The following is a 57,671-nucleotide window of genomic DNA, read 5'->3' as shown; positions in this document are numbered from 1 at the left end:
TTAAATCTATAATTGCTTGCGCTAAACACTAACAAGTTGGTTTGATAACCATAGGGTGAAATAAAACTTGCACTGGCGGCAAAAGCCACAGCTAAGGCAAAAGGCATAATGGGCAACTGCAAACTTTGCACTAAGCCATAAGCTATAGGAAACATTAACGCCGCCGCGGCATTATTGGTCACCAGTTCAGTTAAAATCAGGGTTAGCAAATACACCATCACCAATGCCCATATTGGGCTGACACTGCCCGCCCAAGGCTCTATTGTTTGCATTAGCTGCGCGATAAAGCCTGATTTCTCTAGCGCTGTAGCTAAGCTTAGTGCGCCCATAATCACCACTATTAAATTGAGCGGGATATTGCGTTTAATTTCATTGTTAGATATCACCCCAGCAATCACTAATAAGGCAATAAAGAAAAGTAATCCTGTGGCTAGACTTAAAACCGAGCTAGCAGCTAGTGCAATGGTGACGATAAAACCACACAAGGTTAGCCATTCTTGTTTGAGGCTTAACTTGGTTGGCATTTTTTTTTCAGACAAGATAAAAAAGTTTTTACTCAGATTGTGCCTTTGCATAAAGTCAGGCCCAGTGGCTAACAATAAAAAATCACCTGATTGCAGTTTTATTTCCCCAAGTTTTCCCGACAAAGTTTCGCCATCTCGTCTAATTGCCACTACTGCAGCATCAAATAAGGCTCTAAATCCTAAAGCTTTAATGGTTTTGCCAATTATTTGCGCCCGGTTAGAAATAATCACTTCGGTGAGGTTGTCGCGCATCAAGCCATTTGATTCTGCAAATAGGCTTAATCCTTTAATGTGATTAAGGTTGTCAACATGTTGAATATTCCCAGAAAAAATTAATTTATCGCCAGCTTCAATCACTATGTCTGGGGTAACGGGAGATATAAGTTTTCCCTTACGCGCAATCTCAGTTAAAAATAATTCGGGTAAATTACGTAAGTGATTTTCTTCTACGCTTTTTCCTACTAACTCACTGTCTGGCTCAACATCTGCTTCAATAAAATAACTGTTGTACTGAGCATTTTTATTGGCAATTTCAGGTAACAAAGGAGTAATCATAAACATTAATAACCCACAACTTAGCCCTGCAACTAAACCATATAAAGTAAAGTCCCAGAAATTAAAGCCAGGATGACCATGTTCTATTAAAAAACTGTCAACGATAAGATTGGTTGAGGTGCCAATAAGGGTTACCGTGCCGCCTAAAATGGCTGAGTAAGATAGGGGAATAAGTAAACGCGACGCATGATGATGTTGGTTTTGTTTCACAGGACCAATTAAGCTGGCCACAATGGCGGTATTGTTAAGTAGTGCAGAAGAGAAAAAGGTTAAGCCAAATAAACGTACAAAGCTTTGTTTAAAATTAGCCGAGATTAAGGTTCTTCCTAAACGCTTAATTAACGAGGTTTTATCTACCGCAGAACTTACCAATAAGAGTAAAACTAAGGTAATTAAGCCTTGGTTAGTTAAGTTATGGATCACCTCAGCTATAACCAGTTGTTGGCTAGCTATCAGTGCCAATATAGTGCCCGCAAAAATCATGGAAGGGCGCTGGTGGGTAAACACCAGCGCCAATAGGGTTCCTGCGAATATTGCGAGTACCAGATACTGATTGATGTCCATATTGTTTTATTCTTATTTTTAGTTGGACTGTGAATTTAAAGTTTGCTGATATCGACCGCATTCCAATGTGGAAAATGCTTTCTTACCAGTTGATTAAACTCAAGTTCAAATTCAGAGAATTGACTGGTATTGGCTTCTTCTGCCACATCAATAATCATACCTGCGCCAACGGTTCCATTGGTGACTCGATCGATAATAATAAAAGCGCCAGTAGCGCGATTTTTAGCATAGGGATCACAAGCTACAGGTTGAGTCAGCTTAATTTTACCCACTGCTATCTCGTTAAGTGCTAGGCGCACGGTTTGTTTTTGCTCCATAGAGTTAACATCAATTTGATAGTCGATATCAGTTACGCTACCTGGCACAAACTTAGTGGCAAACTTAAAGCCATATTGCTTATTAGGCATCATAGGCTCTTCATCCATCCACACTAAATTTGTGCGGTAGGTGTTGCTATGTAGAGGTAAATTATCGCTTTTTACTATCATATCGCCACGTGAGATGTCGATTTCATCTTCTAGTGTGATAGTGGTAGTAAGTGGGGCGTAAGCGCGCTCTTGTTCACCTTCAAAATTCACTAAGGCTTTAACCTTAGATTGTTTACCTGAGGGTAGGGCGGTAATTTTATCGCCAGGCTGTATTTGACCTGATACCACAGTGCCCGCAAAGCCTCTAAAGTTTAAATTAGGGCGGTTGACATATTGCACAGGAAAGCGAAAGTCATCGGCATTAATATCATCATTAATTTCGACATTTTCTAACATGGTCATCAAGGTGTCGCCTGTGTACCAAGGCGTATTTTCACTTGGGTTAACCACATTGTCGCCGTCCAAGGCTGATAACGGAATAAATTGAATATCAGGGATATCTAAACGTTTAGAAAACTCTAAATAATCGGCCTTTATCTTTTCATAAACATTTTGACTGTAGTCTTTTAAATCCATTTTATTCACTGCCACTATGACGTGTTTAATCCCTAACAACGAGACTAAAAACGAGTGACGGCGAGTTTGGGTTTTAACGCCAGCACGAGCATCCACTAAAATAATGGCCACATCGCAGGTTGAGGCGCCAGTGACCATGTTACGTGTATATTGTTCATGTCCTGGCGTGTCGGCAATAATAAATTTACGCTTGTCTGTAGAAAAGTAGCGGTAGGCAACATCTATGGTTATGCCTTGTTCACGCTCAGATTGCAGGCCATCTACTAACAAAGCTAAATCGACTTTATCACCTGTGGTGCCAACTTTTTTACTATCTTTGGTAATGGCGGCTAGCTGATCTTCAAAAATCATTTTTGAGTCATGTAATAAGCGCCCAATTAAAGTGCTTTTACCATCGTCAACACTGCCACAGGTTAAAAAACGTAATAGGTCTTTCTTTTCGTGTTGATCTAAATAGCCCAATATATCTGACTGTAATAATGTGTTTTCGCTATTCATATTTAGCAACTCACCAAAAAATAAGGGTTTAAAATGGATTCTTTTTGATTGTATTTAAGCGCTTGAGCATCGGCTTTTAGTACAGCTTTAGGATCTTCAATCACTGTCACTTTCCCGCCAGCGGCACTAACCACAGCATGTGCTGCAGCTGTATCCCATTCAGAAGTTGGACCTAAACGAGGATATAAATGCGCTGCACCTTCAGCGACCAAACATAGCTTTAACGAACTACCCATGGCCACTAACTCAGTGTCGCCATCAAGGGCGTTAAGCAAAGCTTGAATTTCAGGACTTTGGTGTGAGCGGCTGCCAACTATTTTCCAGGTTTCACCAGCTTGCCATTGTTTTGGCTTAATGGCTTGGCTGATACCTTTGGTGATTTTAACTGCCCCTACAGATTCTTCACCTACATAAGTGTGTTCAAGTACTGGGGCATAAACCACACCAAATACAGGCTTACCTTGGTCAATCAAGGCAATGTTTACCGTGAATTCCCCATTTTTCTTGATAAATTCTTTGGTGCCATCTAAAGGGTCAACCAACCAATACTTAGTCCACTGGCTGCGCTCTTGCCAGCTAATATCGGCAGACTCTTCAGATAAAATGGGTAGCTCAGAGAGTGCTTTTAAGCCTTCTACTATGCAGTTGTGGGCGGCTAAGTCAGCTTCGGTTAGCGGGCTCTCATCTGACTTTTCATAAATGGTAAAATCTTTATTATATATTTGCATGATTTTCTCACCTGCTTGGTGAGCAATATCAATCACGCCTTGTTTAAGCTCGGCTTCTAACATTAAGCTACTATTCCTTTTTCTTTTAGCAGCTCAAATAATTGTTCAGCTGATTGTTCTGCAGTCTGGCCCGAGAAGTTTAGGGTAATTTCTGGGTTTTCTGGGGCTTCGTATGGCGAGTCAATGCCAGTAAAATCTTTAATGTCACCTTGGCGTGCTTTTTGATACAAACCTTTAGGATCGCGTTTTTCACACTCTTCAATGGGGGTATCAATGTATATTTCGATAAATTCGCCGTCTTCTAATAGGTTTCGACAAAAATCTCGTTCGCTTTTAAATGGAGAAATAAAAGCGGTTAATACAATAGTACCTGCATCGACAAATAATTTGGCCACTTCGCCTATGCGTCGGATGTTTTCTACTCGGTCTTTGTCGCTAAAGGTAAGATCGCCACATAAGCCATGACGAACATTATCGCCGTCCAATAGATAGGTGTGTTTACCATGCTCAGCCAATTTTTTTTCTAATAAGTTGGCTATGGTAGATTTTCCTGAACCACTTAATCCAGTTAACCACAACACGCAGGGCTTTTGCATTTTTGCCGAGGCACGAGAAGCTTTATTAATGGCATGTTGATGCCAGACTATGTTGTTGGCCATTTAAAAGTATCCTTCCATTTTTTTCTTCTCCATAGAGCCAGATGAGTCGTGATCTATTACACGGCCTTGGCGCTCTGAAGTTTTGGTTAATAACATTTCTTGGATCACTTCTGGCAAAGTCGCTGCCGTAGACTCTACCGCGCCAGTGAGTGGATAACAGCCTAAGGTTCTAAACCTTACCGAACGCATTTCTGGAACTTCACCTTCTTCTAGCGGCATGCGATCGTCATCTACCATAAAGTAAACCCCATCACGTTTAACCACAGGACGCGGCTTAGCCAGATAAAGCGACGGAATTTCGATATTTTCCATGTAGATATATTGCCAAATATCTAACTCTGTCCAGTTTGACATGGGAAATACCCGAATGCTTTCACCTTTGTTTATTTGTGAGTTATAGACATTCCACAACTCGGGTCTCTGGTTCTTGGGATCCCATCTATGGTTTTCATCTCTGAAAGAATACACCCGCTCTTTAGCGCGAGATTTTTCTTCGTCACGGCGAGCGCCACCAAAGGCGGCATCAAACTTATAGTGATCTAGGGCTTGTTTTAAGCCTGCGGTTTTCATTATGTCTGTATGTTTAGCACTACCGTGGGTAAATGGCCCCACATTCATTTTTAAACCATCTGGATTAATGTGTACCAACAGGTTTAAATCGTGTTTCTTGGCCATTTCGTCACGAAAGCGGATCATCTCCTGAAATTTCCAGGTGGTATCAACATGTAATAATGGAAAAGGAATTTTTCCCGGCGCAAAGGCTTTACGGGCTAAATGCAGTAATACCGACGAGTCTTTTCCTACTGAGTACAACATCACAGGGTTGTCAAATTCGGCGGCCACTTCGCGGAAAATATGAATACTTTCCGCTTCAAGTTGCTTCAAGTGGGTCACAGTTGGAATAGAGTTAGACATGGTTCTCTCACGCAAAGTTAAGGTGTTTATATTAAATAGTTCTATATTTAGAACACTAACAAAAATTCATAAAAAATTGTATTGCTATTTGTGCTATCACAGCACGAAATCAACTAAACCCACTACTTGAGTTGGTCTAGTTGTTCTTGTACTCGGTCAAAGGTTTCTGCCACCCAAGAATCTTGCTGTTTGCTGAGTAAGCTAACCACAATAATGGTGGCGCTACAGGCAATAAAACCAGGCACAATTTCGTAGATCCAGTCACTTAAATGCATGCCACCTATGGTGATAGGCGCATAGATCCAAATAAGTACGGTAAATGCCCCTACTAACATGCCTGATATGGCTGATACGCGAGTCATGTCTTTCCACACTAAGCTAATCAAGATCACAGGTCCAAAGGCCGCACCAAATCCAGCCCATGCATTGCTAACCAAAGTTAAAATGGTGCTGTCTCTATCATAAGCTAAATAAATAGCCACTAAGGCTACTGCGGCCACAGAAATACGCCCCACAGTGATCAATTCTTTTTGGCTTGCGTCTTTACGTAAAAAGGCTTGGTAAAAATCACCAGTTAAAGAGCTAGAAGTAACCAATAACTGTGAAGAAATGGTACTCATGATAGCGGCTAAAATTGCCCCTAATAAAAAGCCACTGACCAATGGATGAAACAGGATCTGTGATAAGTAGATAAAAATGGTTTCAGCGTCACCTAAGTCACCTTGGGTTTTAGTAACATAGGCCAAGCCGAGTAGGCCAGTGGCCAATGCCCCAGTAATAGAAACCAACATCCAGCTAATGCCAATTCGACGTGCGGTTTTTATGTCGTGCACCGAGCGAATGGCCATAAAACGCACAATGATATGAGGTTGACCAAAATAACCTAATCCCCATGATAACAAAGAAATCACCCCAATAACCGTCATGGTTTCGCCGGTTGAAGCATTTTGGAAGAGATCTAAAAAGTTTGCCTCATACACACTTAATTGCTCAGCGGCACCGCTGAATCCACCTAAGTCAAATAACACAACTACAGGTACTAACACTAAAGACACAAACATGATGCAGCCTTGTACAAAGTCGGTCATGCTCACAGCCATAAAACCGCCAACTAAAGTGTAAGCCACAACAACGCCTGCGGTTACATATAGTCCCATTTCGTAGCTCAAACCAAAGGAGGATTCAAATAACTTGCCGCCAGCGACCACACCAGACGAGGTATACAAGGTAAAGAAAATCACTATTACGATAGACGAAATAATACGTAGGCTATGAGTAGTATCGTTAAAGCGGTTTTCAAAATAGTCTGGAATGGTAATGGCATTTTTAGCTAGTTCGGTATACACCCTTAAACGTGGGGCAACCCAAAGATAATTAAGATAGGCACCAACGGCTAAACCTACAGCTATCCAAGCACTAGATAAACCAGACACATACATAGCGCCAGGTAAGCCCATTAACATCCAGCCACTCATGTCTGATGCTCCTGCAGAAAGAGCTGTCACTTTTGGACTTAGGTTGCGGCCACCTAACATATAACCTTCAACGTCTGTACTTGACTGTTTGAAGGAATAAAGTCCGATGCCAAGCATTACTAAAAAATACAGGCCAAGAGAAATCAGAGTATAGGGATCCATGTAGCTTCCTTAGAAGTAAGTAACGAAAAGATATGAAGTTTTTTGCTAATCCCGTATGCTAACAAGTCAACGATCAATTCGCCAGTTACTTACCCATATGTATCAAAAGTCCTTTGTACAACTAACTAAAAACGAACTTTACGCCCTGTTGTTATTGCGCCAACAGGTTTTTATCATTGAGCAACAAAGCATTTATCCTGATTTAGATGAATTAGATCAAGTTGCCATGCATGTGTTAGAAAATGATGAGGCGGGGCAATTGTTAACTTACGCCCGTTATCGTTTAGATGAGCTAGCCAATAAAGTAAAAATAGAAAGGGTAGTATTGCATCCTAGCCAAAGAGGCAAAGGTAAAGGCAAAGCGTTAATTAACTATATTTTGGCGCAAATAAAGCAACAGTATCCAGAACATTTAGTTGAACTTTCATCTCAGCTGGAGGCCAGTGAGTTTTATCAACACTTTGGATTTGTTTGTCAGGGCCAGCCTTACGATGATGGCGGCGTTATGCACATTGATATGCATTTATTGGCCGCCCCTAAAGCTAAATAAACCACAATTAGCGGTGTAAATGCTTAAGCTGAAAAGATAATTTTTTCGCTTAACTTTTGTTTAGTCGTGGCCACATTTTCCGCTGTCTCTCCCACTACTACTATGCTGGCGCGTTGTAGATCTATGGCTTGGCTTTGATACTTTTTATCTAAAGCTTGCCCTTCTTTTAGGTGCCCAGACTGATGGGGAATGATGAAAACCGATACTTTTCCTTGTACGCCTTGCACTACCATATGCAAGCTACGCAAATTTTGGAAATCACAAAAGTTGGCATAATAGATCCGCCCTATATCTTCATTAAAGCTGCCGCCAAAAGTTGCTAATTTGGCGTTAACTTGCTCTAAAGAAATGTTTTCTTGTGCGCCAAGAGCATAATTTCCCTCATGAATAACATGAGCTATGGCCTGTTTAGAGATATCTAACAAAGTACTTTGCTGCCAAAGAGTGAAACTAATTCCCACCACAAAAGCCACAGAAGCAACCAGCGCTAGCTGAATACGGCTACGGGTTTTTTGTTGTTTATGGCTATGTAAACTTTGGCGCAAAATTAATTTATGAGCCAAATCCTTGGGCACCTTTACCTGACTAGCGGCTTGCATTTTTTGTTCGAGTTGTTGTAACTCGAGGCAAAAGCTATGTTTTTTAGGATCATTTTGTTTAGCCGCCAACACATCTTTATCATCACAATAAGGATTGGCATACAGCTTACGTCTAAATTCTAGCTCATCCATTGTGACGCTCCTTACTCGCGTTTGCTTGCTCTAAGGCTTCTTTAACTTGATTACGTGCACGAAACAAGCGAGTCATAACAGTGTTTTTATTTAAATCTAGCTGCTTAGCAATTTCATCACCGCTATAGCCAAAAACGATTTGTAACATAAGGGGTTCTCGGTATTCTTCACTCAAAGAAGCCATGATTAAACGAAGTTCGCGATGTTCAATTTGCATCTCATGCGACAGTTGTTCATCTATTACCGCGACATCTTCAATATCCACTAAATCAAATTGTTTACGTTCAAAGCGTCTGGCATTTTCTCTGCGTAAAATAGTGATCAGCCAAGATTTAGCGGCTTTTTCGTCTTTTAACGAATCTAAAGATTTCCAAGCCCTTAGAAAGGTTTCTTGTACTATGTCTTCAGCCACAGCTTTATCTTTTACTAACCAAAAGGCGTATCTATAAATGTCGCCGTGCAGCGCTAACACTAAGGCTTCGTAACGTGTTTGTTTATTTGTCATGCCACTTAAGACCGAGGCATCCTTGGTTTGCTTTCGCGAAAACATATTATTTTCCATTTCAGCTTAATCAGTGCCTTTCACTCAAGCTAATGAATGAAAAAAATCAGCAGTAGAGTTTAAGATAACAGCGACTAGCCTTGCTGCAACTAAAACTTTACTGCTGAATTACTAGCCGCCAGTGGGGTAGAGGGCTGTTAATTTTTGTTGTTGCTTAGAACTTTGTGTTTTTTGTTTTCTCAATTGCCTAACTAATTTATGTAATTCAGTGGCTTGCCATGGGGTTTTATTGGCGGAGTAACGCGCGGCTAATAAGGCCTGCGTGGCTTGCGTCAGTTGCGCGTTTTGTAGCTTAGCTAAAGACTGGTTTAACGAGGCGTGTTTATCCCCTAACCATTGCCCTAACCATAAACCTAGCAAGTGTTGCGATTGCGCTGCATCATTTTTGCTTAGGGCTTTATCTAACTTTTTCCAAAGTGCTTGTTCACTTTCATGGGTTCTAGCAGTGCTAGCAGTTGCTTTAACTGTAGACTTGATACGGCTGACATGGATTTTCCATGCCATAAGGGTTAAAAGCCATACTAAGGCTAGCCCTAAGCTAAGCCATTGCCAATATGGATTAGTACCCGCATACACTGCTGGTTCACCATTTAAATCAGTCGCAGAAACCACTGGTGGTTCAATTGCTAAAGTTTGTGAACTGGGCGGGGTAAAAGCTGTTTGATTTTGATTAGGGCTTGGTTGAATCTGCAATACTTTTTCAGGAAGCACAGCATATTCGGTTTTTTTGGTAATGCTATTAAACCAAGGCAAACGCACTTCGGGAATGACTAGCTCGCCAGCTTGACTCGGTATAATGGCAATGCTTTCTTTGCGCTGGGCAATCAAGGTATTGTCTTTTTCCACTGTGCTGGTTTCTGCTTGATCTGGGTAAACTTTAACTGAGTCAGGATATTGACTAGCAATTTCGGGCAGTTGTTCTTCTACAACGCCCACCGCAGTTAGGGTTAGGGTGCGAGTGATAGGCTCACCCGCTATATATTGCTTGGCGTCGCCTTGCCATTCATCATGCAGTTGTACAAAGTCACTGGGTAACCAATGTTGCTGATAATTACTAGGGATAGGTAGCACTTCAATTTGTTGGCTAGGTCCCACTCTATTGACCGCTTTACTGCGATTAAAAAAGCCAAAACTCTGGCGAGAATTGTCAATTATTTCACCCTCAAACAAAGGCCCTGCGATAGTAAATTGGCCACTTTCTTGAGGAATGATGGCAAAGGCACGCTCAATAATGCGATACCGCCTGCCATCGACTATTTCACTGTATTCTTTGTCTTTGCCAATCTGTCTTATGTCTGCATTTTCTAGGGTAGGGGATGATAGACTCCCGCGTTGTAGATCTTGGCCTAAATAGAGTTTAACTGTGTAGCGTATTTGTTGTTGTAGATAGACCTGATTGACATCTACCTCTGTGGTCACAAACAAGTCTCGACCTTTTTGTGCCGCTTGGGCGGTCATTGGAATAACATTAATTTCTATGGGTTGAGTTTTTGCTTTGGCAACATTGAACGCTGGAATGGTAAAACGGCCCACTTTGGTGGGGATTAAGGTAGTGGACCAAGTGGTACTTTTAGTGGTAGTAAAATTAATCATTTGGGTTTGAGAACTAACAGAAGTGCGGCCCACCACAAAATCTTGCATTAAAATGGATGCATCAAAAGCATCTCTGTCTACGTCTCCATTGGCAACCACAGTTAAAATAAATGACTCGTCTACCATCACCGGATTTTTATCCACTGAAGCGGTTACCTGTATATTTTGTGCTAAACACAATTGACTAAGCAGTAAACATACTACTGCCCAAACGCTTTTTGTTTTGCTTAATTTAACCATACTCACTGTTACCAATTCCCCTGTACATTAGTTGGTAGCCTTTCTCTTTTTCGCCTTTGTGCCTCAATTTGCATTTTGCGTTTTAATAAAAATGCGGGATCGTCGGGCACCCGTTTGAGTAAATTTTGCATGCGTTGCATTTGTTCTTTTTGCTCATCGCTTAGTTCTTGTTCTTGCTGCTGCAAGGCTTGGTTTTTGTCATTTTGTTCGGCGTTTTCGGCCTCCGATTCTTGAGCTTGCTGCTGTTCTTGTTGCGCTTCTTCTTGTTCGTCAGATGTTTGTGGGTCTTGTTCTGCAGCTTGTTGTTGATCTTGTTGGCCGGTTTGTTGTTCAGCGTTTTGCTGCTGTTGCTCACCAGCATCACTTTGTTGATCTTGGCTATTTTGTTGACTCTGTTGTTGATCACCTTGTTGTTGGTCGTCTTGCTGATCATTGGACGAGTCTTGATTTTGCTGTTGTTGCTGGTTCTGCTGTTGCTGTTGTAGCTTTTCTAATAAGGTTTTATTGGCTAAGGCATCTTGATGATCTGGGGCCTTAGCCAAAACTTGTTCATAAGCCGCAATGGCTTTGTCTAGCTCTCCTAGCTGGGCCAGGGCATTGCCTGCATTGTAAGTAGCATCAACAAATTCAGGAGAGAATTCGGGGATCTGAGCGTACAACTCAAGGGCGGCTTGATAGTCGTTATTTTTATAATGGGCACTGGCTTGCCAAAGTGGATCGTTAAAGGTGCTTGCCGCAGTTTGATAGTCTTGAGCTTGAAAGGCTTGTTGGCCTTGTTGATCTTTAGTTTTCCACATATCTTGCCACCAATCAGCTCGGGCCTGTGGCGAGTAAATAGGCAACAAACAGCCCAATAAGATCACAGTGACTATGCCCCTTCTAAAGCTATAAGCCGCAAAAGGTAAGATTAACAAAAGTAAGTAGGGCCCCATTTCTTGCCATTTATCGCCAAAGTTTTGTTGCTCTTCAGACTCGTTGGCGTTGGGGTCTTGCTCCACTAGAACTTGTTCGATCAAATAATTTATATCGCTGTCATCGGTTTGCATTTGAACAAATCGACCACCGCCAGCTTGACTTAACGAGGCTAGATTATCGGAAGTTAGTTTAGGTACCACTATTGCGCCCTGACTATCTTTTAGCAACTCTCCATTGGTCAACTGAATAGGCGCTCCTTGTGCTGTGCCAACAGCCAAAACCGATAGTCTATATTGGCTACTGTTAATAATGTTACTCAGCTCCTTCATTTGTTGATTTGTTACCCCATCTGTTATCCAAAATATTTCGCCTTGCTGGTAACCGGCATTATTTAATAAATCAATGGCAGCCTGTAAACCCAAGGCCGGATCACTGCCAGGAATAGGCATGATTTCTGGAGATAAACTGGGAATTAAGGTCGTGAGATTTTGGGCATCAGAGCTAAGTGGGCTAATAGTAAAGGCATCACCTGCATAAGCAACTAAGCCTGTCTCACCTTCGGTTATGGCATTGACTAAATCAATCGCTTTGTATTTTGCTCGGGTTAATCTGTCAGGTTTAATATCGGTGGCGCGCATAGATAGCGACATATCTATTAACACCACTTTACCTGTATTTAATTGATATACAGGCTGAGGCAAGCGTTCCCAAGTGGGGCCGGCTAGAGCTAAGGTGGCTAATACCCAGCAAAATGCCAATAAGGTTAAAGGTGGACGAGCGCTTTTTACTCCTTCTGTGGTAATTAAATGTTGATATAAATGGCTGGCCAACACTGATTGCCAACCGGATTGTTGTTTGTGTACAAGCTTTATCAATGAAACCACTATTAATAGCGGAATAATGGCCCACAACCAATGGGGGCGGATAAAATGAAATTCACTAAATTGGGCAAGAAGTTCCATCATGCGGCAGACCTTCTTAAAACAAGTTGATTAATCACTGGAGCTAGTCCCATTAAAAAGGTTATCAATAAAGCTAAGGCTAGCGGGTAATAATATAACGCCTGTAGGGGGCGCATTTGTCTGGTTTCGCGGGCAATGGGCTCTAATTCGTCTAAGGTGGCATAAATTTGCTGAAGAGATTCGGCATCTCGGGCTCTAAAATAGCGCCCACCAGTAGAGGTTGCTATCTTGGTTAGCATGTCCTCATCAAGATCTTGTGATGGGTTAACCTGACGACTGCCAAAAAAGCTTTGTACCAACATTTTGTCGGCCCCTACACCTATAGTATAAATGGTCACCCCATTATTAATGGCCAATTCGTTTGCCTGTTCAGGGGTGATATTACCCGCGGTATTTTGTCCATCAGTTAATAGTATTAATACTTTGTTTGATTCTTTGCGTGCTTCAAAGCGTTTTATTGCTAAGCCTATGGCATCTCCTATAGCCGTTTGTTCGCCAACCAATCCAATGAGAGACTCATTGAGCAGTTGTTCGACTGTCTCTCTGTCGTAGGTGAGGGGGGCTTGTAAATAAGCCGTATCAGCAAACAATATAAGACCAAGGCGATCGCCCACTCGACGTTTTATAAAGTCACTTAGCACAAACTTGATCATTTTTAGACGGTCTACCTGGCGACCATTTAATTGCATGTCATCAATTTTCATACTGCCTGACAAATCTACCGCAATCATCAAGTCGCGGCCCTCAGCGGGTATGCTTACTGGCTCGCCTAACCATTGAGGGCGGGCAGCCGCTACTATCAAAGCAATCCAAGCTAAACTAGCTAAAAATAATGGCAGTTTTTTACTGACTTTTTTGCCGACATTATGCTCTATGCCTTGGGTTAAACTTGGCACCCGTAAGGCTGCCTCTTGTCCTAGCTTTTTACTTGGTAGTAATAAAACTAATAGTGGTAGAGGTAATAAATACAATACCCAAATCCAGGCAAACTCAAACATCTTGTTGCTCCAATTTGTGTAATACACCTTTGCTCGGCGGCAAAGCGTGTTTTAACCAAGCTTGGCAAGCCCTTTGGTAATCTTTTAGTTGTTGGGCTGTGACTGACTGTTTTTTATATAAAGCTCCCTGCATGGCCGCCAAATCAGGTTGCAGTTTGGCTTGGTGTTTAGGGGAGATGCAGGCGGTTAAGAAGGCTAACCATTGCTCTGTATGCAAATTTTCAATGCCAAACTCTGGGAAATAAACCCGCGCAGCACGCTTTAACAATTTATTGAAGTGTGAAATGGCCTTGGGATCTGACAGATCGTAATTTTGTAGTTCAGCTAAAGCTTCGCGTTTTGCTTGGCGTGTTTTAATCCCGCGCACAATGCAATAGGTCAGTAAACCAATAGTTACCAACACAACTAAGGCTAGTAACCACCAACCATAAGCGGGCGGCCAACTTTCTATGGGCGCGGGTAGGTGAATATCTTTTAGATCTTGTAATGGATTCATCATGCTTTTATACCCATCACCTTATTTAATTGCATTTCAAGAGGTAGGCCAGCATTGATGGGTACCACTTGCGCTTTACATTGTTTGAGAGTGGTTTCTATGCGATTAAACTGTGCCATATGCTGGTCACAATACTGACTTTCAGTGTGCTTTTCTCCCAGTACAATTTGTTGTCTATTTTGACCATCAGTTAGAGTCACAGTTTGACTGACTTTTACCTTAGGTAATTGATGTTCAAAGGGATCACTTATGGGGTAAGCAATGACTTCATTATGTTTGCTAAGCTGGGCTATATGCTGTTTAGCCAATTCATCTAACTGACTAAAATCACTTATGATAAAAATTAAACTACCAGGATGAGCTAAACGGCGTAAACGTGCACACATATCAGCTAAGGTCACAGGCGGGCTAGCTAAGTCAGTCGTTTTTGAATTAGTTTGCAGTTTAATCATGCTATTTAACAAAGATAATACCGCTTTTTGCCGAGTAAATGGTTTAGATTCTATGTGCTGGTCTTGATTAAACACCAAGCCGCCTATGCGATCGCCGCGTTTACGTGCCGACCAAGCAATAAGTGCACTTAGATGCGCAGCTTGTACAGATTTAAATAAAAATTGGGTGCCAAATTGCATGCTGTTTGACAAATCGGTTAGCACAAAGACCGGTCGCTCTTTTTCTTCACGGTATAACTTAGTGTGAGTTTTCCCTGTACGCGCGGTGACTCGCCAATCTATGGCACGTATGTCGTCGCCTGCTTGGTAATGTCTGGCTTCGTCAAACTCCATGCCCCGACCTTTGGTTTTAGCCAAATAAGCGCCGGCCAGTTTGGCCTGTACGGTTTTGCGTGGAGACAAATTTAATAAAGCGGTTTTGCCTTGGTAGTAGATCAATTCTTTGATCCCAAGTTCAACCCCATTAGCCTGTAACTTTGTTAACCATGCAGATACATCTAGCATATTAGGCTCCTCAACAAACTAGGTTAAGGAACAGCCACTAGCTGTAAAATTTTATCAAGCACTTGATTGCGGTTTACGCCTTCAGCTTCGGCCTCATAACTAAGCAACACTCTGTGCCTTAACACATTGTGAAACACCGCCTGAATATTGTCTGGGCCAACAAAGTCACGACCCATTAACCAAGCATGAGCTCTTGCGCATTTATCTAAGGCTATAGTGGCCCTTGGACTGGCACCAAACTCTATCCAATTGGCTAAGTCTTGGTGGTAATTCTGTGGCTGACGAGTGGCAATAATCAGTTGCACTATATATTGCTCAAGTGCTTCATCTAAATGGATTTTTAATACGTCTTGGCGAGCATTAAAAATGTCAGTTTGGCTTAAGTTGGGGGCCGCCACGGGTTTTACATGCATGGCTTCGTTACGAGTTAAGCGCAAAATTTCTAATTCAGTGTCAGCCCCTGGGTAGTCAATTTCTAAATGCATTAAAAAGCGATCGAGTTGAGCTTCTGGTAAAGGGTAGGTACCTTCTTGTTCAATAGGGTTTTGGGTTGCCATAACTAAAAATAACTCAGGCAATGCATAGGTTTTGTTTCCAACCGTTATTTGCCTTTCGGCCATAGCTTCTAGTAGGGCAGATTGCACTTTCGCTGGCGCACGGTTAATTTCATCGGCCAACACTAAATTATGGAATAACGGCCCTTTTTGAAACACAAAGTCACCGGTTTCTGGTCGGTAGATATCTGTACCCGTAAGATCTGCTGGTAATAAGTCTGGGGTAAATTGCACCCTATGAAAATCACCTTCTAATCCATTTGCTAAGGCGTTAACCGCGCGCGTTTTAGCTAAGCCTGGTGGCCCTTCAACCAAAAGATGCCCGTCAGCTAATAATGCCACTAAAATATTCTGTGTTAGTGTTTGTTGCCCTACTACCTGACTATCTAAGTAGGCTTGTAATTGGTTAAATTCTGCTACTGCCATAGTGTTAACTATTTCCTTTATATTCTTTGCGAGAACGGACTAACCTTGCTTTGCAATTAGGTTTAAATTAGCGATTTTTTGCTGGTGCTTGCTACTGGAGCCAATGTGAAAATGTTTAATTTGATCACTGAAGCTCAGTTTAATGGCACCGTTTAATGACTATGCTAACCGATATAAGGTTCCCCATTAAAAAAACAATGTTACAAAGCTTAAAAGTCACACTTCATTTCACTACTTGGGTGAAAATCACCCAATTGTTTTAGCGCATGGCAATTTAGCTCCTACACTTAGGCTCAAAAATAGCAAGTGGCAGAAGGTCTTTTTAGGCAGTTCTGATGATTTTTAGGTAAATAGGCAAACCTTGCAGTCAATTTGTTAACTAGGTACAATCGATTAAATTTCACAGGTCAGACCACTGGGTTTGAATGATTAAAAAAGGGTTAGACAATGTCAGCTAAGCAAATAGTTACAACCAGAGAAGGCGACAGAATTGCCATAGTTGCTGGACTTAGAACGCCGTTTGCCAAAATGGCCACCTATTTTCATGGTGTGCCAGCGGTAGACTTAGGCAAGATGGTAGTTAATGAAATGATGGTCAGACATAATCTAGATCCCAATCTCATTGAGCAATTAGTTTATGGCCAAGTAGTGCAAATGCCAGAGGCACCAAATATTGCCCGCGAAATAGTATTAGGCACTGGCATGAACGTTCATACCGATGCCTACAGTGTATCTAGAGCCTGTGCCACTAGTTTTCAATCAACAGTGAGTGTTGCCGAGTCAATGTTAGCTGGCAATATTAGTGTTGGGGTAGCAGGGGGCGCAGACTCTACTTCAGTATCACCTATAGGTGTGTCTAAAAACTTAGCGCGTGCTCTGACAGATTTAACCAAAACCAAAACATTAGGGCAAAAACTGAAGGTACTAAAAAAGCTTGGTCTTAAGGACTTATTACCTGTTCCTCCAGCAGTAGCCGAGTATTCTACTGGGTTGTCTATGGGGCAAACAGCAGAGCAAATGGCTAAAACTCACCAAATTAGTCGTCAAGAGCAAGATGCCTTAGCTCATAGATCACATACCTTGGCAGCCCAAAGTTGGGAACAAGGTAAGTTAGCCAACGAAGTGATGACTGCCTACGCTGAACCTTTTAAAGGCGCCTTAGAAAAAGATAATAACGTGCGATTTGACTCCACCTTAGAAGGTTATGCCAAACCTAAGCCAGTATTTGATAGAAAACATGGCACAGTGACGGCTGCCAATGCTACGCCATTAACTGACGGCGCCTCAGCTGTGTTAATGATGACCGAAAGCCGAGCTAAAGCTCTAGGTTATACCCCCCTTGGTTATATTAAAAGTTATGCTTGGGCGGCGATAGATGTATGGGAAGACATGTTAATGGGGCCTTCTTATGCAACTCCTTTGGCGCTAGATAGAGCCGGCATGACCTTAAATGATCTGACCTTAATTGAAATGCACGAGGCTTTTGCCGCCCAGACCTTAGCTAACCTTAAAATGTTTGCTAGTGATAAGTTTGCCCAAGATAAATTAGGGCGTAAACAAGCTATAGGTGAAATGGACATGGATAAGTTTAATGTCATGGGAAGTTCGCTAGCTTATGGTCACCCTTTTGCCGCAACAGGCACACGCATGATCACCCAAATGTTAAACGAATTGAATCGCCGAGGCGGTGGAACAGGTTTACTTACGGCTTGTGCCGCGGGTGGATTAGCAGCAGCTATGATAGTTGAAACAGAATAAGGTGACTGACATGACCAAACAACAAACCACAGAAAATAACAGCGCCTTTACACTAGATGTGCGTGATGATGGTGTGGCCATCTTAACTATGGATGTGCCAGGCGAGAGCATGAACACCCTTAAAGTTGAGTTTGCTGAGCAAATCCAAGCTGTGTTGCAAGAAATTAAGTCGAACAGCAGCATTAAGGGAGTAGTGGTCATTAGCGGCAAAGACAATTCTTTTGTTGCAGGGGCCGACATTAGCATGTTGGCAGCTTGCGAAAGCGCCGATGATGCAACAGCTATAGCTAAAGGCGGTCAAGACATGTTTCAACAAATTGAAGACATGCCTATTCCCTTTGTGGCCGCTATACATGGTCCTGCGTTAGGCGGAGGCTTAGAGTTAGCCTTAGCTTGTCACTATAGGGTGTGTAGCGATGACGCCAAAACCCAACTTGGTTTACCAGAAGTACAATTGGGGTTGTTACCTGGCAGTGGGGGAACCCAAAGGCTACCTAGATTAATCAGCATCCAACAAGCCATGAAAATGATGCTAACAGGTGCATCTGTTCGAGCTAAGCAAGCTAAAAAATACGGTATTGTTGACGACCTGGTACCGCGCTCGATCCTATTAGATGTGGCGGTTGATTTAGCTAAAAAGCCTAAGCCTAAACGCCAAGGTCCTAAATTAAATTTGATGGGCAAGTTTCTTGAGAAAACGCCTGTTGGACGTAATTTGATGTTTAGCCAAGCGCGTAAACAAACCGCTAGTAAAACTCAAGGCAATTACCCGGCTCCTGATTTGATTATTGATAGCATTGAAACTGGCTTGAATAAAGGCATGGCCAAAGGCCTGGAAGTCGAAGCTAAACACTTTGGAAACTTGGTGATGAGCACAGAATCTGCTGCCTTACGTAGCCTGTTTTTTGCCACCACAGAAATGAAAAAAGAAACAGGTGTAGTAGGGGTAGCCCCAGCCAAGCTAAATAAAATTGGCGTATTAGGTGGTGGATTAATGGGCGGCGGTATCGCCTTTGTTACGGCAGCTAAAGCTGGCTTACCTGCACGTATTAAAGATATTCGAACTGAAGGCATTGCCAATGCAATTAAATATAGTTACGACATATTAAATAAAAAATTCAAACGCGGTTTTATAAAAAAATCTGAGATGCAAAAACAGTTGGCCAAGTTAACCGGTACTGTTGATTATTCGGGCTTTAAAGATGTAGATGTAATAATAGAAGCGGTTTTTGAAGACTTAGGCTTAAAACAGCAAATGGTCGCTGAAATTGAGCAAAACTGTGCTGAGCATACTATCTTTGCCTCAAATACCTCTTCCATTCCCATTGCCAAAATAGCCGAAAAAGCAGCTCGACCTGAACAAGTTATAGGTCTGCATTATTTCTCTCCGGTCGACAAAATGCCATTGGCTGAAGTGATTGCCCATGAAAAAACTTCAGATCTGACAATATCTACTACTGTTGAGTTAGCCAAAAAACAAGGTAAAACCCCTATAGTAGTAAAAGATGGAGCAGGCTTTTATGTGAACCGCATTTTAGCCCCTTATATGAATCAAGCTGCAGAAGTATTGCTGGCGGGTGAGCCTATAGAGCACATTGATAAATCTTTGGTTAAATTTGGCTTCCCAGTTGGGCCGATTAAATTACTTGATGAAGTAGGCATAGATGTTGGCACCAAAATTATTCCATTTTTACAAGAGCAATTTGGTGAACGTTTTGCTGCAAACCCTAGTTTCGACAAAGTTTTGGCAGATGAGCGTAAGGGTAAAAAGAATCAAAAAGGATTCTATAATTATTCGGGTAAAAAACCAGGTAAAGAAGTGGATGCTTCTATCTACACTTTGCTCGGGCTGACGCCAAATAAAAACCTTAGCCAAGCACAAATTGCAGAGCGCTGTGTTTTGTTAATGCTTAACGAGGCGGCTATGTGTTTAGATGAAGGGGTAATACGTAATGCCCGGGATGGCGATATAGGCGCTATCTTTGGTATAGGCTTTCCGCCATTTTTAGGTGGGCCTTTCCGTTATATGCACACAGTGGGAATTGAGCATATAGTTGCTAGGTTAGAGCATTACCAATCTATATTGGGTGATAAATTTACGCCAGCCAACTGTCTAATAAAAATGCGTGATTCAGGCCAATCCTTTTATTGATATGGCTTGATTAGGCCCTAAGGGCTAAAACGTAAAGATTTATATACCTAGCTCGACTTTAATATACTAAGTCGAGCTTTTTTATCTCTGCCATTTGGTTAGAATAGCGCCGATTTTATTCAGGCCAAACTTAACAAGTTGAGCCAGTGCATTATTTGAGAATTAACGACTATCCAATCTTAGAGGTAATTTACATGTTGGTGTTTTTTGGCGCATCGTTAATTTTTAGCGTGATTTATTATGTGCAAGCATACAAAACCGGACTAACGGCTAAAAAGTGGGCTATGGCAGGACTGGTATTTGGTCCAACTATTTATCCATTGTTTCGCTCTAGACAAAGAATTAAGTTGGTAAAGGCAAGAGGATTAGGCAAGGTATTGTTTCAGGCGTAAAAAAAAGAGCATCCCTCTCTTTTGGCTTTTACGACTAACAGCCACTTAAAAATTGATTAACTTCTTTTAGTTTTTTAATAATCAATTAAATAAATGGCTGTGAACTTAAGTAAAGTTTCGGTGGGCGTAAAAAGCCTACCTAATACTAAACTAAGTTGCTTACCAGTATTTACCGGTTTTAACGCCTTTTTTGTTTGTCTCAACTTTAGTGGTAACCACTTTATTGCTTTCTGGAGCTTGAACTGTTTGCTCAGATTTAACAGCTACCGGAGTAGAGGTGGCTAGTACTAAAGCTACTGCATAAGATTTTAACATCTTTCGTTTCCTTCTATTATTATTGACGTTTTACCGAGCTTAGTGTCGGCAACGATATATAAGCTATATGCGTGCCAACTTTTATAAAAAGCCAAAAATAACGGCAAAAAAACATCCCCAAATATACAGTATGGTTTAGTTTTATTGGTTATTGAATGGAATGCTAACGTTAGTGGTATATGCCCCGTAGTGCTTATTTAACGGGGCTTGTGGACGTGTTAGGCTTTAGAGCTTTGAATGATTTTTCTAAGTTGATGGTTTTCTTTTAATAAACGTTCAAATCTTAGGGCATTAAGCGGTTTGCTGTATAAATACCCTTGCAACATCTCACATTTATAACGACGTAAAATTGACAGCTGATTTTCGTGTTCAACCCCTTCGGCCACCACTTTTAACCCTAAGTTATGGGCGATAGTGATGATAGCTTGAGTCATATGACGATCTTCTGACGCTCTGGCAATATCATCTATAAAAGCTTTATCTATTTTAAGGGTGTTAATTGGAAAACGCTTTAAATAAGCCAAAGATGAGTAACCCGTACCAAAATCATCTAGAGCTAAGTGAATACCATGCTCACGTAAACGCTGCATCATTCTGAGAGCGTTTTCGGGGTTTTGCATTAAGGTGCCTTCAGTGATCTCACACTCTAAGTGCAAGGCCGACAAGCCTACTTTTTGCAGAATATTCATAATGCGGTCGTCAAGATCAGGGATCTCAAATTGCCTTGCTGAAATGTTAACCGCTACTCGTCCGGTAAATAAGCCTGCGTCTACCCATCGTTTAGTGTCTTCACAGGCTTTTCTTAATACCACTTCACCTATTTCTATGATTTGCCCAGTCTGCTCAGCTAAAGGCACAAACTGAGCAGGGCTGACTAAGCCTTTATCTGGATGTTCGTAACGTACTAAGGCTTCCATACTAACCAATTTGCCTGAGGCTATATCAACCTTAGGTTGGTAAAATACAGTAAAGAGATCTTCTTTTAAGCCATGGCGAATTAGATTCTCAATTTGTAATTGGCGAACCGCATTTTGATTCATTTCACCACTGAAGAATTGATATTTATTGCCGCCAGCATTTTTGGCAAAATACATAGCTGTATCAGCATTTTTTAATAATTCTTGTGAATTACTGCCGTCTTCTGGATAGAAGGCTATACCTAAACTGGCCCCTAAAACAAACTCTTGTTTGTTTATAATAAAAGGGCGGGCCATATTATCTAAAATGGTTTGGGCAAAGTGAGTGATGTGATGAATGTCGGTAGTATTATCAATCAAAATACTAAATTCATCGCCGCCTAAGCGGTAACATGTCGCCTTAGTGCCGGCTAATTTTTGCAGGCGTTTAGCAATTTGTTTAATTAAGATATCACCTGTTTGATGGCCAAGTGAGTCATTGATTTTCTTAAAGTTATCCATATCTAAACAAATTAACGCATGCTCTGTACCACGGCGCACTATATTGCTGTGGTTGGCCTGGAAGAAAGAGCGGTTAGGTAATTCGGTTAACGGATCTGAGTTAGATAATTTAAGTAATTCTTTTTCAGTGCTCTTACGCGAGGTAATATCCGAAAATACCCCTACGTAATGACTTATTTTGCCGTCTTCATCGGTAATGGCATCGATATTAAGTTCCATTTCATACTTTTCACCCTTAGCCCGACGAGACTCTACTTCGCCATTCCAATTACCTTTTTGCTGTAGCACTTTTTTCACTTCTTCAGTAAATGCGCCAGGATATTGGTGGAAAGTAAGATAGCTAGCTAACGCTTGTTCACGAGTTTCGCCAGTATATTTACAATAAGAATTATTCACTGAGATAAACTTAAAACTGGTATCGGTAATAAACACGCCATCTGAAATGGTTTCAATAGAGCGTTTAAACAGCTTTAATTGTTCTTCTGATTCTTTTAGGTGACTAATATTTTTAAGCGTACCTGTCATTCGTAGCGCTTGGTGGTTGTTGTCTCGGGCCACCACTTTTCCGCGATCTAAAATCCAAATCCATTCACCCTTGTAGGTTTTCGCGCGAAATGTCACTTCATAGTGTTCGGTTTGTTCGTTTAAATGTTCATTTAACGACTGTTGAACTCTTTGAATATCGTTAGGGTGGATATTTGCCTCATAAGAACTATTAACTCGAACATCGTCCTGGGGAAAATCTAAGGTTCCCCAAGTATTGGAACGAAACACCTGGCTTTGATAAATATCCCAATCCCACAATTCATCACCGCTACTCCAAAGGGTTAACTTTAAGCGTTCTTCGTTTTCTTTTATGGACTGTCGAATGGCTTTTTTGGCTCTAGCCTGTTTAATCCAATAAATGAGTAAAACAAGGGTTAACAATGCATATAAAAACACTACGTTTTTGCCCAACCAAATAGGTGGGGCAATATTGATTTTTAGCACTTTTGATGCTGACCAACTTTGCCTTGGTATTTTGCTTTGTACGTGAAACTCATAATTACCAAAGCTTAAATTAGAAAAATCAGCTCGTCTTTGAGACTCTACATCGGTCTCAATCCACTTATCCGATAAGCCAACTAATTTGTATCTATATTGAATCACTTCTGGGGTAAGAGCATTAATTTGCGCAAACTTAAAGCTAATCATTTTAGAATCATTGGGTAAGTTAATCTGTTCTGACAAATCTATGGGTTCTATTAGTGGCGTATTTTCACTATGTACAGAAACCGGCAGATTCCAAATTCTCAACTGTGTAATAGTAGGGGGAGTCAAAGAGAGCTTGTTTTGTCTATTAAAAATAGACTCAGTATGATGCAAAGACAGTTTTTTAGGGTCAAAGGTAACAAGCCCATTAGTTCCACCAAAAAACAATTGGTGTCTGCTGGTTAACAGCCCAACGCCTTCATTTAACTCGTTATATTTAAGTTGTTTGGCTGAAATGTTTTGCAAAAACTTTTTCGATGAAATTGACACTTCATCAATACCGCCATTGGTATGAGACACCCATAAACTATTTTCAAACCTGACCATTTTAAGAATTTGGTTACTAGCTAGGCCAGTGTTGGTATTAATGTGTTCAACTACAGAGTATGTCGCTTTATCTAAAATGACGATCCCATCTTTTAATGTCGATAGCCAATATTCGTTTTCCATCTCAAGGACATTGTTAAACAGTCGAACAGGGGTGTCTAGGTTGATTACTAATTGCTTAAAGGCTTGGGTAGTAGGGTTAAAAAGCACCATACCTAAATTAGAATTTAACCATAGGTCACCTTCGCTATCTAAAAACAAAGGTTCTATGTTATTAATTTTGTTGTTTGGTAATTTAATTTCGTTTGGCTGTAGGCTTTGTGTATCTATCCAATTAACTATGCCTCCCTGAGTACTAATCCACATAGAATTAGCAAAATAGCTCATTTTAAGTATTTGTTTTCCTGGCAATAGGTTTTTTATCAGCTTTAGCTGCTGATTGTCGCTTTGTTCGTAAACAAAAACCCCACTATTGCTGGCTACCCAAATCCTATCTTGGTTATCTACATCAATACTCCAGATACTGTATTTAAAATCTTTTAAATATTGGCTGAAAAGAAAATCATCAGGGTTGAATTTACTTAGGCCATTTTGTTGGGTGCCAATCCAAATGTTTTGTTTTGAGTCTTCAGCTAAGCCCCAAATAATGTTGCCAGACAGGGAGTTTTCGTTGGAAGGGGTTCTGCTAAAGTGTTTTATATCTGAGCCGTTTTCATTAAAACGGTATACACCACCGGAAAAAGTGCCAAGCCATATAGATTGATTCGAATCTTGAAATAAACTTAAAAAGTGCAGACTTTCAAGGCCAAAGTTGACATTGTTTTGTGCATCATAGGAAAATTTTAGTTGTTTTTCTGGGGTTAATATTGACACCCCTGTAGTAGTAGCTAACCAAATATCCTTATTGTGATCTTCTAAAATGCTCCATATTTCATTGCCTATTATGGCTGGTTGACTATTAGTATTAATTCGCTCTACTTGGGTCAGATTATGGTTAATGATAAAGGCACCTTGATCTGTACCTAACCAATACTCCTGGTTAATTTTTTTTAAGTCGAACAAAAAATCGGCATCTATGTTGATATTCCACGGGTTGGGCTCTTTTAAGCTAAATAAAGTATTAGTGGCGTGTTCTAAAATAAAGATGCCGTAGTTTAAGGTTCCTATCCAGGTTTTATCTGCCTCACTAAATACAACCTTTATATCTTCAGGTAAGTTTTTGCTACTCACATGAAAAGGTAATAAATCGTTGGACTTGTCATCAAAAAGATAAAGGTTTTCATTGGTGGATATTAATATCTGACCTTCAGCGTTTAGAGCTAAGGTAAATATTTCATTGCTGATTAATTTACTGTTAGAGGTGTTGAAAACAGTAAAATCATCAGTTTTAGGGTTGTATTTTGCTAAACCATTTGGAGTGCTGACCCATAATCTACCTTTGGTATCGACTAATAATTTTTTAACAAAGTTTGAGGGCAGGGAGTTAGGAATATTGCTCGAGTGACGATAGGTTTTAAACTCGTAGCCATCAAAGCGGCTTAAGCCTTCAAAGGTAGAAAACCAAATATACCCTCGTGGGTCTTCAATGATGTCAGTGACAGTGTTTTGCCCTAACCCATCTGATTTGGAATATTTTACAAATGCATTATTTGCCGCTTGTACGTTAAAGGATAACTCTAAACCTATAAGTAGAAAAAATATCAATGTAGAGAAAACTGATTTATACCGAATATGCACATTTCACCTAGTGGTAGTCGACTACCTTATTTTTATTAGCTTTCGTTAGCGGCATATCCATTTTGCCTTAGACTAAATATGCCTAATTTACGCCTCTGCTACAAGTAGTATTCTTATAAAAACAGGGTTCTTGCAGGTAAAATCTGTAAAATTTTGATTTTTTGGTACTTTATTGAGCAATCACTATAAATATTGACTGTTATGTTTAAAGTCTTGCATATTTTTAACAATCTTAAATCGTGCCAAAGCTTGGCTATTATTAGGCGCTTGGTTATAAAGAACGAGTTCCCCAAATCCTTGACCACTGACTAAGCTTTGAACAAAGTCTTTTAAATCAGCAAAATGCATATCTTGTATGCATTGTTTGAGTTGATGGTTGCTTGAAAAGTCAAAATCATTATTGCCAATCGCCATCCACAGTCTTTGACTTTTCATGCTTAAATTTGTGTCTTTTTCGGCTAATTGTTTGATTAGGCCGTTTTTTAATGGCTCCCACATAGTTTTAAATTGTTCAATATGCTGAAAAAACTCATTAATAAAGCTTTTAATGGCAAAGACTAATTGTTCAGTACTTGCATGAGGAGATTGTATATAGAAGCCTATGCCCGGATGTTGATTGTAAGGAATGTATCCACTGCCAACTAAATAGCCAAGCTGTTGCTCAGTTCTAAGCTGATTAAAAAACGGAGCGGCAATCATTTGTTCAAATAAAATTGACAGTGCCACCTTAGATAAACTGGCATCTGGTGCTTGATAATAAATGACAACAGCGGGATCAGAGTGCTGACATTCTACATGGTGCATACTAGGTGCAATATTGCGAATGTCCGCTACTCCTCTATGGATTTTTTCACAACTGGCATAGCCTTGTCTGAAACGCGATATTTTATCACAAACCCACTGTGCTTCTTTTAATGACCAATCGCCGTACATTAACCCTTCAAGATGAAATTGATTAAGCAAAGTTTTAGGTACTGAACTTATGTCTTGCACAGTTAAGTTTGCCATTGTTTTGGCTGTATCTATAGGTGAATAATTTTGCTGTTGTAATAAAACGGCTAAGCGCGTGAATAACCTATTTACTGGTTTGTTTAACAAAGCATTAGATAAGCTTTGCATTTGTTTGGCTTTGACTTGTTCGAAGGTTTCTGAAAAGTCGTTATTGGTAACGATTTCTGTTAGTAGCTCAGCGCAAAATTCTAACTGTTTACTGCTAAAGCCGTTTGTTTGCAGGGAAAATCCACACTGGTGCGGGTAAAAGTGAAAATGCATGCCAGCTAAGTTGGCCTGGTAATATTTTTGATTAAGCTTTTCGTTTAACAGGGCCACCCATAAACGTTTGGCGGCACTCACTGCTACTCCTTGATTAACCGCTAGGCAGTCAAAAGTTAAAAAGCAATCCCCCTTAGGTTGACAAAATTTGTCATCTTGACCATACCAAATATTCAGCCCCTCTTGACTAAGTATGGGTTGAGGTGCGGTGTAGTTGGCGTTGACTGGTTGTATTTCACTTCGAGTTTGCAAAAATGGATTGGCTTGGGGCAGCGAAAACTCGGCTAAAAATTGGTTTTGTTTAAATTTTTGTAGTTTATCTGTACTTAAAGATTCGGTGCTATAAGGGGTGTCATACCATTTCGCTTGTTTTTCTGTTTTAACTTCAGGGTTAACCGACTTTATTCGCATATTTTCTGGGGTAAAAAAGCTTAACATTTGCATGACGGTTTTGGCACAAGGAAAATCAATAATATAATCGCCAGCTATGACATAGTTAGGCGGGTATTCAAACATAGCTTGGCTGAGGTGAGTTGCCTCATCTATTGGCTTGGCATGATCGGGAAAATCCCACATCAGTTGATTTAACATGGCGGTTTCTTTAATGCGCCAAGATTCTATGCCTTTGGTTTGCAATAATTGAATATACGAAAAAAAACCGGCTATGATTTGGTCTTCGTGTTGTATGCCTAAGTCGGTTAACTGTAAATTAATATTAAAGTCTTTAAAGTTACTACCTTCAATTCCGCCGCCAGCACTAAGAGTGGTAGCCCAATTTTGTTTTTTATAAAAATCTAATAAACCACCTTTACCTTCATCTCCCAAAATGTGGCTAAGAATACTTAGAGGTTTAGTACGAAAGTATTCTAGTTGCCCTGGCAAGGCAAAAGTCAAGATTAAACGCTTAGCCTTTTGCAAAGGTAAAATATTAATTTTAAGGCCTTTGTGTTGCGGCAGGTACAAATCTGGAAAGTCTGGTTGCTTGGGTAATGGATGCGCAGACCAGTCTGAGAATAAAGCTTGGATCATGTCTTCGCTTTTAGCTAACGGACTTTGGCTAATAAAACATAGGCAGGCATTATTGGGTTGATAATAACTTTGATGCAGCTCTTGTAGTTTAGTTTTTAGGGTAGGGATATCAAAGGCAGCAAAAGTATGTTGATTGCCCACAGAAAACTTACTGAAAGGGTGGGCGGGGTTACAGGTTTCTTTATGAACTTGGTATAAACGTCTTAAATCATCTTTTTGCTTTAATAAAAACTCGGCATCTATAGCGTGAATTTCTTTTGCAATATTGTCTTCCAGAAAAAGTGGACTGCAAAGCATTGCCTTTAAATGGGTTAAGCCTTGCTGCTCTTGCTGTTGCGAAACGTCAAAGAAGTAACGGGTATATTCTGTGCCCGTTAATGCATTAACACTGCCAGAGTGCAGGGCTAAAAAATCATGAAAAGCATTGGCTTGTTTAAAACTCTGGTTACCTAAAAACAACAAGTGCTCTAATAAATGACTTAATCCATGGCAATCGTCAGGATCATTAAAATGCCCTACATTTAACGAAATAGAACAGGCGCTTTTTGTGCTTTGGGGATCTTCAACTAGCAGCACCCTAAGACCGTTTTCTGATTCTATATAGTTAAATTGTCGTTTATCGTAGGTACTTTTAAGCAAAATGTGGTTTCATCCTGTTTGTCAGTCGTTCAAGCATAAACTAATTTTAGAAAGCTACAGATTTTTAATTTATATTTTTGCTATATTAAAGCTCAATCTTGCCATTACCAAATCCGCGATTCAATGAAGTTAATAATAATGCGACACGGCCAAGCAGAGTCATACCATGCACAGGATGCTCTGAGAGAATTAAGCCTAGAAGGTCAAACACAAGCAACCAAAGCGGGAGAATGGCTGTCACTATACCTTGGAAAGGATACTGCGGTGGATTTGGCGCTAGTTAGCCACTATACAAGAGCAAAACAAACCTTTGATTGTCTGGAGAAACACCTTAGTGTGTTAGACACTCAAGCCAGCAATGATGTAGTGCCTGACGGACGACCTAAAGTTGCCCATGACTTTATAGATGCGTTATTAACCCAAAGAGATAATATTGAGGTATTGCTAATAGTCAGTCACATGCCTTTTGTGAGTTATTTTTTAGAAGAAGTGTTGAGTGATAAACTTTCGATGTTATTTGATACTTCAACTGTGGTAGTAGTCGACTATAATTTGAGCTTAGGAAAAGGCGAAATTGAAACCATTTACCATCCTAACTAAGGTGTTTTTTTAATCTTTTACCTTTAGAAATTAGTTTGGCTAACCGATAGGTGAATATGGTCACTAAAACTTTACCTGCTTCTTTGCGGCAGGCATTAGAATATCATGTTAATCAATCCCAACTGAATCACGATGATGAACTTCAGGGGATCTACGATCGCCTGTCTAGCCTAAACGAAAAAGTTGAGGCACTGAAAAGTAAAATTAAACAAAATCGCCTGAAACAAGCCGAGTAATTATTCGGTTAACTGACTTTCTTGAGCGCGATAGTACTCAGGTAACACTCTCACCGTTTTAACCATATTGTCTTTCATCTCTAAAATTTCAACAGGGTATCCGGCTATACGCAGGCTTATATTGGCTTCGGGGATGTCTTCTAAGTACTCTAAAATTAATCCGTTTAAGGTTTTAGGCCCTTCAGTTGGAAACTGCCAATCTAATTCTTTGTTGAGCTCTCGAATATTGGCACTACCATCAATCAACACACTGCCATCTTGCTGCAGATTGGCTTCTTTACTGTGGTCGGGTAAAAAGCTAGTAGTAAAGTCCCCTATGATTTCTTCTAAAATATCTTCTAAGGTTACTAACCCTTGGATATCACCGTATTCATCTACTACTAAACCAATACGCTCTTTGGCCGCCTGAAACTTGTACATTAAGGTATGCAAAGGTGTGGATTCAGGGGTGAAATAAATTTCTCGCACTGCACGTAATAAGGTGGCTTTACTAAATTGATCTTTAGATAACAATCTTAGGGCATCTCGTACATGAACAAAGCCTACCGCGTCGTCTATGCTATCGCGGTACAGTAAAACACGGGTATGCTGGGCGTTAACTAATTGTTTTTGTATGTCTTTCCATTCATCGTTAATGTCAATTGCCACTATGTCACTGCGCGGAACCATAATGTCTTCTGCTGTGACTTTTTCTAAATCCAAAATGCCTACTAGCATATCTTGGTGCTTTTTAGGGATCATAGCTCCAGCTTCGTGTACTACTGTTCTTAGTTCTTCGCGGCTTAAACTATTACTGCCATCACCAATTGGATGCACGCGTATTAACGCTAATAAGCCATTACAAATTCCATTAACTAAATACACAACAGGATAAAGTAAGGTTAAAAGTGGCAATAAAATAAACGAACTAGGGTAAGAGATTTTTTCAGGGTACAAAGCCGCCAAGGTTTTTGGGGTCACTTCGGCAAAAATTAAGATCACTAAAGTCAAAGAAAAGGTAGTGATAGCTGTGGCCACTCCTAAACCTAAATGACCAAATAAACGCATGCAAATAATAGTGGCAATAGATGATGCCGCTATATTAACAAGGTTGTTACCAATTAAAATTAATCCAATTAACCTATCAGGGCGCTGTAAAAGCTTTTGCACTCTCATGGCACCTTTGTGCCCTTCATTTTCTAAATGCTTAAGACGATACCTATTAATAGACATCATGCCTGTTTCAGAACTTGAAAAGTATGCAGAGAATAAAATTAAAACGCCGAGAATAATAAACAAACTGCTAGTGGCGATATCGTCCAACTATTGATTTCCTATGGTAACAATGAACCCGCACTTTAAGGGCAAATTAATTGCTATTCAAGCGTTAAGTAAGACTTCTCGAACAAATCTACTACCAAAATAACCTAAGGTTAAAAGAATGACCCCAATTGTGGTTGCCCATACTACAGGTTTACCACGCCAACCGAATCTAAAATGACCTATTAAGATGGTTGTAAACATGCCCCAAGATAACAGCGAGAATACGGTTTTATGTGCTTGCTCTTTGGCAAACATGTTATCTAAAAATACAAAGCCACTTATAAGAGATAAAGTTAATAACACTGTGCCTACTAAAAGTAACTTAAACAAAATGTTTTCTACTGCCAATAAAGGTGGCAAAGATGAATGTAACATTGAGCCACTTTTTTCTTTTAATCGCAGGTTAATATAAGACAATTGCAGAGCGTACAAAAAGGCTATAGCCAAACAAGCATAGGCAAATAACGCTAAGGTGATGTGGATCAATAAACTAGGTTGCCAACTGATATAAACCACATGCGCGTTGGGTAACATAAAGTTTAAAAAAACTATCAGGCCGGTAAAGCAAAACACCACAGGCAACAAGATCATATTAGGTAGACTAAATGAAGCCACAAACATAGTTAAACTAATTAACCATCCCACTAAGGAGGCCACATTTAACATACTCATGTTTTGGCCCATTTCTGGGGCGTTAAAAATGCTGTTTTGTAAGATAACAATATGTACCAACAAAGCTAAAACCACTAAAGGTGTTGCTAAACGTTTATTCGGCCCTTGTTGGCGAAACATACCGCTAATAATAATGCCTGAAGCGAGTAAATATAAAATTGAAGCAATACTGCTGATTATCATTTTGGCATCTCTTCTGCTCTGTGCTTGGAACTGGAATTTTGCATTTTATTGTTAAAGTTAAGCGTTTGAAATTCATCTGTATTTAAGTGTAAAACTAACACTAAATTCAACCAGTTGACATACTTCTGGCTAGTTTAAAAAATTAATCAGCCAACAGATAGTGGTAAGAGCATTCTTATCTGTAAACTTCTTCTATATAATGGCGGCATAATTTCATAGGTAACACAAAATATGTTTGAAAATCTTACAGAACGATTAGGCAAAACCCTAAAAAATATTAGTGGTAAAGGCAGATTAACTGAAGACAATATTAAAGACACTTTACGTGAAGTAAGAATGGCTTTACTCGAAGCCGATGTCGCCTTACCAGTTGTACGCGAGTTTATTGGGCAAGTAAAAGAACGCGCAGTAGGGACAGAAGTCAGTAAAAGCCTAAATCCTGGCCAAGTCTTTATCAAAATAGTTCAGTCTGAACTTGAAGCTGTAATGGGTAAAGTCAATGAAACCCTTAACTTAGCTGCGCAGCCACCTGCAATTGTCATGATGGCTGGTTTACAAGGTGCGGGTAAAACTACCAGTGTGGGTAAGTTGGCATCTTTATTAAAACAGCGCGAAAAGAAAAAAGTCTTAGTGGTTAGTGCCGACGTCTATCGTCCTGCGGCAATTAAACAGTTAGAAACCTTAGCAACAGATGTGGGTGTGGAGTTTTTCCCTTCTAGTATTGAGCAAAGTCCTATTGATATTGTTAACGCGGCAACTGAGCATGCCCGCAAGCAATTTTTTGACGTGTTATTAGTGGATACCGCGGGTCGTTTGCATGTAGATGGCGAAATGATGCAAGAAATTCAAGCATTGCATCAGGCCATTAATCCAGTTGAAACACTCTTTGTGGTTGACGCTATGACAGGTCAAGATGCGGCCAATACTGCCAAAGCCTTTAACGATGCTTTACCTTTAACTGGGGTGATCTTAACCAAAGCAGATGGTGATGCACGAGGTGGTGCCGCCTTATCTGTTCGTCATATCACAGGTAAACCTATTAAGTTTATTGGTATGGGCGAAAAGCTCGATGCATTAGAAGCCTTCCATCCAGATCGCGTGGCATCACGTATTCTTGGTATGGGTGATGTACTGAGTTTAATTGAAGAAGTTGAACGTAAGGTCGATAAAGACAAAGCGCAAAAACTTGCCAAAAAAGTACAAAAGGGTAAGGGGTTTGATTTACAAGACTTTAAAGAGCAACTTGAACAAATGCGTAACATGGGCGGCATGATGTCGTTAATGGACAAAATGCCCGGTATGGGCAATATGTCGGCACAAATTAAAGACAAAGCCAATGACAAGTCTTTTGTGCAAATGGAAGCTATTATTAACTCTATGACGCCGGGTGAAAGAGCACGCCCAGATGTCATCAAAGGCAGTCGTAAACGCCGTATTGCAGCAGGCTCTGGAACGCAGATCCAAGATGTAAACAGGTTACTTAAACAGTTTACTCAAATGCAAAAAATGATGAAAAAAATGTCGGGCGGCGGCATGAAAAAAATGATGCGTAATATGAAAGGCATGATGCCACCAGGAGGACCGGGCGGCATGGGCGGAATGTTTGGCCCACGTTAGTCTAAAATTAACAGGTAAGAAGAGGGTAATTCTTAAACAGAATTGCCCTTTTTATTTATCCCAGTATATGCGTAATTAAGTACGCTTTTTAATTAGCTTAAAGAAAACCCAATAGGTTTATGTTTTGTCGATTAATCTTGTCAACCAGCGCTCACACAGGCTGATAAATATTATTTTTTTTCTGGTCTTGCTGTTGGGCATGGCCGTAAGTTTAGTGGTGTTTTACAAAGGCGATTATATCGCTAAAAAAACCACTGGTTTGATTGCACAAGAAGTGCCCACCTACGATTTATTAAGAAAGCTTAACAATAACCTAATAGAGCAAGAGCTATTTCTGTACGAGTTTTATGCCACAGAGCAACAAACGGCCCTTAAAAAAGGTTATGGCCAAACCCATGACCAGTCGTTGATGATCATTAGCCAATTACTTAGCCGTTTTGGTGATATTCCACCATTACAACTGACCCAAGAAAGCATGCAAAAACTCGATCAATTAGCCACAGAGTTTGTTGAAAATATCATGCTAGCAGAAACCAATTGGACTAAAGCACGGCAACAATTAAGCCAAATAAGTGATGTTAGACGCGCCACTAGCCCTTTGATCCAACAATTAATAGTCTTGACTGAAGGACAAATTGATCAGTCTGAAAATGTCATTTTGAATGGCTTAGAGCTAGTTAGAATGTTTGTGGTGTTATACGGTATCGCAACCTTACTCATAGCTTATGTAGTGGCTAAGGCGTTAAGAGCATATTTGGCCACCACAGCAACTAATCAACGTTTATCGCTGTTTTCTACTCGTAACCCCAATCCTGTAATTAGTTTAGATGAAAACAACCGAGTGACTTATTGTAACCCTGCCACCGAAAAGTTGTTGCTGAGGCTAGGTTTGCCAAAAGGTAAAACAGAAGCTTTGTTGGCTAAAAATATTTCTGAATACCAAAACAAAGTGTTAACCAACAATGAACTGGATTCTGTGGAATTTGAATACCCGGTAGAGCAAAGTTATTTTCTTTGTGAGTTGCATTGGTTGGCAGATCAAAAACAATGGGATATGCATTTAACCGAAGTAACAGAGCGCAAAAAAGCTGAGCAAGAATTACAATACCGCGCTAGCCACCACCCCTTAACGGGCTTGTTAAATCGTTACGAGCTAGAAAAAGAAGCCGCGCGTTTATGTGCTACCAATACCGCCTTTGCTTTTGGCCATATTGAAATTCGTTCATACAGTCAATTAATTGCCGGGCAGGGGGTAGATGTTGCGGCGCAAGTGGTAAAAGAAATAGCGGTGGCGCTGAGCAACATTTTGTTTGAGGTAGATAAAACTGGATGCAGTTTATTTCACCTAGGAGAAAAGAGTTTTGCCATTATTAGTACCAGTTGTTTGGATAAAGAAAAAATTGGCCAGCTAGTTGCCAATATCGAAAAACGTATTCGAGAAAGCATTTTTCATAGCCAATACCAAGTGCAATTGGATTTTGGCTTTTCTGTTGCACCAGAGCATGGCAAAGATTATACCCAACTGCATAAGAGTGCGCTGGCGGCGCTTGATAAATCGGCCAGCAGTGATGACAAACATCATGTGTTATTTAACCATGCCTTAGGGGAAAAAATTGAATATCAACAACAGCTCACCGAAGATTTAAAGCTGGCCATAGAAAAACAACAATTCGAACTGTATTTTCAGCCTCAATTGTCGTTAGCAACGGGCAAAATGGTTGGGGCTGAAGCGTTGATCCGTTGGCAGCGAAATGGTCAGTGGATTGGCCCAAGTGAGTTTATCCCCTTAACCGAAAGTGCTGGATTAATTGATAAGCTTGGCAGTTGGATTTTACGCACTGCCTGCGAAAAAGCTCAAAACTTAGTTGCTAATGGCCACACAGATATAGTTGTAGCAGTGAATATATCGCCAATTCAGTTTTCTCGTAAAAACTTTTTGCAACAGGTTACCGATGTGTTAGCGCAAACCCAATTGCCAGCGCAAAATTTAGAGTTAGAAATTACCGAAGGGGTGATTATTTATAACGAACAAGAAGCTATCGAAACCCTTACTCAGTTAAAACAGCTTGGGGTACATTTATCCATAGATGATTTTGGTACGGGCTATTCTTCGTTAAGTTACTTACGCCGCTTTAATATAGATAAATTAAAAATTGATTTGTCTTTTATTGAACATATTCAAAAGCAACAAGCCGACCAAAGCATAGTGCGTACTATTATTGAGTTGGCGCATAACCTTGAGTTAAAGGTTATCGCTGAAGGAGTTGAAAATGCCGGCCAGCAACAGATCCTCAAAGACCTAGGCTGTGACGAAATTCAAGGGTTTTATTACAGTAAACCTCTGCCTGAAAAGCACTTTAGAGAGTTTTTAAAAGCAAATTAATAAAGACTAAGGCTAAGGCTATGCCTAAAAGACCCAATACATATCCAATAAAAATGACAATATCTAGGTTGGCTAATTGCATGGTTTAATCCGTTTTTTGTTATTATTTGGGTTAAAACTGCGTTTAGTCTTATTTTTTAGCAATAAACTTTTGTCTAAAGGGAATTGAAATTACAAGCAGTGCCAAGGTCAAATTTCGCCTTACAATCTTGCTAATTGACAAAGCTGTCATATATTTAAGTAATAACTGAAGTGTAACTTGTTACAAGTTGATATATGCAGGCCAACCTAATTCACAATCTAAAACCTATACGCTCCTCTAAATGCTATGCAAGTCAATCAGGGTTTACCTTAATTGAATTAATAATAGTGATTGTTATATTGGGCGTATTAAGCGTTGTGGCAGCGCCTAAATTTTTTGACTTTTCTTCAGATGCCAGAAAGTCTAGTCTCAGAGCGTTAACAGGCGCGGTTAAGTCGGCCAATAATTTAGCGGTAAGTTATGCAAAACTAAAACGCTTACCCATAGAGCTCAACCAAGACTTAACATTTCCCAACGGTAATGTTGTACGTTTTGACTATGGGTATCCCGAACATGACTGGCTAACCGCATGGCAATATTTATTAGAAGGAAGTTACACCCTTAAATCTTCTGGCGGCGAATGCGACGCAGATACCGACTGGTGTGTAGACAGCGAATTTGATATATCCAGCGATGTAACAGTAGCAGGTTCAAGTGTAGCAGTGGTCTTTTGGCTAAAAGGCACCAACACCTCAGACGACTGTTACGTGTATTACGCCTATAGCGCTGCATCAAAAAGCAATGTTCCCAGCATTGGTGAAGTAAGTACTGGTTGTTAACGCTAAATAATTCAAAACCTGCGGGTTAAAAAGCAAAAAAGGCTTATCAAATGATAAGCCTTTTTGTGTTTGGTGGAGCTGGCGGGAGTTGAACCCGCGTCCAAAAAACGTCTACCGTCGGTACTACATGTTTAGTTTGTCATTTATTTAACTACGTGGAACTCCGACAAACAGGATTTCGTTGTAGCTGGCCTAATACTGTTTCGCGGTTCACCCTTAGACAAGGTTCCCTCGCTATTCTGCTGGGATGACCTTCCGAACCTCTACTAGCAGAAAAAGTATGAGTGGAAGGGCTTAGCCGGTTATTAAGCGGCTAGAGCGTAGTTTTCGTCGTTTGCGACTATTTAAATGCGGCTTTTTACGAGGCAAACCGCTCCTCGACATGCACCTAAAGCGTCAAGAGTCTTGTCGAATCCAAAATCAGCCCCAAAGTGTTGTTGGTTGCAAACAGCCAACATTGGCATTGTAGCATAGCCTAATTGACTGTGAATATAGGCGATTGTTTTTTGTTTGCTTAGATGCTTGTTTTATAAGCATTTAACCTCATATTAATTTTTAATATTTTGCCTAATTAAGAGTATTTAATGTCTTCTAGCGTATTTAGTTCGTTTTCATTGCCCAATGGACAAAAGTTAAAAAACCGCTTAGTGAAAGCGGCAATGGAAGAAAACTTAGCCAATGCCGAACATTTGCCCGATCAGGCGTTGTTTCAATTATATAAAACTTGGGCACAAGGCGGAGTAGGGTTAATTATTACTGGCAACGTAATGGTTGATCATTTGGCCATGACTGGCCCTGGTGGGGTGGCCTTAGAGGCAGAAACCCCGCTTGAGCCTTTTATAAAGTGGGCTAAGGTAGCCAAACAAAACAATTGTAAGCTGTGGATGCAAATTAACCATCCAGGTCGACAAGTGTTTAAAAAAATGGGTGGCAAGGTATTGTCGGCTTCGGATGTAGCCTTAGACATGGGCAAACATTCTGCTATGTTCATGCAGCCTAAGGCCATGGATGAGGCTGAAATTGCAGATGTGATCACACGTTTTGCCACTACCGCCAAGCGGGCTGAGCAGGCAGGGTTTGATGGTGTTGAAATTCATGCTGCCCATGGATATTTGTTGTCGCAGTTTTTGTCTCCTTTAACCAATAAGCGCACAGACAAGTGGGGCGGAACCTTAGAAAATAGAGCGCGATTGTTAATGAGCATAGTTGAGCGTATTCAGCAGCTTTGTTCTAAAGATTTTGCTATTGCGGTTAAACTCAACTCAGCCGATTTTCAACGTGGTGGTTTTGATATAGAAGACGCCCAGCAAGTGGTTAAATACTTAGAGCAAGCCAAGGTTGATTTGGTTGAGTTATCAGGTGGAAGTTACGAAGTGCCAGCTATGCAAGGGCGCACGGCTGATGAGCGTACGTTAGCAAGAGAAGCTTACTTTTTAGACTTTGCCAGTGGCATTGCAAAAAGTGTCGATATTCCCATTATGACAACAGGGGGAATTAGGCGCTTTCAGGTAGCCGAACAAGTTCTTAATAGTGGTGTTCAACTAGTAGGTATGGCCAGTGCGTTAGCTTTAACCCCCAATTTACCTAATCAATGGCAAAACGATCCTGAGCAGTTAGGGCAAATTCCGGTGGTAAATTGGAAAGATAAAACCCTAAGTGGCTTAGCGACTTTGGCTGTGATCAAACAGCAATTAAGGCGAATTGCTGCTAATCGCCCCACCCAATTTAAGTCATCAGCTTTGTGGGCCTTAATAGTTGATCAAGTACGAAGTGCTAGGCTAACTAAGCGCTATAAAAAACAGCATAACTTAGCTTAATTAATACAAGCTCACTTTAACTTTGGCTAAAAGCAAAAAAGCTAAGTAAATACTTAGCTTTTGTTTATTTGTATGAGGTAAAAAACGGCTTGGTTTACACTTTGTGTTTCATCATGCGCTCTTTATCACGTGCCCAGTCGCGGTCTTTTACTGCGTCACGTTTGTCATGTTCGTGTTTACCTTTACCTAAATAAACTTCTAACTTAATCCAATTTTTCTTCCAATACATAGCGGTAGCTATGATTGAATAGCCCTGACGTTCAACTGAGCCAATTAATCTATCTAATTCGCGTTGTTTAAGTAATAGTTTGCGTTTACGTGTTGGGTCGCATACCACATGACTAGAGGCTTGGTTTAGAGGCTGAATAGTTGAGCCAATTAAAAACGCTTCACCTTTTTCAATAGTGACATAACTTTCTGAGATATTAACTTTACCAGAGCGAATACTTTTTACTTCCCATCCCTGTAAGGACATGCCACATTCGAGTTTGTCTTCAAGGTTGTATTGGTGACGGGCTTTTTTATTTAGCGCTATGGTGTTGTTGGTAGATTTTGACTTCTTTTTATTCATAGGGCGGTATTATAGAGATTGTATAAAAGCGCACAACAAAAATTCTATGCAAAAGTAAAACTATTAGTTCACCACAGGCGAAATGACTTATGGTAATCTACTCGGCTTTACAAGCCATAGCGAAAGGAGAGTGAATGGCCAATGTATCACGCAGCGCTTTGGTTGCTTATAGCGCTGAGTCTATGTTTGATTTAATTAATGATGTTGAGCGCTACCCAGACTTTATTCCAGGTTGTGCCGAGACCAAAGTGTTAGCCCAAAATGAACACTCTATGCGTGCGTCTATCTTGATCGCCAAAGCGGGTATCACTCAGTGGTTTACCACACAAAATACCCTTAAGCGCGGCGAGTCAATCCAAATGGAACTGGTTGATGGACCATTTTCTGAGTTAAGTGGCGGTTGGACTATCACAGCGTTAAACCAAACAGCCTGCAAAATTGAATTAAATTTAGACTTTGCATTTTCTAGTCGCTTGGTAGAAATGGCATTTGGCCGAGTGTTTAATTCTATTGCTGCCAGTATGGTTGTGGCATTTACAGAAAGAGCCAAACAGGTTTACGGTTAATTTTATGACAGACAAACAAATTTCAATTGAAGTGGCCTACGCAACCCCCGAAAAACAAGCGTTATTAGAAGTGGTGATTGAACAAGACACCACTGTTGAGCAAGCTATTTTAGCCTCGGGTATGTTAAAGCGTTTTCCAGATATCGACCTGACTAAATTAAAAGTAGGGATTTGGAATCGAACCTGTAAACTTTCAGATGTACCTAAAAAAGGCGACCGAATTGAGATCTATCGCCCATTAATAGCCGATCCTAAAGAAGCGCGTCGTCGTCGTGCTGAAAAAGCCAAAGAAGAAGGACGGGCTAATAAAGTTACAGGGGGCAGGGCAAAAACACCCACCCAATCCTCAGACAGCGCCACAAATACTTAAGGGGGTTAAAACCTCTCTCTAAAAAATTAGTACTTTCTTCTTTGTAATCCTGTTTGAGCCAAAATTTTGGCTGAAATTTCTTCGATAGAAAATTTGGTGCTGTTAAGAAAAGGGATTTTTTCTTTGCGATATAGGTTTTCTACCTCTCGTAATTCCATTCTACATTGCTGCAGAGATGCATAACGGCTGTTAGGTCGGCGCTCTTCGCGAATATGCTGTAAGCGGTCGGCCTGTATAGTTAAGCCGAATAACTTATCTTTAAAGCGTCTAAGGGCTGGGGGCAAGCGTAAAATGTCACCCATGTCGTCTTCGGTAAACGGATAATTGGCTGCTTTAATGCCGTATTGTAAGGCTAAATACAGGCTAGTAGGGGTTTTGCCTGAGCGTGACACCCCAACTAAGATAATGTCTGCTTCGTGGTAATCTTTCAGATTTGATCCGTCATCATTGGCTAAAGCGTAGTTCACTGCTTCTATTCGAATGTCGTAGGTTTTTTCATGAATACTATGAGTTCTATGTTTTTCTGGCTTAGATGGAACACCTAAAATCTTTTCTAATGGCGCCACAAATTGATCTAAAAAGTTGTAGTTAATGCCAGCCGACTTTGCAATGATTTTTCGCACCTGAATATTTACTATTGTGTAAAACACTAGAGGGCGCTGTTTGTCATCTTGAAAACTTTCATAAATTTTTTGAACCACCTGTTCGGCTTGTTCTTCTGTTTCCACAAATGGAATGGTGATGTGTTTGAACTCCATGGTAAACAGGGAAAGTAATGCGTGGCCAAAAACCTCGGCAGTTATGGCGGTTCCGTCAGAAATATAATAAGCAGTTCTCACAACAATTCCTTAACATTGGTGTAATTTAATTACGAAAGTAAATTAAATTTTACTTTCACATTCACAACATTCTAAAATCAACTTGGCAAAAGTTTAGGCGTTATAAGAATGCGGTTTTTTATATTATTTTATATGGTTTGAATAACCTCTGTTGCTTAAATTAACACGATATCGATAAAACCAAACAATCATTTTGGAGACAGTGAGAATGCAAGAACACGTTTTGTGGTACCAACAGCTTGGAATGGGTGATGTTGGCGTGGTTGGTGGTAAGAATGCTTCATTAGGGGAGATGATATCTAATTTATCCAACGCAGGCGTGCAAGTGCCGGGTGGTTTTGCTACCACATCCCATGCATTTAATTTGTTTCTAGAGCAAAGTGGTTTAGAAGCGCGCATACATGAATTATTAGACAGTTTAGATGTTGATGATATTCCGGCCCTCAATAAAGCCGGTGAAACTATTCGTAACTGGATCATAGATACGCCGTTTTTACCCGAATTAGAAAATGCCATTCGCGACGCTTTTGATACCTTACAAGCGCAAGCAGGTGGCGATGCTTCATTTGCAGTGCGCTCTTCAGCTACAGCCGAAGATATGCCCGATGCCTCTTTTGCTGGTCAGCAAGAAACCTTTCTAAATGTAAAAGGCTACGATTCGGTCATGGTAGCCATTAAACATGTATTTGCCTCATTGTTTAATGACCGAGCAATTTCTTATCGTGTTCACCAAGGGTACGATCATAAAGGCGTAGCTTTATCGGCTGGCGTACAGCTTATGGTACGCAGCGACTGTGCTTCTTCTGGTGTGATGTTCTCTATCGATACCGAATCTGGTTTTGAAGACGTGGTGTTTATTACCTCTTCTTATGGCTTGGGCGAAATGGTTGTGCAAGGCGCAGTAAACCCAGACGAATTTTACGTTCACAAGCCAACTTTAGCTAAAGGCTTTCCTGCGGTTGTACGCAGAAACCTAGGTAGCAAATTAACTAAGATGATTTATTCAGCTGATTTAGCCCATGGCAAACAGGTTGAAATTGTTGATATTGATAAAGCCGATAGCGTGCAGTTTTCATTATCCGATGATGAGGTGATGGAACTTGCCAAACAGGCAGTCATTATCGAAAAACACTATGGCCGTCCTATGGATATTGAATGGGCCAAAGACGGGGTTGACGGTAAGTTGTATATAGTTCAAGCGCGTCCTGAAACAGTGCGTAGCCGTGAAGACATGCAAGTTATTGAACGCTTTATGCTTAAAGGTAAGGCTAAAACAGTGTGTGAAGGCCGTGCGATAGGCCACAAAATTGGTGCCGGTGTAGCAAAAGTCTTATCTGGTGTTGAAGAGATGGATAAAATCCAGCAGGGAGATGTGTTAGTAACAGACATGACCGATCCTGACTGGGAGCCCATTATGAAAAAAGCTTCTGCCATAGTCACTAATCGTGGCGGCAGAACCTGTCACGCAGCCATTATTGCCCGAGAGTTAGGTATTCCTGCAGTAGTGGGTTGTGGTAATGCCACCGCATCTATCGAAAATGGCGATAAGGTTACCGTGTCTTGCGCTGAAGGTGATACCGGGTTCATTTACGCTGACGTATTAGATTATGACGTGGTGACTTCGCGCATCGACGCTATGCCAGAGGTGCCACTGAAAGTCATGATGAATGTGGGCAACCCAGATAGAGCTTTTGATTTTGCACGTTTGCCTCATGAAGGGGTAGGACTGGCACGTCTAGAATTTATCATAAACCGTATGATAGGTGTGCACCCTAAAGCTTTGCTTAATTTTGATGATCAACCAGAAGAATTAAAAGAAGAAATTAACGATATTATTGCGGGTTATGCTTCGCCGGTTGAGTTTTATATTGAAAAATTAGTTGAAGGGATCAGTACCATAGGTGCAGCCTTTTCGCCGAAAAAAGTGATAGTACGTATGTCAGACTTTAAGTCTAATGAGTACTTTAATTTAGTTGGCGGTTATCAATATGAGCCAGACGAAGAAAACCCAATGTTGGGATTCCGTGGGGCTAGCCGTTATATTTCAGAAGACTTCCGCGAATGTTTTGCTCTTGAGTGTGAAGCTATCAAACGTGTTCGCAATAAAATGGGCTTAACTAACGTTGAGATCATGATCCCCTTTATTCGAACTTTAGAAGAAGGTAAAAAAGTTCTAGAGTTGTTAGCCGAAGAAGGGCTAGTACAAGGTGAAAATGGTTTACGCGTGATTATGATGTGTGAATTACCCTCAAACGCATTATTGGCCGACCAATTCTTAGATATGTTTGATGGGTTTTCTATTGGCTCAAACGACTTAACTCAACTTACCTTAGGTCTAGATCGCGACTCAGGCTTAATCGCGCATTTATTTGATGAGCGTAACCCTGCAGTCAAAGCTTTGTTAGCTATGGCCATTCAAGCGGCTAAAAAGCGTGGTAAATATGTTGGCATTTGTGGTCAAGGCCCATCAGATCATGAAGATTTAGCTCAATGGCTAGTAGAGCAAGGTATAGACAGTGTGTCGCTTAATCCAGATACAGTGGTTGAAACCTGGTTGTACTTAGGTGAAAAACACAGTCAGTAGTTATAAGTACCACTAACAAAAAGCCGCCAGAGTCAACTGAAGTGACCCCCAATAGTTGGACATACCAATTACTGGGGGTCTTTTTATGTCCAAATACCACAGAGCATTTAAGCTAGAGATAGCGAAACGTACTCAAAACCAAAGCTCGCGAGAGCTTGGTTTAATATACAACGTACCATCAAACCAAATCCGATACTGGTCAATAGTTTATAGACTTAATGGTTTGGATAGCTTCTTACACAAGCAATTTCCTTACACGCGTGACTTCAAGCTAGAAGTATTAAGGACTATGAGAGTAGAAAGTTGGTCATTGTCCTATACCAGTGCATTTTTTGATTTATCCACGCCAGGTATTTTATATCAGTGGCAAAAGCTTTACGCTCGCGATGGTTTATCTCGACTCACACCACGCAAAAAAGGAAGGCCTCGCATGACACATCACTCTTCAGAGCCCAAACCATCAGGGCAGATGACAGAAAAAGAACTAAGAGAAGAGTTAGAGTATTTACGTGCTGAGAACGCTGTCCTAAAAAAGTTAGAAGCCTTGGCTCAAGCCAAAAAGAAAAAAGCAAAGAAAAGGCCCTAGTGGTCGATGAGCTCAAGGCAAAATACAGCTTACATCATTTACTTAAAGCTGCGGGGCTAGCTCGGAGTGTGTATTACTATCATCGTAGCGCACACCAAGCAGCATGCCCTGATGTAGCCTTAAAATCCCAAATACGTGAGATTTATCATCATCATAAAGGGCGGTATGGGTATCGTCGGATAACATGTACTTTAAGATTGGCAGGTATGGTGGTTAATCATAAACGTGTCCAACGTCTGATGGGGGAATTGGGTCTTAAGTCAAAGGTCAGACCGAAGCGATATAAATCATATAAAGGCGAAGTGGGTAAAATCGCCGCTGATTTAGTTCAAAGAGAATTTAGAGCTGATAAACCGAATCAAAAGTGGGTGACGGATGTGACCGAATTTAAAGTCAATGGACAGAAGGTTTACCTGTCACCTGTTATCGACTTGTTTAACCAAGAACTGGTGAGTTATGAGGTGCGCAAATCGGTTACGCTTCCGTTAGTAACCGATATGCTGAAAAGCGCAACGAATAAGCTTAAGAAAGGTGAGAAGCCGATTGTTCACTCAGACCAAGGGTGGCAGTACCAAAACAGGGCTTATCAAAACCATCTCAGAGATAAAGGCTTATCACAAAGTATGTCGAGAAAAGGTAACTGCTTAGACAACGCTATAGCCGAGAACTTCTTCGGCATACTCAAGACTGAAATGTATCATAATGAAGAATTCAAAAATGCAGATGAACTGATTGCAAACATCCGAAAATACATCGACTATTACAATAACGAACGTATTAAGCTAAAACTAAAAGGCCTGAGTCCGATAGCATATCGAAATCAGGCCTTGGTAGCTGCTTAGAAATGAGTCCAACTTTATGGGGTCACTTCACAAATCTGGCGGCTTTTTTAATGCAATAAATAAAATTACAGTTTTAGTTTTCTGGCTAATAAAAATCTATCTAACTTGCGCGCAGACTGAGACATGGCTCTTTGACACTTTGTTAGCCAAGTACGGGCTTTGGGTAAATCGTAGCTCAGCATGACTAAGCCAATTAACAATACAAAAATCGACCCAGGTAAAATAAAAAATATCACCCCAAATGCTGTGCATAGGCTACCTAGGGTAATGCGAATGTTTCGCTTCATGTTTATTTCCTAATGCGTTAGCTTGATTAATCTATAGAGTATAACCTTGTTAGCCCTGTATAAATTGTTTAGTTGTTACAAACTATTTAATGCCAAACTTATATAGGGAAGCGATGAATAATTTGGGTATAATTGAATTCTTGTTCGTTAGCTAAGCACTGATTAATTTTTATGTTACCAGCATTAGATCCGCAATCTCTTCTAGAAGCCCATTATCAACAATTCATTCAAGACTTGTCTCAGTCTGCATTTGCTGGCGATATCGAATCAAGTTATGCCAGCCGTTTGGCGGTATCTACAGATAATTCAATTTATCAGCAACTTCCTCAAGCCGTGGTGTTTCCTACTGGACTAGAGGATCTGCAAATATTAGGGCAAACCGTGGCTGCTTATCCTGAGGTTAAATTTTCAGCCAGAGGAGGGGGCACTGGTACTAATGGTCAATCACTAACCAGTGGCATTATTGTAGATATGTCTAGGCACATGAATAAGGTGCTAGAAGTTAATATTGAAGAACAGTGGGCTAGAGTGCAGGCGGGGGTGGTAAAAGATCAGTTAAATGATGTCTTGCGTCCACTAGGGTATTTTTTTGCACCAGATTTATCCACCAGTAACCGGGCCACTATCGGAGGCATGATTAATACCGATGCTTCAGGTCAGGGCTCTTTGGTGTACGGAAAAACCAGTGACCATGTATTGGAATTAACCAGTGTGTTAGCCGATGGTACCTTATTACACACAGCACCAGTTGCATTAGAGCAAGCCAAACAGTCTGCCCAAGATCAAAGCCGATTAAGTCAAATTCAACAGCAAGTGCTGCAAAGCTGCCTAGATAAACGCCAGCAAATATTAGCTAAATTTCCAAGATTAAATCGTTTTTTAACCGGGTATGATTTAGAAAACACTTTAGATAAAGACCTAACTCAATTAGATGTAAGTCGGGTGATTACCGGCTCTGAAGGCTCCTTAGTTTTTGTTGGCGAAGCTAAAATTAATATTACTCCTATTGCTAAATTTAAAGCCCTAGTTAACGTAAAGTATGACTCATTTGAATCGGCCCTGAGGCATGCACCAAGTATGGTGGCGGCACAAGCAACCTCGGTAGAAACCGTCGACAGCAATGTATTAAACCTTGCTAAGCAAGATATGATTTGGCACTCGGTTAAAGCGCTCATTACCGAAGTTGAAGACAAAGATGTGTTAGGTCTGAATATGGTGGAGTACAACAGTAATGATCAGGCCGATATTGAAAACAAGATTGCCGAGCTGTCGCAAAACTTAGATAAGGCCACAGACTCAGGGGTAATTGGTTACCAAATTACTTACGACAAAGCTGATATACAAAAAATTTATGCTATGCGTAAAAAGTCAGTAGGGCTATTAGGAAAAACTAAAGGGCCTAAAAAGCCCTTAGCCTTTGTTGAAGACACAGCCGTACCCCCAGAGAATTTAGCCGATTTTATTATGGAGTTTAGGGCGCTATTAGATAGTCATGGCTTATTTTATGGCATGTTTGGGCATGTGGATGCGGGGGTTTTACATGTGCGTCCAGCACTGGATATGTGTGATCCCGAGCAAGAAGCCTTGATCCCACAAATCTCTGAACAAGTGGTGGCATTAGTAGCCAAATATGGCGGGTTAATTTGGGGTGAACACGGTAAGGGGTATAGAAGCGAATATGCGCCACAGTTTTTTGGTGAAGAACTGTTTGCTGAGTTGCGTAAAATAAAGTCTGTATTTGACCCACATAATCAAATGAATCCAGGTAAAATTTGTACACCTTATGACTCTGATGATGAATTAGTTAAAGTCGCAGGACAAAAACGCGGATACTTTGATCGTCAAATTCCCGTTGAGGTGCGTGACAGTTTTGAGCCTGCCATGAGCTGTAATGGAAATGGCCTGTGTTTTAACTATGATACTCAGTCTGCCATGTGCCCATCATTTAAAATTACTGCAGATAGACGCCATAGCCCTAAAGGCCGAGCGACTATGGTTCGCGAGTGGTTGAGGTTGTTGTCTAAACAAAACATAGATATCAATGAGTTAGAACATAATCAAGATCCTCCAACTTGGTTTGAACGATTTAGAAACAGTACAGATAAAAAGCCAGCTTATGACTATTCTCATGAAGTGTTAGAAGTGATGAATGGCTGTTTGGCCTGTAAAGCTTGTTCTAGCCAATGTCCTGTTAGTGTGGATGTACCGAGTTTTAGAGCGCGATTTTTAAATATCTATTACCAGCGCTATTTACGCCCAACGAAAGACCACTTAGTGGCCAATATCGAAAAAATGGCACCGCTTATGGCTAAAGCGCCAGCTATGGTCAATTTTTTCTTAAAACAAAAATGGGTGAATCAGCTAATAAGAAAAACCGTAGGTTATGTAGACACACCCATTTTGTCGCAACCCACGCTAAAGCAGCAAATAACAGAGCAACATATTCCGCCTTTTGATTTAGCTGAATTACAAAGCTTAGAGCCACAGGCTTTAGCTAAAAAAGTTTGCATAGTACAAGATCCTTTTACCAGTTTTTATGATGCAGAAGTGGTGGCCGCTTTGGCAAAATTAATTAAAAAGCTAGGTTATGAGCCGGTTTTGTTGCCATTTATGCCTAACGGTAAACCACAACATGTAAAAGGTTTTTTGGCTGAGTTTGCTAAAACCGCAAAACATGCTGCAGATTTTTTGCAACAAATTCAGCAACTGTCTGTACCTATGGTGGGCGTCGATCCTTCTATGGTGCTGTGTTATCGCGATGAATACAGCAAAATACTAGGTAAGGCTAGAGGCGAATTTAAGGTGCAATTAGTCCATGAATGGTTGTTGCAAATAGACTTACCAAAAGGGCAAACCAAGTCAGAGCTAGGCTACGCTTTATTTGCTCATTGCAGTGAAAAAACCGCCTTGCCAGAAAGTGAAAAACACTGGCAGCAGATATTCTCTGCATGTGATTTAGACTTAACTGCTGTGGCAGTTGGTTGTTGTGGTATGGCTGGGACTTTTGGCCATGAAGCCAGTCATTTAGCTGAGTCTAAGGGGATATATCAATTAAGCTGGCAAGAGGCTATTGCTAAGTATGCGCCAGAACAAATATTAGCCACGGGTTATTCATGCCGAAGTCAGGTGGCACGTTTTGAAAAAACTAAGCCAAAACACCCATTGCAAGTTTTGGCTGATTCTTTATAAGCTTGACCTAGCAGATAAAATAAAACCGCTAAACGGAATGGCTTTTTTACAGGCGCCATTTTTATTTAGCGGTTTTTAGGTCTAGTGCGTCAGTTCAACCCGCTTGAGGGTAAAACGGCGCAAACTACATATCATACGTTGGCGCGGAATGCCCGCGTCCATAAAGACACTGCCGATTGGACGAAATCCCTGTTTTTGGTAGTAGCTAACACCTTCCAACTCACATTGTACTAATATGTGCCTCACGCCAATTTGACGGGCAATATTGAGTAGGGCATCAGAGAGCTGTTTATACACTTCGGGTCTTCTATGCTGTGGCTCAACTGCTATTCGGCCAATTTCACCTTGAGGTGTAATACGACCTGTGGCGATTTCTTGATCCTGCTCGTTTACCACCAATACATGAAAGGATTGGCTGTCTAGTTGATCAAACTCATATTCAACAGGAATACGTCGCTGGCATACAAAGACTTTTTCTCTGATCTTTCTAAGTTTGTGTTGCTCGTTTTCCCAATCGACGTTTTTAACAAAAAACGTCATATGGTTACTCCAAATATTTATTCATCCTCAAGGTACCAAAACCCTGAATGAATCATTGTAGACAAGAATTTTGCAAATACCACACTGATTTTATTAGAAAAACTGTTTTCTAGGCTAAATTCAGAATTAAATAAAAACTGCAATGCTTGGGCTTTTTCTGATGTGGGCAAGGTAAATAATTGCCCCTGAATATAAAATTGAAACTCTTGTGAAGAGTTTTGACTGGCTTCTGAATACACGGCTTTAACGCCAGGTGAGCGATACAGCTTTGCCCCACAGCTTAAAGCGTCATCAATTTGTTGATAGGTGTAAAATACAGAGCTGTCTTCTAATAAGTCTAAGCTAGGGCCGTTTTCACTTAAAAATTTCATTAACCATTGGTTAAAGTGGTCAGTTTTTAATGTTTGATTAAGCAAAGATTTAAAACGCTGAATTTCAGCTTGAGTAACTTCGCCGCTGTGGGCTCTTAGATTTAATTTTTCATCTGTGTATCTGTGTGAAAAGGACTGAGTATCTAAGGCATAATCAGCTAATGAAGAGAGTAATTCTTGCTGATTAGGTGCTCTAAAACCGATGGAATAATTTAAACAATCTTCTAACGCAAGACCATTATGGGGGTGTCCAGCTGGAATGTAGACTATGTCGCCTGGGATTAACACTTGGTCAATCACAGGGGTAAAGCCAGTGATTTGGGCTAAATCTTTACAAGGACGCAGACTGCTAAACTCACCGGGCAAACCAACTTGCCAGCGTCTTGAACCTTTGCCTTGAATAATAAAAACATCGTATTGGTCTAAGTGAGGCCCAACCCCGGCGTTAGCGTTGGAAAAGCTAACCATTAAATCGTCCATGCGCCAGTGAGGAATAAAGTCAAAGGCCCGCATTAATTGGTCTGCTTCGGGTAAATAGTGATCCACTGACTGAACTAACAAACTCCAAGCCCCAATACAGAGTTGGTTTATGTCACTGAATGGGCCATGGCTAACTTGCCATTTATCTTTATCTAGGCTGACTATTCTTGAGTCTACATTTGGCTCTTCAGCCAAACCTGCTAGGTCATGTTCATCTAAGGGATCGTCAAAGTCAGTGAAGCCTTGTTTAATGACTAAAGGCTTTTTTTGCCAGTAATGAGTTAAAAACTCCTGCTTATCAAAGTTGTTGAGCGAATTCATGCTTCTCTACTTGTTGTTTTATGCCGAGCAACCAATAGGTGGTTACCTTACCTACGCCTTTTACCTCTATACCACCTCGTTTATCGTAACAGAAAAACTCTTTGGTTAGCTTATAGGTAGCCTCTGTGGTTTGAATTTTGTTACATAACCCATGGCTTTCCATACGCGAGGCTAAGTTGACTGCTTCGCCCCACAGGTCGTAGCTAAATTTATTTTTACCAATGATACCAGCAATCACCTCACCACAGCCTATGCCAATGCGTAGTCCAGTGTGTAAATGATGCTGCTGGCAAATGGTTTTAAATGCACTTTGCATTTCTAATGCGCAGTAGCAGCATTGTTTGGCATGGCTGGCATTTTTAGTGGGTAATCCACCTGCCACCATATAACCATCGCCACTGGTTTTGATTTTTTCTAGACCATATTTTTGTGATAAAGAATCAAACACACAAAAAATTTGATTCAACAAATCCACTAATTGATGGGGTGATAACTGTTTACACAAAGGGGTGAAGTTTTGAATGTCGGCAAACAAGATACTGGCTTGTGAAAAATAGTCGGCAATAAATGCTGGAGAGCCTTTTAAACGTTGAGCGATACTTGCTGGCAGTATGTTCAGTAAAAGTTTTTCTGAACGCTCTTTTTCAAAAGCTAATTTTTGCCAGCTTCGATTCACATTTTTCCAAAGGTGGTAACTACAGAGTATACAAGCTAGCGCAAATAAACTGGCACAAGATAAGCTAAATATTTGTTGATGCAGTGACAGGGTATGTTGCAAAGTATTGAAGTAAAACCAAATTTCAAAGCCAACAAATAATCCACTTAAGCCAACTAAGATCAATAACATTGGGTATTTTTCATGTACCGCAAACAAAAAAGGACAAATAAATACCGCCAATAAAAAGAAATAGTGAATGTTGAGATTAATTTTCCACAATAAACAAGATACAAAAATATCTAAAACATACACGCTAATAAGTAGGTATTTAGCACCATGGAACGCATGTTGGCGATTTAAAACTGGTACCCAAAGTAGGGCTAACACCACCAGAGCAACAATTAGGATCTCACTGTAGTTAGAAAAGTAAAAGGCGGTGGGCAGTTGCAATAAAGATACAAAAATAACCAAGAGCGCGGTTATATTAGTTAAACGAATAGGGTTTATGCTTTCACTCCTTTGTGGCGACAACCCAGCATGCACCCATGCTTTTAAAGCAAGGTTAAGCATTTTTAAATCCCTTTAAAAATTATGGTGAAACCTAAGTGTAGTTCACCTTAACTATTTAGCCGCAATAATGCTTAACCTGTTTAAAGCCTAAACTTTTCTTCTAGGCATCAAGTTGTTCTACAAACTCTATGGCTCGACCAATATAATTGGCTGGCGTAAGGGCGCGTAGCGAAGCTTTAGCCGATTCTGGTAGGGCAAGGCTATCAATAAATTCAGCCATCACTTGTTGATTAACCTTTTTACCACGGGTTAGTTCTTTAAGTTTTTCGTAAGGCTTTTCTATTCCGTATCTACGCATTACGGTTTGCACAGGCTCTGCCAATAACTCCCAGTTATTGTCTAGTTCATTAAGTAGACTTTGCTCATTGACTTCAAGTTTACTGATGCCTTTTAACGTCGCTTGATATGCAATGACAGAGTAACCCACACCTACCCCTAAATTCCTTAATACAGTTGAGTCTGTTAAGTCTCGCTGCCATCTTGAAACCGGCAACTTCGCGGCTAAATGATTAAACATAGCATTGGCTAAACCTAAATTGCCTTCCGAATTTTCAAAATCTATAGGGTTAACCTTGTGCGGCATAGTAGAGGAGCCAATTTCGCCAGCAATGGTTTTTTGCTTGAAATGCCCCAGCGCTATATAGCCCCAAATATCGCGGTCAAAGTCTAATAAAATGGTATTAAAACGTGCGATGGCATCGAATAACTCGGCAATATAGTCGTGAGGTTCAATTTGAGTTGTAAATGGATTAAAAGTTATACCTAGGCTAGTAACAAACTCATTGGCAAAGGTGTGCCAATCTAACTCTGGGTAAGCGCTTAGGTGAGCATTGTAATTACCAACGGCCCCATTAATTTTACCTAAGAGTTGAACCTTTACGATTTGCTCTCGTTGGCGGCTTAAACGCAACATCACGTTAGCCATCTCTTTACCCATAGTAGTGGGTGAGGCAGGTTGTCCGTGAGTTCGCGCCATCATAGGCACAGATTTTAATTCTATGGCTAAACGTTTTAATTCGCTAATAAGCTTATCGCAATAGGGCACTATAACCTGGCTACGTGCTTCATCTAACATTAACGCATGTGATAAGTTGTTGATGTCTTCTGAGGTGCAAGCAAAGTGGATAAATTCACTAACTGCATGCAGTTCTGCCTGTGAAGCGACTTTTTCTTTTAAGAAGTACTCCACAGCTTTGACATCGTGGTTGGTTTCTTTTTCAATGTCTTTGATGCGCTGCGCATCGGCTTCACTAAATTCGTTAACAATATTATCTAAAAATGCATCTGCAGCCTCGCTAAGACGCGGGACTTCTTTGATCTCGTCAGTGGCAGCCAACTTTTGTAACCACCGAACTTCTACAATAACTCGGCATTTAAGTAGACCATATTCACTAAAAATATGCCTTAACTCTGTGGTTTTACTACCATATCGTCCGTCTATGGGAGACACAGCTGTGAGTGCAGATAAGTTCATTAATTACTCCTAATTAGACGTGTTAATTTGACCTAAGGTTTGCTGAGCGCAATCGATAATTTGTTGCCGACTAAACAAAATATGTCGACGTTTTCCCCCTAGCTGGCGCCACAATACGGCCGCTCTAATGCCAGCTAATAATACCGCTCTAACGCGGTTTTGATTGTCTGCTTGCTTTAAAACGCTAGGGTTGCCAGCCACTTGAATTTTTCTACCTATGGGGCTAACAATATCTGAATAAATGCTGGCGAGGTTGGCTAACATTTGGCTTTCAGATAAGTTCAGTTGAGCTTGTTGACGTTGAATATTGCCAATTCTCTGACCTAAAGCCGCCATAATCTTTTTGTTGGCACTTATTTTTCTTTCTATTGCCATTAGATTCGCCACATAACGGGTGATTTCTACGTCTTTATCTGGGATTTGATTGTCTAATTGGGCTAGGATGGTTTGATAACCAAGCTTTAGGTTAGCAAGTGAACCAAAGACCTGTTCAGTATGCTCAGGATCAGTAATGGCAATGCTATTAACACTGGCCTGCAAAGCTTGCGCGTCAAAATCATTGGTTCTGGCAATGCGCTTAACTAAAGCGGCTGCTTGGCAAATGCCAGCTAAGGCAATGTTAGATTGGTAAAATTTATGGGTATTACTCATTAGCGAATATAATTCTCTATAATGCCGCCACCTAAGCACACTGAGCCTTGGTAAAATACCGCTGACTGTCCAGGGGTAACGGCTTTTTGTCCTTGGTCAAACTTGACTTCTACACTGCCGTTTTCAGTTGGGGTAACTAAGCAAGGAATATCTTGTTGACGATAGCGAGTTTTCACTGTGCAACGTATAGCTTGTTGTGGACCTTGGCGGTCAACCCAATGCAACTGCTTGGCAATTAGTCCTTGCGAGTACAAGCGCGGATGGTCTGCCCCTTGACCTACTATTAGTACATTGCGCTGTATATCTTTATCTACCACATACCAAGGATCGTCACCGAATTCTTTCATACCACCAATAAGTAAGCCTTTACGTTGACCTAAAGTGTGATACATCAAACCTTCGTGCTTACCAATAATTTGCCCTTCTGCGGTCTCTATTTCGCCGGGTTGGGCGGGTAAGTACTGGGCTAAAAAGTCTTTAAACTTGCGTTCGCCAATAAAACATATGCCAGTACTATCTTTTTTATCATGGGTGACTAAATCTTGTTCTAAAGCAATTTTACGTACTTCGGGCTTTTCTAAATGACCTATGGGAAATAAGGTTTGCGCCACATGTTGTTCACCTAAAGTGTACAAAAAGTAACTCTGATCTTTATTTTGATCTAAGCCTCGTAGCATTTGCCATTGCCCGTTAACTTGAGCGCGCTGGACATAGTGACCTGTGGCAATGTAGTCGGCATTTAATTCTTCTGCAGCAAATTCTAAAAAGGCTTTAAATTTAATTTCTTTGTTACACATAATGTCTGGGTTAGGGGTACGCCCAGCTTTGTATTCGGCAAGAAAATACTCAAACACGTTGTCCCAGTACTCTGCGGCAAAATTAATTGTATGTAATTCTATGCCTAGTTTGTCTGCCACCGCTTGGGCATCTTTTAAATCTTCTGCAGCTGCACAATATTCGTCATTGTCATCTTCTTCCCAATTTTTCATAAACAAACCTTCGACCTGATAGCCTTGTTGTTTGAGTAGAAAAGCCGATACCGAGGAGTCCACACCACCAGACATACCCACCACTACTTTTATTTGGCTGTTGTCTTTTTCTGGTGACGCATTTGGGGGTCTTTGTGTCATAAAATCGATGAATTAAAGTGCTAAAAAATGGTGGCGAAGTTTATCAGTAATTTGGACATAAATCATTAGGGCCTTTTAATCTTTCATATGTCATCGAGAACTTTTTCAAAAATGCTCTCAATTAAGGGAAAACTTGTGAACTTTGGTCATCCAAATCAACAAGTTTTAACCTCTAGTGGGGCTTTTGTGGAAAACCCTAAAGTGGCAGAAACCGAGTTATGAGCCCTTTACTCTCTTAGTTTGGTTGTTGGCCTTTGCTTTAGAATAACTAAGCTTGTAGGTAAACGCCTAGGTATCCAAATAAATGCACTTAATCTCAAAGATATATGAATGATATTCAGCCCCTAATCTCATCAGCCAATTGAGCTTTATAAAAGATTTTTTAAGCTGACTTAAGGCTAACGATTAAATTTTAAAATATAACCTTTAAAATCGTCTTTTAAGTAGCTACCTAATGCCGGCTTGAGGTGTTCTGATTGGAAGCCGTTGACCAACATTTGTTTGCTTAATTTGTTTTTTCTACCGCGGCCAGGATCGACAATAATCACTTCGCAGTTTGGATTTGCATGGCGTTGGATAAATTGTGCAAGTAAGGCGATATGTTCGTCTTCATACAATAAGTCACTGCCAATGATAAGGTCAAAAAGGCCTAATGTATCATGGTGACTTGCCCAGTCTGTTTGCTCATAAGCGATGGGGCGATCATTATTGAGTTGGGTGTTCGCAATTAAAAATCGTGCTACTTCTGGGTGGTAATCGGTGGCTGTTATATCTGCGTTGAGTTTATTTAACAGTAAACTACTTAACCCCATGCCACAGCCCACTTCTAAAATACGTTTATTGGCTAGCTGGTAGTCAGAAATAAAGTGGGCTAGCACCAAACTTGATGGCCAAATTACCCCAAATAATGACCAAAGCGAGGAAGAAATACCTAGACCTTCAGCAATTCCTTGGGGGTCGTGAAACTCCTGTTTGTCTCGCAAAGTACGTAAATGAATATCGATTTTGCCAAATTCGACAGTTTGATAACTATAGCGAAGGGCCGTCATGGTATTACCTGAGTCGTGGCTAAGGCAGTTATCGGGTGATAAGTGTCGAAACGCGAGAGAGTGAGGTTAAAGTACAGGACTTGTTGTGGAGTGCAATGGTTTTCGAATTTCGTTGATTAAAATGCATGGGCCCGTGCATGCTTTAGATCTTATAAAACCTTCGAGGAACAGCTGAAGTTTTTTAAAAATTAAACCTCCACAAATTCACCATTGCCAATCCCGTCAATTGTCCACTCTCCCACGCTATATCGTATTAACCTTAAAGTTGGAAAACCAATATGCGCGGTCATGCGTCTTACTTGGCGATTGCGTCCTTCTGAAATAGTAATGGCCAGCCAACTAGTGGGCTTGTTTTGCCTATACCTTACTGGGGGAGTGCGTTCCCACACTTGGGGTTCTTCTATTGCTTCGACTGTGGCGGGTTGCGTTAGGCCGTCTTTAAGCTTTACTCCTTGGCGTAATAATGCCAAATCAGATTCTTGCGGCACGCCTTCAACTTGTACCCAATAGGTTTTTACGGTTTTGTGCTTTGGTGAAGCAAGTCTATTTTGTAATTTACCATTATTGGTCAACACCAAAAGACCTTCGCTGTCTTTATCTAGCCTACCAGCTGCGTAAACGTCGGGAATAGGAATAAAGTCTTTGAGGGTTTGCCTGCCTTCTTGATCGGTAAATTGAGTCAACACATTAAAAGGCTTATTAAACAAAACCACTCGGGTTTTTGTGGGGCTAGTTGAATGAGAGTGTTTAAAAGTTGGCTTAGTGGTTTTAGGCATTATGAGGTTCAGTAAAAGAAAAAACTAAATTAATTAAACTAATATATTGGGCTAAAGTCTGATTAACTTGATATATTTTGCAAGCAAAACTTGTACTTAATTGATCAACCCATATATTATTTACGGGTTGTCTGGACAAGACACTTTTTTAAATTCGGTACTTAACATCAATCCTTATTGTCACAACGTTGTGAATTTACCTCTCTGAAAAGCAAACGGAGGTAGGATTGACGGTGATTTACCATAAACATGAGGCTCATAATGACGATTTCTAAGTCGAAAATTATCTATACAAAAACAGACGAAGCGCCGGCACTTGCCACTTATTCATTGCTTCCAATTATTCGTAGTTTTACATCAAGCGCAGACATAGAAGTTGAATTAAGCGATATTTCGTTAGCAGCACGTATATTGTCTGTAATGAGCGAGTTTTTGCCAGCTGAGCAACGTGTACCTGATGCGTTATCAGAGCTAGGTGCATTAACGCAAGAGCCTACGACCAATATTATCAAACTGCCTAATATCAGTGCATCTATTCCACAGTTAAAAGCAGCGATCAAAGAATTGCAAAGCAAAGGTTTTGATTTACCTGAGTTTCCTGAAGATCCTCAAACAGACCAAGAAAAAGCCATTAAAGCCAGTTATGGTAAAGTATTAGGAAGTGCAGTAAACCCGGTATTACGTGAAGGAAACTCTGATCGTCGTGCTCCTGCTGCAGTTAAGAATTACGCAAAAAATAACCCGCATTCAATGGGTGAGTGGAGTCAAGCGTCTAGAACTCATGTAGCACACATGCGTGGCGGCGATTTTTATTCAGGTGAGCAATCGGTCACTGTTGAAAAAGCCGGACACGTTAAAATTGAATTTACTGACAAAGCTGGCAATGTCACCGTACTTAAGCCAAGAGTTGACTTGTTGGCAGGTGAAGTGATTGATGGCATGTGCATGAGCAAAAAAGCTTTATGTGAATTCTTTGAAGAGCAAATCGAAGATGCTAAAAACACAGGCGTATTATTTTCATTGCATGTTAAAGCAACCATGATGAAAGTGTCGCACCCAATTGTTTTTGGTCACTGTGTTAAAGTTTTCTACAAAGAACTGTTTGACAAGCACCAAGCTTTATTTGATGAGCTAGGAGTAAACCCAAACAATGGTTTAGGCAGTGTTTACGACAAGATCGCTTCTTTACCGCAATCGCAACGCGCTGAAATTGAGCGTGATATTAACGCTTGTTACGCAGAGCGTCCGCCTATTGCTATGGTGAACTCAGATAAAGGTATTTCAAACCTGCACGTTCCTAGTGATGTGATAGTTGATGCATCTATGCCTGCGATGATCAGAAGTTCTGGTCAAATGTGGGGACCAGATGGCAAGTTACACGACACTAAAGCGGTAATTCCAGAAAGTACTTACGCCACGATTTATCAAGAAGTGATTAACTTCTGTAAAACTCACGGTGCATTTGATCCAAGAACCATGGGTACAGTGCCAAACGTTGGTTTAATGGCACAAAAAGCTGAAGAATATGGTTCACATGATAAAACTTTCGAAATGCAAGGCGACGGTAAAGTTCAAATCATCGATCAAGATGGCAATGTATTAATTGAGCATGAAGTCGCTGAAGGTGATATTTGGAGAATGTGCCAAGCTAAAGACGCGCCTATTCGTGACTGGGTTAAATTAGCAGTAAACCGTGCTCGTCAATCTGGCATGCCAGCGATTTTCTGGTTAGATGACGAACGAGCTCATGACGCGCAACTTATCTTAAAGGTAAATAAATACTTACAAGAGCACGACACTGATGGATTAGATATTTCTATTATGTCACCAGTGCGAGCCATTCGTTACA

At 40.6% G+C, this 57,671-nt stretch carries 47 protein-coding genes and 1 other RNA gene (2 of these 48 running past the window's edge); 17 read left to right on the top strand and 31 right to left on the bottom strand.

The features are described from left to right. The 6 genes from ACVCDT_RS12315 to putP all read right to left on the bottom strand — a co-directional run. Nucleotides 1–1,643, bottom strand: partial view of an SLC13 family permease gene (locus tag ACVCDT_RS12315; protein WP_447133082.1) — the 5' portion only. The gene continues 85 nt to the left of window position 1, outside the view; only the first 1,643 of its 1,728 coding nucleotides appear in the window; it begins with the start codon at nt 1,641–1,643; its stop codon lies beyond the left edge, outside the window. A 35-nt stretch (nt 1,644–1,678) separates the two neighbouring features. Then, nucleotides 1,679–3,085, bottom strand: coding sequence for a sulfate adenylyltransferase subunit CysN (cysN, locus tag ACVCDT_RS12310; protein ID WP_447133081.1), 1,407 nt, complete (start codon nt 3,083–3,085; stop codon nt 1,679–1,681). A gap of 2 nt (nt 3,086–3,087) precedes the next feature. After that, a complete protein-coding gene (gene cysQ / locus ACVCDT_RS12305) occupies nt 3,088–3,876 on the bottom strand; it encodes a 3'(2'),5'-bisphosphate nucleotidase CysQ (protein WP_447133080.1) in 789 nt (262 codons plus the stop codon). Beyond that, the gene (gene cysC, locus ACVCDT_RS12300) at nt 3,876–4,472 is read right to left on the bottom strand and encodes an adenylyl-sulfate kinase (protein WP_447133079.1); all 597 of its coding nucleotides are present in this window, start codon (nt 4,470–4,472) and stop codon (nt 3,876–3,878) included. The genes cysQ and cysC overlap by 1 nt, the downstream gene beginning before the upstream one ends. Then, a complete protein-coding gene (gene cysD / locus ACVCDT_RS12295; RefSeq protein ID WP_447133078.1) occupies nt 4,473–5,387 on the bottom strand; it encodes a sulfate adenylyltransferase subunit CysD in 915 nt (304 codons plus the stop codon). A gap of 122 nt (nt 5,388–5,509) precedes the next feature. Continuing rightward, the gene (gene putP / locus ACVCDT_RS12290; protein WP_447133077.1) at nt 5,510–7,024 is read right to left on the bottom strand and encodes a sodium/proline symporter PutP; all 1,515 of its coding nucleotides are present in this window, start codon (nt 7,022–7,024) and stop codon (nt 5,510–5,512) included. Between the two features lie 97 nt (nt 7,025–7,121). Here putP and ACVCDT_RS12285 point away from each other — a divergent pair, with 97 nt between their 5' ends. Further along, complete coding sequence (locus ACVCDT_RS12285; RefSeq protein ID WP_447133076.1) at nt 7,122–7,574, top strand: GNAT family N-acetyltransferase; 453 nt, start codon at nt 7,122–7,124, stop codon at nt 7,572–7,574. A 23-nt stretch (nt 7,575–7,597) separates the two neighbouring features. Here the strand turns inward: ACVCDT_RS12285 and ACVCDT_RS12280 are convergent, their stop codons facing one another. The 8 genes from ACVCDT_RS12280 to ACVCDT_RS12245 all read right to left on the bottom strand — a co-directional run bounded on the left by ACVCDT_RS12280 (nt 7,598) and on the right by ACVCDT_RS12245 (nt 16,007). Then, the gene (locus ACVCDT_RS12280) at nt 7,598–8,305 is read right to left on the bottom strand and encodes a DUF3379 domain-containing protein (RefSeq protein ID WP_447133075.1); all 708 of its coding nucleotides are present in this window, start codon (nt 8,303–8,305) and stop codon (nt 7,598–7,600) included. Then, complete coding sequence (locus ACVCDT_RS12275) at nt 8,298–8,855, bottom strand: sigma-70 family RNA polymerase sigma factor (protein ID WP_447133074.1); 558 nt, start codon at nt 8,853–8,855, stop codon at nt 8,298–8,300. The genes ACVCDT_RS12280 and ACVCDT_RS12275 overlap by 8 nt, the downstream gene beginning before the upstream one ends. A gap of 123 nt (nt 8,856–8,978) precedes the next feature. Continuing rightward, nucleotides 8,979–10,700 (bottom strand): BatD family protein, encoded by a 1,722-nt coding sequence (locus ACVCDT_RS12270; RefSeq protein ID WP_447133090.1) that lies wholly within the window; start codon nt 10,698–10,700, stop codon nt 8,979–8,981. 8 nt (nt 10,701–10,708) lie between these two features. Further along, complete coding sequence (locus ACVCDT_RS12265) at nt 10,709–12,577, bottom strand: vWA domain-containing protein (RefSeq protein ID WP_447133089.1); 1,869 nt, start codon at nt 12,575–12,577, stop codon at nt 10,709–10,711. Beyond that, a complete protein-coding gene (locus tag ACVCDT_RS12260) occupies nt 12,577–13,575 on the bottom strand; it encodes a vWA domain-containing protein (RefSeq protein ID WP_447133073.1) in 999 nt (332 codons plus the stop codon). The genes ACVCDT_RS12265 and ACVCDT_RS12260 overlap by 1 nt, the downstream gene beginning before the upstream one ends. Beyond that, entirely contained in the window at nt 13,568–14,074 is a 507-nt protein-coding gene (locus ACVCDT_RS12255) for a DUF4381 domain-containing protein (RefSeq protein ID WP_447133072.1), read from the bottom strand. The genes ACVCDT_RS12260 and ACVCDT_RS12255 overlap by 8 nt, the downstream gene beginning before the upstream one ends. Then, nucleotides 14,071–15,027, bottom strand: a complete 957-nt coding sequence (locus ACVCDT_RS12250) for a DUF58 domain-containing protein (protein WP_447133071.1) — start codon at nt 15,025–15,027, stop codon at nt 14,071–14,073. The genes ACVCDT_RS12255 and ACVCDT_RS12250 overlap by 4 nt, the downstream gene beginning before the upstream one ends. A 23-nt stretch (nt 15,028–15,050) precedes the next feature. Further along, the gene (locus tag ACVCDT_RS12245; RefSeq protein WP_447133070.1) at nt 15,051–16,007 is read right to left on the bottom strand and encodes an AAA family ATPase; all 957 of its coding nucleotides are present in this window, start codon (nt 16,005–16,007) and stop codon (nt 15,051–15,053) included. 447 nt (nt 16,008–16,454) lie between these two features. On the opposite strand from ACVCDT_RS12245, the gene fadI reads away from it, so the two are divergent. From fadI to ACVCDT_RS12230, 3 genes are all read left to right on the top strand, one after another. Then, nucleotides 16,455–17,765, top strand: a complete 1,311-nt coding sequence (fadI, locus tag ACVCDT_RS12240) for an acetyl-CoA C-acyltransferase FadI (protein WP_447133069.1) — start codon at nt 16,455–16,457, stop codon at nt 17,763–17,765. Between the two features lie 10 nt (nt 17,766–17,775). Continuing rightward, on the top strand, nt 17,776–19,917 hold the full coding sequence (fadJ, locus tag ACVCDT_RS12235) for a fatty acid oxidation complex subunit alpha FadJ (protein ID WP_447133068.1): 2,142 nt from the start codon (nt 17,776–17,778) through the stop codon (nt 19,915–19,917). A 194-nt stretch (nt 19,918–20,111) separates the two neighbouring features. Then, nucleotides 20,112–20,309 carry a hypothetical protein gene (locus ACVCDT_RS12230; protein ID WP_447133067.1) on the top strand — a complete coding sequence of 66 codons (198 nt, stop codon included), beginning with the start codon at nt 20,112–20,114 and terminating at the stop codon, nt 20,307–20,309. 159 nt (nt 20,310–20,468) lie between these two features. Here the strand turns inward: ACVCDT_RS12230 and ACVCDT_RS12225 are convergent, their stop codons facing one another. The 3 genes from ACVCDT_RS12225 to ACVCDT_RS12215 all read right to left on the bottom strand — a co-directional run bounded on the left by ACVCDT_RS12225 (nt 20,469) and on the right by ACVCDT_RS12215 (nt 28,297). Next, the gene (locus ACVCDT_RS12225) at nt 20,469–20,624 is read right to left on the bottom strand and encodes a hypothetical protein (RefSeq protein WP_447133066.1); all 156 of its coding nucleotides are present in this window, start codon (nt 20,622–20,624) and stop codon (nt 20,469–20,471) included. A gap of 218 nt (nt 20,625–20,842) precedes the next feature. Continuing rightward, nucleotides 20,843–25,357, bottom strand: coding sequence for an EAL domain-containing protein (locus ACVCDT_RS12220; protein ID WP_447133065.1), 4,515 nt, complete (start codon nt 25,355–25,357; stop codon nt 20,843–20,845). A 183-nt stretch (nt 25,358–25,540) separates the two neighbouring features. After that, nucleotides 25,541–28,297, bottom strand: coding sequence for an insulinase family protein (locus ACVCDT_RS12215; RefSeq protein WP_447133064.1), 2,757 nt, complete (start codon nt 28,295–28,297; stop codon nt 25,541–25,543). 123 nt (nt 28,298–28,420) lie between these two features. Here ACVCDT_RS12215 and sixA point away from each other — a divergent pair, with 123 nt between their 5' ends. Both sixA and ACVCDT_RS12205 read left to right on the top strand, forming a co-directional pair. Continuing rightward, nucleotides 28,421–28,897: a phosphohistidine phosphatase SixA gene (sixA, locus tag ACVCDT_RS12210; protein ID WP_447133063.1), complete on the top strand. Its 477-nt coding sequence runs from the start codon at nt 28,421–28,423 to the stop codon at nt 28,895–28,897. Between the two features lie 56 nt (nt 28,898–28,953). Further along, nucleotides 28,954–29,133: a hypothetical protein gene (locus ACVCDT_RS12205; protein WP_447133062.1), complete on the top strand. Its 180-nt coding sequence runs from the start codon at nt 28,954–28,956 to the stop codon at nt 29,131–29,133. Here the strand turns inward: ACVCDT_RS12205 and ACVCDT_RS12200 are convergent, their stop codons facing one another. Next, on the bottom strand, nt 29,134–30,435 hold the full coding sequence (locus tag ACVCDT_RS12200) for an HlyC/CorC family transporter (protein ID WP_447133061.1): 1,302 nt from the start codon (nt 30,433–30,435) through the stop codon (nt 29,134–29,136). It abuts the gene before it with no gap. Nucleotides 30,436–30,492: 57 nt separating this feature from the next. After that, on the bottom strand, nt 30,493–31,290 hold the full coding sequence (locus ACVCDT_RS12195) for a cytochrome C assembly family protein (RefSeq protein WP_447133060.1): 798 nt from the start codon (nt 31,288–31,290) through the stop codon (nt 30,493–30,495). A gap of 231 nt (nt 31,291–31,521) precedes the next feature. Between ACVCDT_RS12195 and ffh the strand changes: the two genes are divergently transcribed. The 3 genes from ffh (at nt 31,522) to ACVCDT_RS12180 (ending at nt 36,151) form a co-directional block, all read left to right on the top strand. Continuing rightward, nucleotides 31,522–32,907 (top strand): signal recognition particle protein, encoded by a 1,386-nt coding sequence (gene ffh / locus ACVCDT_RS12190; RefSeq protein WP_447133059.1) that lies wholly within the window; start codon nt 31,522–31,524, stop codon nt 32,905–32,907. A gap of 199 nt (nt 32,908–33,106) precedes the next feature. Continuing rightward, the gene (locus tag ACVCDT_RS12185; RefSeq protein WP_447133058.1) at nt 33,107–35,290 is read left to right on the top strand and encodes a putative bifunctional diguanylate cyclase/phosphodiesterase; all 2,184 of its coding nucleotides are present in this window, start codon (nt 33,107–33,109) and stop codon (nt 35,288–35,290) included. Nucleotides 35,291–35,566: 276 nt separating this feature from the next. After that, nucleotides 35,567–36,151, top strand: coding sequence for a prepilin-type N-terminal cleavage/methylation domain-containing protein (locus ACVCDT_RS12180; RefSeq protein ID WP_447133057.1), 585 nt, complete (start codon nt 35,567–35,569; stop codon nt 36,149–36,151). Nucleotides 36,152–36,221: 70 nt separating this feature from the next. Here ACVCDT_RS12180 and ssrA read toward each other — a convergent pair. Next, nucleotides 36,222–36,579, bottom strand: a transfer-messenger RNA (tmRNA) gene (gene ssrA, locus ACVCDT_RS12175). Between the two features lie 156 nt (nt 36,580–36,735). Here ssrA and ACVCDT_RS12170 point away from each other — a divergent pair. Continuing rightward, nucleotides 36,736–37,968, top strand: coding sequence for an NADH:flavin oxidoreductase/NADH oxidase family protein (locus tag ACVCDT_RS12170; RefSeq protein WP_447133056.1), 1,233 nt, complete (start codon nt 36,736–36,738; stop codon nt 37,966–37,968). A 94-nt stretch (nt 37,969–38,062) separates the two neighbouring features. On the opposite strand, the gene smpB is transcribed toward ACVCDT_RS12170, so the two are convergent. Next, nucleotides 38,063–38,539 carry an SsrA-binding protein SmpB gene (smpB, locus tag ACVCDT_RS12165; protein ID WP_447133055.1) on the bottom strand — a complete coding sequence of 159 codons (477 nt, stop codon included), beginning with the start codon at nt 38,537–38,539 and terminating at the stop codon, nt 38,063–38,065. A 134-nt stretch (nt 38,540–38,673) separates the two neighbouring features. Between smpB and ACVCDT_RS12160 the strand changes: the two genes are divergently transcribed. Together ACVCDT_RS12160 and ACVCDT_RS12155 are read left to right on the top strand one after the other, a co-directional pair. After that, the gene (locus ACVCDT_RS12160; RefSeq protein ID WP_447133054.1) at nt 38,674–39,105 is read left to right on the top strand and encodes a type II toxin-antitoxin system RatA family toxin; all 432 of its coding nucleotides are present in this window, start codon (nt 38,674–38,676) and stop codon (nt 39,103–39,105) included. A 4-nt stretch (nt 39,106–39,109) separates the two neighbouring features. After that, a complete protein-coding gene (locus ACVCDT_RS12155) occupies nt 39,110–39,475 on the top strand; it encodes an RnfH family protein (RefSeq protein WP_447133053.1) in 366 nt (121 codons plus the stop codon). Nucleotides 39,476–39,501: 26 nt separating this feature from the next. Here ACVCDT_RS12155 and ppsR read toward each other — a convergent pair whose 3' ends face one another. Next, a complete protein-coding gene (gene ppsR, locus ACVCDT_RS12150) occupies nt 39,502–40,314 on the bottom strand; it encodes a posphoenolpyruvate synthetase regulatory kinase/phosphorylase PpsR (protein ID WP_447133052.1) in 813 nt (270 codons plus the stop codon). 208 nt (nt 40,315–40,522) lie between these two features. Here ppsR and ppsA point away from each other — a divergent pair, with 208 nt between their 5' ends. The 3 genes from ppsA to ACVCDT_RS12135 all read left to right on the top strand — a co-directional run bounded on the left by ppsA (nt 40,523) and on the right by ACVCDT_RS12135 (nt 44,326). Next, nucleotides 40,523–42,898: a phosphoenolpyruvate synthase gene (gene ppsA / locus ACVCDT_RS12145; protein ID WP_447133051.1), complete on the top strand. Its 2,376-nt coding sequence runs from the start codon at nt 40,523–40,525 to the stop codon at nt 42,896–42,898. An 85-nt stretch (nt 42,899–42,983) separates the two neighbouring features. After that, on the top strand, nt 42,984–43,484 hold the full coding sequence (locus tag ACVCDT_RS12140; protein ID WP_447133050.1) for a helix-turn-helix domain-containing protein: 501 nt from the start codon (nt 42,984–42,986) through the stop codon (nt 43,482–43,484). Next, nucleotides 43,484–44,326 carry an IS3 family transposase gene (locus ACVCDT_RS12135; RefSeq protein WP_447133049.1) on the top strand — a complete coding sequence of 281 codons (843 nt, stop codon included), beginning with the start codon at nt 43,484–43,486 and terminating at the stop codon, nt 44,324–44,326. Before ACVCDT_RS12140 ends, ACVCDT_RS12135 begins: the two co-directional genes overlap by 1 nt. Nucleotides 44,327–44,391: 65 nt before the next feature. On the opposite strand, the gene ACVCDT_RS12130 is transcribed toward ACVCDT_RS12135, so the two are convergent. Then, nucleotides 44,392–44,613, bottom strand: a complete 222-nt coding sequence (locus ACVCDT_RS12130) for a tellurium resistance protein TerC (RefSeq protein ID WP_447133048.1) — start codon at nt 44,611–44,613, stop codon at nt 44,392–44,394. Between the two features lie 171 nt (nt 44,614–44,784). Between ACVCDT_RS12130 and ydiJ the strand changes: the two genes are divergently transcribed. After that, nucleotides 44,785–47,802: a D-2-hydroxyglutarate dehydrogenase YdiJ gene (gene ydiJ / locus ACVCDT_RS12125; protein WP_447133047.1), complete on the top strand. Its 3,018-nt coding sequence runs from the start codon at nt 44,785–44,787 to the stop codon at nt 47,800–47,802. Between the two features lie 81 nt (nt 47,803–47,883). Here ydiJ and ACVCDT_RS12120 read toward each other — a convergent pair whose 3' ends face one another. From ACVCDT_RS12120 to ACVCDT_RS12085, 8 genes are all read right to left on the bottom strand, one after another. Continuing rightward, nucleotides 47,884–48,342, bottom strand: a complete 459-nt coding sequence (locus ACVCDT_RS12120; protein WP_447133046.1) for a GNAT family N-acetyltransferase — start codon at nt 48,340–48,342, stop codon at nt 47,884–47,886. Nucleotides 48,343–48,359: 17 nt separating this feature from the next. Further along, nucleotides 48,360–49,514 (bottom strand): JmjC domain-containing protein, encoded by a 1,155-nt coding sequence (locus tag ACVCDT_RS12115; RefSeq protein ID WP_447133045.1) that lies wholly within the window; start codon nt 49,512–49,514, stop codon nt 48,360–48,362. Continuing rightward, a complete protein-coding gene (locus tag ACVCDT_RS12110) occupies nt 49,492–50,742 on the bottom strand; it encodes an adenylate/guanylate cyclase domain-containing protein (protein ID WP_447133044.1) in 1,251 nt (416 codons plus the stop codon). The genes ACVCDT_RS12115 and ACVCDT_RS12110 overlap by 23 nt, the downstream gene beginning before the upstream one ends. Before the next feature lie 100 nt (nt 50,743–50,842). Beyond that, a complete protein-coding gene (gene purB, locus ACVCDT_RS12105; protein WP_447133043.1) occupies nt 50,843–52,216 on the bottom strand; it encodes an adenylosuccinate lyase in 1,374 nt (457 codons plus the stop codon). A gap of 9 nt (nt 52,217–52,225) precedes the next feature. Beyond that, entirely contained in the window at nt 52,226–52,867 is a 642-nt protein-coding gene (gene hflD / locus ACVCDT_RS12100; protein ID WP_447133042.1) for a high frequency lysogenization protein HflD, read from the bottom strand. Next, a complete protein-coding gene (mnmA, locus tag ACVCDT_RS12095; protein WP_447133041.1) occupies nt 52,867–53,997 on the bottom strand; it encodes a tRNA 2-thiouridine(34) synthase MnmA in 1,131 nt (376 codons plus the stop codon). The genes hflD and mnmA overlap by 1 nt, the downstream gene beginning before the upstream one ends. Before the next feature lie 398 nt (nt 53,998–54,395). Beyond that, nucleotides 54,396–55,046: a class I SAM-dependent methyltransferase gene (locus ACVCDT_RS12090; protein ID WP_447133040.1), complete on the bottom strand. Its 651-nt coding sequence runs from the start codon at nt 55,044–55,046 to the stop codon at nt 54,396–54,398. Nucleotides 55,047–55,234: 188 nt separating this feature from the next. Beyond that, nucleotides 55,235–55,822 carry a pseudouridine synthase gene (locus tag ACVCDT_RS12085; RefSeq protein WP_447133039.1) on the bottom strand — a complete coding sequence of 196 codons (588 nt, stop codon included), beginning with the start codon at nt 55,820–55,822 and terminating at the stop codon, nt 55,235–55,237. A 261-nt stretch (nt 55,823–56,083) separates the two neighbouring features. Between ACVCDT_RS12085 and ACVCDT_RS12080 the strand changes: the two genes are divergently transcribed. Beyond that, a protein-coding gene (locus tag ACVCDT_RS12080) for an NADP-dependent isocitrate dehydrogenase (RefSeq protein ID WP_447133038.1) crosses the window boundary here: on the top strand, nt 56,084–57,671 show its 5' portion. 641 nt of this gene lie beyond the right edge of the window; the window shows 1,588 of its 2,229 coding nt (coding positions 1–1,588); its start codon is at nt 56,084–56,086; its stop codon lies off the right edge, out of view.

Source organism: Paraglaciecola aestuariivivens, assembly GCF_052983255.1.
Note: the sequence above shows the minus strand (reverse complement) of the source record. Positions and strands in the feature narration are given on the sequence as shown.

Coding starts and splice junctions, on each gene's coding strand:
- purB (WP_447133043.1), bottom strand. CDS start 52,216: ATGAACTTATCTGCACTCACAGCTGTGTCTCCCATAGACGGACGATAT.
- fadI (WP_447133069.1), top strand. CDS start 16,455: ATGTCAGCTAAGCAAATAGTTACAACCAGAGAAGGCGACAGAATTGCC.
- ACVCDT_RS12260 (WP_447133073.1), bottom strand. CDS start 13,575: ATGTTTGAGTTTGCCTGGATTTGGGTATTGTATTTATTACCTCTACCA.
- ACVCDT_RS12285 (WP_447133076.1), top strand. CDS start 7,122: ATGTATCAAAAGTCCTTTGTACAACTAACTAAAAACGAACTTTACGCC.
- ACVCDT_RS12270 (WP_447133090.1), bottom strand. CDS start 10,700: ATGGTTAAATTAAGCAAAACAAAAAGCGTTTGGGCAGTAGTATGTTTA.
- ACVCDT_RS12155 (WP_447133053.1), top strand. CDS start 39,110: ATGACAGACAAACAAATTTCAATTGAAGTGGCCTACGCAACCCCCGAA.
- ACVCDT_RS12140 (WP_447133050.1), top strand. CDS start 42,984: ATGTCCAAATACCACAGAGCATTTAAGCTAGAGATAGCGAAACGTACT.
- ACVCDT_RS12250 (WP_447133071.1), bottom strand. CDS start 15,027: ATGCTAGATGTATCTGCATGGTTAACAAAGTTACAGGCTAATGGGGTT.
- ACVCDT_RS12275 (WP_447133074.1), bottom strand. CDS start 8,855: ATGTTTTCGCGAAAGCAAACCAAGGATGCCTCGGTCTTAAGTGGCATG.
- ACVCDT_RS12225 (WP_447133066.1), bottom strand. CDS start 20,624: ATGTTAAAATCTTATGCAGTAGCTTTAGTACTAGCCACCTCTACTCCG.
- ACVCDT_RS12205 (WP_447133062.1), top strand. CDS start 28,954: ATGGTCACTAAAACTTTACCTGCTTCTTTGCGGCAGGCATTAGAATAT.
- fadJ (WP_447133068.1), top strand. CDS start 17,776: ATGACCAAACAACAAACCACAGAAAATAACAGCGCCTTTACACTAGAT.
- sixA (WP_447133063.1), top strand. CDS start 28,421: ATGAAGTTAATAATAATGCGACACGGCCAAGCAGAGTCATACCATGCA.
- putP (WP_447133077.1), bottom strand. CDS start 7,024: ATGGATCCCTATACTCTGATTTCTCTTGGCCTGTATTTTTTAGTAATG.
- ACVCDT_RS12265 (WP_447133089.1), bottom strand. CDS start 12,577: ATGGAACTTCTTGCCCAATTTAGTGAATTTCATTTTATCCGCCCCCAT.
- mnmA (WP_447133041.1), bottom strand. CDS start 53,997: ATGACACAAAGACCCCCAAATGCGTCACCAGAAAAAGACAACAGCCAA.
- ACVCDT_RS12230 (WP_447133067.1), top strand. CDS start 20,112: ATGTTGGTGTTTTTTGGCGCATCGTTAATTTTTAGCGTGATTTATTAT.
- ACVCDT_RS12130 (WP_447133048.1), bottom strand. CDS start 44,613: ATGAAGCGAAACATTCGCATTACCCTAGGTAGCCTATGCACAGCATTT.
- ACVCDT_RS12090 (WP_447133040.1), bottom strand. CDS start 55,046: ATGACGGCCCTTCGCTATAGTTATCAAACTGTCGAATTTGGCAAAATC.
- ACVCDT_RS12185 (WP_447133058.1), top strand. CDS start 33,107: ATGGCCGTAAGTTTAGTGGTGTTTTACAAAGGCGATTATATCGCTAAA.
- ACVCDT_RS12195 (WP_447133060.1), bottom strand. CDS start 31,290: ATGATAATCAGCAGTATTGCTTCAATTTTATATTTACTCGCTTCAGGC.
- ACVCDT_RS12170 (WP_447133056.1), top strand. CDS start 36,736: ATGTCTTCTAGCGTATTTAGTTCGTTTTCATTGCCCAATGGACAAAAG.
- ACVCDT_RS12085 (WP_447133039.1), bottom strand. CDS start 55,822: ATGCCTAAAACCACTAAGCCAACTTTTAAACACTCTCATTCAACTAGC.
- hflD (WP_447133042.1), bottom strand. CDS start 52,867: ATGAGTAATACCCATAAATTTTACCAATCTAACATTGCCTTAGCTGGC.
- cysC (WP_447133079.1), bottom strand. CDS start 4,472: ATGGCCAACAACATAGTCTGGCATCAACATGCCATTAATAAAGCTTCT.
- ACVCDT_RS12255 (WP_447133072.1), bottom strand. CDS start 14,074: ATGATGAATCCATTACAAGATCTAAAAGATATTCACCTACCCGCGCCC.
- ACVCDT_RS12280 (WP_447133075.1), bottom strand. CDS start 8,305: ATGGATGAGCTAGAATTTAGACGTAAGCTGTATGCCAATCCTTATTGT.
- ppsA (WP_447133051.1), top strand. CDS start 40,523: ATGCAAGAACACGTTTTGTGGTACCAACAGCTTGGAATGGGTGATGTT.
- ACVCDT_RS12120 (WP_447133046.1), bottom strand. CDS start 48,342: ATGACGTTTTTTGTTAAAAACGTCGATTGGGAAAACGAGCAACACAAA.
- cysN (WP_447133081.1), bottom strand. CDS start 3,085: ATGAATAGCGAAAACACATTATTACAGTCAGATATATTGGGCTATTTA.
- ACVCDT_RS12115 (WP_447133045.1), bottom strand. CDS start 49,514: ATGAATTCGCTCAACAACTTTGATAAGCAGGAGTTTTTAACTCATTAC.
- ACVCDT_RS12180 (WP_447133057.1), top strand. CDS start 35,567: ATGCAGGCCAACCTAATTCACAATCTAAAACCTATACGCTCCTCTAAA.
- ACVCDT_RS12160 (WP_447133054.1), top strand. CDS start 38,674: ATGGCCAATGTATCACGCAGCGCTTTGGTTGCTTATAGCGCTGAGTCT.
- ydiJ (WP_447133047.1), top strand. CDS start 44,785: ATGTTACCAGCATTAGATCCGCAATCTCTTCTAGAAGCCCATTATCAA.
- smpB (WP_447133055.1), bottom strand. CDS start 38,539: ATGAATAAAAAGAAGTCAAAATCTACCAACAACACCATAGCGCTAAAT.
- ffh (WP_447133059.1), top strand. CDS start 31,522: ATGTTTGAAAATCTTACAGAACGATTAGGCAAAACCCTAAAAAATATT.
- ACVCDT_RS12110 (WP_447133044.1), bottom strand. CDS start 50,742: ATGCTTAACCTTGCTTTAAAAGCATGGGTGCATGCTGGGTTGTCGCCA.
- cysD (WP_447133078.1), bottom strand. CDS start 5,387: ATGTCTAACTCTATTCCAACTGTGACCCACTTGAAGCAACTTGAAGCG.
- cysQ (WP_447133080.1), bottom strand. CDS start 3,876: ATGTTAGAAGCCGAGCTTAAACAAGGCGTGATTGATATTGCTCACCAA.
- ACVCDT_RS12245 (WP_447133070.1), bottom strand. CDS start 16,007: ATGGCAGTAGCAGAATTTAACCAATTACAAGCCTACTTAGATAGTCAG.